Origin of the sequence: Paracidobacterium acidisoli, assembly GCF_003428625.2 — a bacterium.
GTDB lineage: Bacteria > Acidobacteriota > Terriglobia > Terriglobales > Acidobacteriaceae > Paracidobacterium > Paracidobacterium acidisoli.
This window is the reverse complement of the sequence record NZ_QVQT02000004.1, coordinates 285,733-343,403: the sequence shown is the minus strand read 5'-3', so window position 1 is coordinate 343,403 and position 57,671 is coordinate 285,733. Positions and strand designations below refer to the sequence as shown.

General features: G+C 61.2%; 44 protein-coding genes (2 of these 44 only partly in view). 20 read left to right on the top strand and 24 right to left on the bottom strand.

The window, feature by feature from the left end:
• The 4 genes in view from D0Y96_RS12510 to purK are tightly spaced (at most 35 nt apart) and all read left to right on the top strand, a layout consistent with a single transcriptional unit that may run on beyond the window.
• Positions 1–365 carry the 3' portion of a hypothetical protein gene (locus tag D0Y96_RS12510; protein ID WP_117300354.1) on the top strand. It extends 1,951 nt beyond the left edge of the window, so 365 of the gene's 2,316 nt are visible here — the last part of the coding sequence; its start codon lies off the left edge, out of view; the stop codon is at positions 363–365.
• A gap of 11 nt (positions 366–376) precedes the next feature.
• Positions 377–595, top strand: coding sequence for a hypothetical protein (locus D0Y96_RS12505; RefSeq protein WP_117300352.1), 219 nt, complete (start codon positions 377–379; stop codon positions 593–595).
• A 35-nt stretch (positions 596–630) separates the two neighbouring features.
• Positions 631–1,134 carry a 5-(carboxyamino)imidazole ribonucleotide mutase gene (purE, locus tag D0Y96_RS12500; RefSeq protein WP_199480268.1) on the top strand — a complete coding sequence of 168 codons (504 nt, stop codon included), beginning with the start codon at positions 631–633 and terminating at the stop codon, positions 1,132–1,134.
• Positions 1,131–2,294, top strand: a complete 1,164-nt coding sequence (purK, locus tag D0Y96_RS12495) for a 5-(carboxyamino)imidazole ribonucleotide synthase (RefSeq protein WP_350449052.1) — start codon at positions 1,131–1,133, stop codon at positions 2,292–2,294. The genes purE and purK overlap by 4 nt, the downstream gene beginning before the upstream one ends.
• A gap of 105 nt (positions 2,295–2,399) precedes the next feature.
• Here purK and sucB read toward each other — a convergent pair whose 3' ends face one another.
• The 7 genes from sucB to D0Y96_RS12460 all read right to left on the bottom strand — a co-directional run bounded on the left by sucB (position 2,400) and on the right by D0Y96_RS12460 (position 9,922).
• Positions 2,400–4,016: a 2-oxoglutarate dehydrogenase, E2 component, dihydrolipoamide succinyltransferase gene (sucB, locus tag D0Y96_RS12490; protein ID WP_117300348.1), complete on the bottom strand. Its 1,617-nt coding sequence runs from the start codon at positions 4,014–4,016 to the stop codon at positions 2,400–2,402.
• A gap of 135 nt (positions 4,017–4,151) precedes the next feature.
• Positions 4,152–4,895, bottom strand: a complete 744-nt coding sequence (gene lipB, locus D0Y96_RS12485) for a lipoyl(octanoyl) transferase LipB (protein ID WP_117300346.1) — start codon at positions 4,893–4,895, stop codon at positions 4,152–4,154.
• A gap of 59 nt (positions 4,896–4,954) precedes the next feature.
• The gene (gene lpdA / locus D0Y96_RS12480) at positions 4,955–6,376 is read right to left on the bottom strand and encodes a dihydrolipoyl dehydrogenase (RefSeq protein ID WP_117300344.1); all 1,422 of its coding nucleotides are present in this window, start codon (positions 6,374–6,376) and stop codon (positions 4,955–4,957) included.
• 184 nt (positions 6,377–6,560) lie between these two features.
• Positions 6,561–7,421 carry an undecaprenyl-diphosphate phosphatase gene (locus D0Y96_RS12475; protein WP_117300342.1) on the bottom strand — a complete coding sequence of 287 codons (861 nt, stop codon included), beginning with the start codon at positions 7,419–7,421 and terminating at the stop codon, positions 6,561–6,563.
• A gap of 38 nt (positions 7,422–7,459) precedes the next feature.
• Positions 7,460–8,449 (bottom strand): porphobilinogen synthase, encoded by a 990-nt coding sequence (hemB, locus tag D0Y96_RS12470; RefSeq protein WP_117300340.1) that lies wholly within the window; start codon positions 8,447–8,449, stop codon positions 7,460–7,462.
• A 23-nt stretch (positions 8,450–8,472) separates the two neighbouring features.
• Positions 8,473–8,997 (bottom strand): zinc ribbon domain-containing protein, encoded by a 525-nt coding sequence (locus D0Y96_RS12465; protein ID WP_147325045.1) that lies wholly within the window; start codon positions 8,995–8,997, stop codon positions 8,473–8,475.
• Positions 8,998–9,478: 481 nt separating this feature from the next.
• The gene (locus D0Y96_RS12460; protein WP_117300336.1) at positions 9,479–9,922 is read right to left on the bottom strand and encodes a hypothetical protein; all 444 of its coding nucleotides are present in this window, start codon (positions 9,920–9,922) and stop codon (positions 9,479–9,481) included.
• A gap of 504 nt (positions 9,923–10,426) precedes the next feature.
• Here D0Y96_RS12460 and D0Y96_RS12455 point away from each other — a divergent pair.
• Both D0Y96_RS12455 and D0Y96_RS12450 read left to right on the top strand, forming a co-directional pair.
• A complete protein-coding gene (locus tag D0Y96_RS12455) occupies positions 10,427–13,060 on the top strand; it encodes an endonuclease MutS2 (protein ID WP_117300334.1) in 2,634 nt (877 codons plus the stop codon).
• Between the two features lie 213 nt (positions 13,061–13,273).
• A complete protein-coding gene (locus tag D0Y96_RS12450) occupies positions 13,274–13,918 on the top strand; it encodes a cytidylate kinase-like family protein (RefSeq protein WP_117301041.1) in 645 nt (214 codons plus the stop codon).
• A gap of 120 nt (positions 13,919–14,038) precedes the next feature.
• Here the strand turns inward: D0Y96_RS12450 and D0Y96_RS12445 are convergent, their stop codons facing one another.
• Positions 14,039–17,662: a TonB-dependent receptor gene (locus D0Y96_RS12445; protein ID WP_117300332.1), complete on the bottom strand. Its 3,624-nt coding sequence runs from the start codon at positions 17,660–17,662 to the stop codon at positions 14,039–14,041.
• A 744-nt stretch (positions 17,663–18,406) separates the two neighbouring features.
• On the opposite strand from D0Y96_RS12445, the gene D0Y96_RS12440 reads away from it, so the two are divergent.
• The 5 genes from D0Y96_RS12440 to D0Y96_RS12420 all read left to right on the top strand — a co-directional run bounded on the left by D0Y96_RS12440 (position 18,407) and on the right by D0Y96_RS12420 (position 25,743).
• Positions 18,407–22,168 (top strand): TonB-dependent receptor, encoded by a 3,762-nt coding sequence (locus tag D0Y96_RS12440; protein ID WP_117300329.1) that lies wholly within the window; start codon positions 18,407–18,409, stop codon positions 22,166–22,168.
• Between the two features lie 148 nt (positions 22,169–22,316).
• Positions 22,317–22,760 (top strand): 23S rRNA (pseudouridine(1915)-N(3))-methyltransferase RlmH, encoded by a 444-nt coding sequence (locus D0Y96_RS12435; RefSeq protein WP_117301039.1) that lies wholly within the window; start codon positions 22,317–22,319, stop codon positions 22,758–22,760.
• Positions 22,761–23,019: 259 nt separating this feature from the next.
• On the top strand, positions 23,020–23,871 hold the full coding sequence (gene accD / locus D0Y96_RS12430; RefSeq protein ID WP_117301037.1) for an acetyl-CoA carboxylase, carboxyltransferase subunit beta: 852 nt from the start codon (positions 23,020–23,022) through the stop codon (positions 23,869–23,871).
• A 178-nt stretch (positions 23,872–24,049) separates the two neighbouring features.
• Positions 24,050–24,613: a hypothetical protein gene (locus D0Y96_RS12425; protein WP_147325044.1), complete on the top strand. Its 564-nt coding sequence runs from the start codon at positions 24,050–24,052 to the stop codon at positions 24,611–24,613.
• 317 nt (positions 24,614–24,930) lie between these two features.
• Complete coding sequence (locus tag D0Y96_RS12420; protein WP_117300325.1) at positions 24,931–25,743, top strand: hypothetical protein; 813 nt, start codon at positions 24,931–24,933, stop codon at positions 25,741–25,743.
• 498 nt (positions 25,744–26,241) lie between these two features.
• On the opposite strand, the gene D0Y96_RS12415 is transcribed toward D0Y96_RS12420, so the two are convergent.
• Positions 26,242–27,000, bottom strand: a complete 759-nt coding sequence (locus tag D0Y96_RS12415; RefSeq protein WP_117300323.1) for an AIM24 family protein — start codon at positions 26,998–27,000, stop codon at positions 26,242–26,244.
• A gap of 716 nt (positions 27,001–27,716) precedes the next feature.
• On the opposite strand from D0Y96_RS12415, the gene D0Y96_RS12410 reads away from it, so the two are divergent.
• A complete protein-coding gene (locus tag D0Y96_RS12410; RefSeq protein WP_199480266.1) occupies positions 27,717–28,127 on the top strand; it encodes a BlaI/MecI/CopY family transcriptional regulator in 411 nt (136 codons plus the stop codon).
• On the top strand, positions 28,124–30,487 hold the full coding sequence (locus tag D0Y96_RS12405; RefSeq protein ID WP_117300321.1) for a M56 family metallopeptidase: 2,364 nt from the start codon (positions 28,124–28,126) through the stop codon (positions 30,485–30,487). The genes D0Y96_RS12410 and D0Y96_RS12405 overlap by 4 nt, the downstream gene beginning before the upstream one ends.
• Before the next feature lie 369 nt (positions 30,488–30,856).
• Here the strand turns inward: D0Y96_RS12405 and thrS are convergent, their stop codons facing one another.
• Together thrS and D0Y96_RS12395 are read right to left on the bottom strand one after the other, a co-directional pair.
• On the bottom strand, positions 30,857–32,887 hold the full coding sequence (thrS, locus tag D0Y96_RS12400; protein ID WP_117300319.1) for a threonine--tRNA ligase: 2,031 nt from the start codon (positions 32,885–32,887) through the stop codon (positions 30,857–30,859).
• A gap of 198 nt (positions 32,888–33,085) precedes the next feature.
• Positions 33,086–33,742: a hypothetical protein gene (locus D0Y96_RS12395; protein ID WP_117300317.1), complete on the bottom strand. Its 657-nt coding sequence runs from the start codon at positions 33,740–33,742 to the stop codon at positions 33,086–33,088.
• A gap of 213 nt (positions 33,743–33,955) precedes the next feature.
• On the opposite strand from D0Y96_RS12395, the gene D0Y96_RS12390 reads away from it, so the two are divergent.
• On the top strand, positions 33,956–34,906 hold the full coding sequence (locus tag D0Y96_RS12390) for a LysR family transcriptional regulator (RefSeq protein ID WP_158562369.1): 951 nt from the start codon (positions 33,956–33,958) through the stop codon (positions 34,904–34,906).
• A 656-nt stretch (positions 34,907–35,562) separates the two neighbouring features.
• Here D0Y96_RS12390 and D0Y96_RS12385 read toward each other — a convergent pair.
• From D0Y96_RS12385 to D0Y96_RS12355, 7 genes are all read right to left on the bottom strand, one after another.
• Positions 35,563–37,344, bottom strand: coding sequence for a M20/M25/M40 family metallo-hydrolase (locus D0Y96_RS12385; protein ID WP_117300313.1), 1,782 nt, complete (start codon positions 37,342–37,344; stop codon positions 35,563–35,565).
• 162 nt (positions 37,345–37,506) lie between these two features.
• The gene (locus D0Y96_RS12380) at positions 37,507–38,424 is read right to left on the bottom strand and encodes a ParB/RepB/Spo0J family partition protein (RefSeq protein WP_117300311.1); all 918 of its coding nucleotides are present in this window, start codon (positions 38,422–38,424) and stop codon (positions 37,507–37,509) included.
• Between the two features lie 133 nt (positions 38,425–38,557).
• The gene (locus tag D0Y96_RS12375; protein ID WP_117300309.1) at positions 38,558–39,403 is read right to left on the bottom strand and encodes a ParA family protein; all 846 of its coding nucleotides are present in this window, start codon (positions 39,401–39,403) and stop codon (positions 38,558–38,560) included.
• A 287-nt stretch (positions 39,404–39,690) separates the two neighbouring features.
• Positions 39,691–40,305 carry a 16S rRNA (guanine(527)-N(7))-methyltransferase RsmG gene (gene rsmG / locus D0Y96_RS12370; RefSeq protein WP_117300306.1) on the bottom strand — a complete coding sequence of 205 codons (615 nt, stop codon included), beginning with the start codon at positions 40,303–40,305 and terminating at the stop codon, positions 39,691–39,693.
• A gap of 4 nt (positions 40,306–40,309) precedes the next feature.
• Positions 40,310–41,050, bottom strand: coding sequence for a gamma-glutamyl-gamma-aminobutyrate hydrolase family protein (locus tag D0Y96_RS12365; protein ID WP_117300304.1), 741 nt, complete (start codon positions 41,048–41,050; stop codon positions 40,310–40,312).
• Positions 41,047–41,883 carry a lysophospholipid acyltransferase family protein gene (locus D0Y96_RS12360; RefSeq protein WP_117300302.1) on the bottom strand — a complete coding sequence of 279 codons (837 nt, stop codon included), beginning with the start codon at positions 41,881–41,883 and terminating at the stop codon, positions 41,047–41,049. Before D0Y96_RS12360 ends, D0Y96_RS12365 begins: the two co-directional genes overlap by 4 nt.
• The gene (locus D0Y96_RS12355) at positions 41,880–43,259 is read right to left on the bottom strand and encodes a bifunctional folylpolyglutamate synthase/dihydrofolate synthase (RefSeq protein ID WP_117300300.1); all 1,380 of its coding nucleotides are present in this window, start codon (positions 43,257–43,259) and stop codon (positions 41,880–41,882) included. The genes D0Y96_RS12360 and D0Y96_RS12355 overlap by 4 nt, the downstream gene beginning before the upstream one ends.
• A 107-nt stretch (positions 43,260–43,366) precedes the next feature.
• On the opposite strand from D0Y96_RS12355, the gene D0Y96_RS12350 reads away from it, so the two are divergent.
• The 3 genes from D0Y96_RS12350 to D0Y96_RS12340 are packed head-to-tail and all read left to right on the top strand — an operon-like array spanning position 43,367 to position 45,714.
• Complete coding sequence (locus D0Y96_RS12350; RefSeq protein WP_117300298.1) at positions 43,367–43,639, top strand: hypothetical protein; 273 nt, start codon at positions 43,367–43,369, stop codon at positions 43,637–43,639.
• The gene (locus D0Y96_RS12345) at positions 43,630–44,040 is read left to right on the top strand and encodes a PIN domain-containing protein (RefSeq protein ID WP_117300296.1); all 411 of its coding nucleotides are present in this window, start codon (positions 43,630–43,632) and stop codon (positions 44,038–44,040) included. The genes D0Y96_RS12350 and D0Y96_RS12345 overlap by 10 nt, the downstream gene beginning before the upstream one ends.
• 36 nt (positions 44,041–44,076) lie before the next feature.
• Complete coding sequence (locus tag D0Y96_RS12340) at positions 44,077–45,714, top strand: Na+/H+ antiporter (RefSeq protein ID WP_117301033.1); 1,638 nt, start codon at positions 44,077–44,079, stop codon at positions 45,712–45,714.
• A gap of 289 nt (positions 45,715–46,003) precedes the next feature.
• Here the strand turns inward: D0Y96_RS12340 and D0Y96_RS12335 are convergent, their stop codons facing one another.
• Both D0Y96_RS12335 and aroE read right to left on the bottom strand, forming a co-directional pair.
• Positions 46,004–46,582: a hypothetical protein gene (locus D0Y96_RS12335; RefSeq protein WP_117300294.1), complete on the bottom strand. Its 579-nt coding sequence runs from the start codon at positions 46,580–46,582 to the stop codon at positions 46,004–46,006.
• An 86-nt stretch (positions 46,583–46,668) separates the two neighbouring features.
• Positions 46,669–48,483: a shikimate dehydrogenase gene (aroE, locus tag D0Y96_RS12330; protein WP_117300292.1), complete on the bottom strand. Its 1,815-nt coding sequence runs from the start codon at positions 48,481–48,483 to the stop codon at positions 46,669–46,671.
• Between the two features lie 259 nt (positions 48,484–48,742).
• Between aroE and D0Y96_RS12325 the strand changes: the two genes are divergently transcribed.
• The 3 genes from D0Y96_RS12325 to D0Y96_RS12315 all read left to right on the top strand — a co-directional run bounded on the left by D0Y96_RS12325 (position 48,743) and on the right by D0Y96_RS12315 (position 52,754).
• Positions 48,743–50,809, top strand: a complete 2,067-nt coding sequence (locus D0Y96_RS12325) for a M3 family metallopeptidase (protein ID WP_117300290.1) — start codon at positions 48,743–48,745, stop codon at positions 50,807–50,809.
• An 89-nt stretch (positions 50,810–50,898) separates the two neighbouring features.
• On the top strand, positions 50,899–52,011 hold the full coding sequence (locus tag D0Y96_RS12320; RefSeq protein WP_117300288.1) for a nucleotidyltransferase domain-containing protein: 1,113 nt from the start codon (positions 50,899–50,901) through the stop codon (positions 52,009–52,011).
• The gene (locus tag D0Y96_RS12315) at positions 52,011–52,754 is read left to right on the top strand and encodes an apurinic/apyrimidinic endonuclease family protein (protein WP_117300286.1); all 744 of its coding nucleotides are present in this window, start codon (positions 52,011–52,013) and stop codon (positions 52,752–52,754) included. Before D0Y96_RS12320 ends, D0Y96_RS12315 begins: the two co-directional genes overlap by 1 nt.
• Positions 52,755–52,800: 46 nt before the next feature.
• Here the strand turns inward: D0Y96_RS12315 and D0Y96_RS12310 are convergent, their stop codons facing one another.
• The 4 genes from D0Y96_RS12310 to D0Y96_RS12295 all read right to left on the bottom strand — a co-directional run.
• Complete coding sequence (locus tag D0Y96_RS12310; RefSeq protein ID WP_117300284.1) at positions 52,801–55,272, bottom strand: ABC transporter permease; 2,472 nt, start codon at positions 55,270–55,272, stop codon at positions 52,801–52,803.
• A 70-nt stretch (positions 55,273–55,342) separates the two neighbouring features.
• Entirely contained in the window at positions 55,343–55,660 is a 318-nt protein-coding gene (locus D0Y96_RS12305; RefSeq protein ID WP_117301031.1) for a PadR family transcriptional regulator, read from the bottom strand.
• 143 nt (positions 55,661–55,803) lie between these two features.
• The gene (locus tag D0Y96_RS12300) at positions 55,804–56,514 is read right to left on the bottom strand and encodes a hypothetical protein (protein WP_117300282.1); all 711 of its coding nucleotides are present in this window, start codon (positions 56,512–56,514) and stop codon (positions 55,804–55,806) included.
• 149 nt (positions 56,515–56,663) lie between these two features.
• On the bottom strand, positions 56,664–57,671 hold the 3' portion of the coding sequence (locus D0Y96_RS12295) for an acyltransferase family protein (protein WP_158562368.1). The gene runs 99 nt beyond the window's last position; the window shows 1,008 of its 1,107 coding nt (coding positions 100–1,107); its start codon lies off the right edge, out of view; it ends in the stop codon at positions 56,664–56,666.

The following is a 57,671-nucleotide window of genomic DNA, read 5'->3' as shown; positions in this document are numbered from 1 at the left end:
CGGATGCTCTGGCGATCAAAACGTCGACGACCGTTCCGGCTGACGCCTGGCTGCCACAACAGCCGGAAACGACATTGCCGCTGACAAATCTGAATGCATACTCTGTCACCTCGGTGAGCGGCAGCGCGATCCAGATCGGCGCAGGCATCACCCCTCCTGCTGGCGGGGGCTTTGAAGTGAGGCGCAGGGACTGGGCGTTCCGATCGGGCACGGACTCGGATCTGGTGCTGCGCAGCTCTGTAAACAGCTTTACGATTCCGCGCGAAGCGGCAAGTGAGCGGTACTACATTCGCATGTATGACGGGTCGACACCTCCGAATTATTCGCGATTTTCGAGCGCGGTATTCGTCAATGTGCCGTTGTAAGGAGAGGCTGGATGACGGATTTTGAGATGCAGGTGTTAACTGACCTGTCGGTTTTGAAGAACCAGATGACAGTGTTGGTGGGCGATGGGAATTCGGGGCGAGTGGCATCCATAGAAAGACGAGTGACGCGGCATGAAGAGCAGTTTCAGCGTGCAAAGGGATTTACTGTTGCGATTGGAGCGCTGGTAACACTGATCCAGCTTCTGCTGGATTATCTGCGTCATAAGTGAACCGGGCTACGAAAGCGACCCACTATAATCGCGTTATGAAACAAGCCCCGCTGGTCGGTGTGGTGATGGGCAGCAAAAGTGATTATGAGGTGCTGTCTCCCGCCGTTGAGATTCTGAATGAGTTTGCTATTCCTCATGAAGTGCGTATTGTCTCCGCACATCGCACACCGGACTGGCTGTTTCAATACGCCGAAGAAGCAGAGGCGCGCGGATTGAGGGCCATCATTGCCGGAGCGGGCGGCGCGGCGCATCTGCCGGGCATGCTGGCAGCAAAGACGCTGGTTCCGGTTCTCGGAGTGCCTGTTCCAGCGACGATGCTGAACGGCATCGACTCTCTGCTTTCGATCGTGCAGATGCCTAAGGGTGTTCCGGTGGGCACGCTTGCCATCGGCAAGCCGGGGGCGGCGAATGCAGCGCTGTTCGCTGCATCGATCCTGGCAACCACCGATGCCGATCTGCGCGACAGATTACGCCGGTGGCGCGAGGAGCGCACGAAGGAAGTGCTGGCTATCAATATTGAGCAGGAGCCGGGCAAGTGAGCGAATATTCTTCCGTGCCAATTCTTCCCGGCGCGACCATTGGTATTCTGGGCGGCGGACAGCTTGGCCGTATGACGGCCATGGCAGCACGTTCCCTTGGCTATCGGGTGCAGGTCATGGATCCGGATTCTTCGTGCCCCGCACGCTTTGTGGTCGATGCTTGTTTCGAGGGTTCATGGAACGACGCGCGGGCCGCAGCGAATCTGGCCCGCGGATGTGATGTGGTTACGCTGGAGATTGAGCAGGTTGCTATTGAATGCCTGGAAGCAGCGGGCAGATATGCTCCGGTACGGCCGGGTGCAGCCATGATGCGCATTATTCAGGACCGCATACTGCAAAAAGAGTGGCTTCGCGGCTGCGGCTTTCCTGTGGGCGAGTATCGTGCGGTGACCTCCGCGCAGGAGATGGCCGAGGCCATTTCGATGCTGGGCGGGCGTTGCTTTATAAAGAGCGCACATGGTGGCTACGACGGACGCAGCCAGGTGAAGGTGGGTTTTGGCAGCACGTGCGATGCGGTCGAAGCGTGGACGATGCTCGGACAACGGCCCTGCGTAGTTGAGAAAGCACTGGAACTCGATCGTGAGATATCGGTAATGGTGGCACGGTCGCCACGTGGCGAGGTAAAGAGCTTTCCCTCAGCAATGAATCATCATGAGAATCAAATTCTTGTGTGGAGCGTGATTCCTTCGTCGGTCGCGCCGGAGATTGAAGCCGGCGCGCAGAGGATTGCGCGGGAGATTGCCGACGGATTTCAACTGGAAGGCCTGCTGGCAGTAGAAATGTTTCTAACGAAGAGTGGCGAATTGCTGGTAAACGAACTGGCGCCACGTCCACATAACAGCTACCACGCGAGTGAACGGGCCTGTGTGACGAGCCAGTTCGAACAGGCGGTGCGCGCAGTCTGCAATCTGCCGCTGGGTGATGTATCGATTGTGCAGCCGGCGGCAATTGTGAACCTGCTGGGCGATTTATGGCTCGATAAAGAGGGCCAGCCGCGTGAACCACGCTTCGATCAGGCGCTCGCCGTTCCGGGCGTGCGGCTGCATCTGTACGAAAAGCATCAGCCGCGCAAAGGACGCAAGATGGGACATCTTTCAGGGGTTGGAGCCATACCGGCAGAAGCTGTGGAACGGGTGCTTGAGGCAAAGGCGAGGTTATAAAGTCACGAAAGAGCGCCTCAGCGCGAACACTGTCACTAAAAACCAAAATGGGACAGGCCTGAGCCTGTCCCATTTTCAGCTTTATGATTACCGCTCTGTATTGATTTACCCGATGTCTTCTGACCAGTTTTCCAGGTACTTCTTCACTTCCGCCATGAATTTGCCAGCATCGGCTCCGTCGATAATACGGTGATCGAAGCCAAGGGTAAGGTGGATCATGTGACGGACCGCGATAGAGTCCGTGCCATCTTCGGCAGTGAGGACGGCCGGCTCCTTGAAGAGGCCACCAACACCGAGGATGCCGCTCTCGGGTTGATTGATGATCGGCGTGCCGAATTGTTCACCGAAAATGCCGGGGTTGGTGATCGTAAAGGTGCCAGAACCGACTTCATCGGGCTTCAGCTTCTTCGTGCGGGCACGCTCTGCCAGATCGGCAATCGCGCGTGCAACCCCAAGGAAGCTCTTCTCTTCCGCCTGTTTGATAACGGGCACAATCAGACCCCAGTCGAGCGCCACGGCAATACCGATATTGATGTTCTTCGGATAACGAATTGCGTCGCCCTCGAGCGAAGCATTGACGATGGGCATTTTGCGCAGCGTGGCGATGACGGCACGAGTGATAAACGGCATGTAGGTCAGCTTTACGCCATTGCGCTGCTCGTACTTGTTCTTCTCCTTCTCGCGAATTTTGACAATACGCGTGAAGTCGATTTTGAAGACAGTATGGACATGCGCATTGGTATGCTTCGACTCAACCATGCGCTGCGCGATGATAGTGCGCATTCTCGATAACGGAACCAGCTCGCCGGGCACGGGCACAGCGGGAGCCGGAGCCGCGGGCTTCGCGGCGGCAGGCACCGGTGCGGCTGCAGAAGTGGTAGCCGGAGCAGGTGTGGCGGCTCCCTTCTTCTCGATGAAGCCGAGGACATCGTCTTTGGTCACGCGGCCGGAGGCCCCGGTACCAGAAACCTGGGTGAGATCAAGGTTGTTGTCCTTCGCAATTTTGCGGACAAGCGGTGAGGAGCGAACATGTTCCGCGCTGCCGGTAACCGGTTCTGCCGGTGCCGCCGCTTTCGGTTCTTCCACTTTTGCTGGAACAGCCGCGGGCGCTGCCGGTGTAGATGCAGCTACCACCCCGGTTGTTCCACCGATAAGGCCAACGACAGTATTGATCTGCACAGTGTTACCTGCAGCGACCTTGATCTCGGTCAAAATACCAGCAGCAGGCGAGGGAATCTCAGCATCGACTTTGTCGGTCGAAATCTCAAAGAGCGGCTCATCGCGCTGGACGGTATCACCAACCTGCTTAAGCCACTTTGTGATCGTACCCTCGAAGATCGATTCACCCATCTGCGGCATAACAACTTCCGTGGCCGGACCAGCGGCGGGGGCAGCAGGGGCTGGAGCTTCGGCCGGTTTGCTCTCAGCGGATGCGGCAGCCGGCGCTGATGCCACCGGAGCAGGGGCAGAGGCTACGGCCGAGCCATCCTCACTGATGACTGCCACGATGGTGTTGATCTGTACGGTCGTGCCTTCCGCGATTTTTATCTCCTGCAGAACACCGGCGGCTGGTGACGGGATCTCTGCGTCGACCTTGTCGGTTGAAATCTCAAAGAGCGGCTCGTCTCGCTGTACAGTGTCGCCCGGCTTCTTCAGCCATTTGGTAATGGTGCCCTCGAAGATCGACTCGCCCATCTGGGGCATAACTACATCGGTCGGCATGAAATTCCTTTCCGCAGTGTTACGAATAAGTGGCTGAATGTCTTCAGTATGAGCAAAGACGATTATAAATCCGCAAAAATCAAGCTTCCGGCGTAAGGTGCGTTATCGGCACACAACGAGGTCAAACACCACAGTTTACTGTATGGGAATGATTTCGTGCGGGAGCAGGTCTGCGAGCGATTCGAGCGAAAGGACCTGATGGTTAAAGACTCGGCCAAAGTGGCGAGCAATGCTGCTGGCCACATTTTCGAGGGTCAGGCGGGGCAACAGAGCCTCATCTGCTTCCAGTTCAAGACTGGTCACCTGACGATCTGAGATGCCACAGGGAACGATCAGCTCGAAATCGCGCAGATCTGCGGTAACGTTCAGCGCAAAGCCGTGCGAGGTAATACCGCGGGAGATGTGGACGCCGATAGCAGCGATCTTCTTCTCCTGAACAGACCCACCGGAAAGGGTCCACACTCCGGTGCGGCCTGTCACACGACCGGTCTGCACGCCAAAGTCAGCGCAGGCGCGGATAAGAACCTCTTCGAGCAGACGAACATAATCGACCGCGCCGACGCGCCTGCCGGTTTCATCCAGTGAAAAGCTGCGCAGATCGAGGATCGGATAGCCGACGAGCTGACCTGGCCCGTGATATGTCACATCGCCGCCGCGGTTGATCTCGTGAACCTCGACGCCACGGTATGTCAGGAATTCATCATCAGCGACAATGTTACTGCGGGAAGAGTTGCGCCCCAGAGTGAGAACCGGAGGGTGTTCCAGCAACAGAAGCGTGTTGCCGATGCTGCCCTCGTGACGCGCTTCGACGAGCCTGCGCTGAAGTTCGAGGCCTGATGCATAGCTGGTGCGCCCGAGCTGGAGGAGATTGAGGATCATACTTTCGGAAAGGAAAGCCCGGCGTGTGCGGCCGGGCTTATCTCTTTTGTGAGAACGGATCAAGCGTTGATGGCCATGCCTTCCACGCTGCCAAAGCCGTCGAGCATTGCTTCCGCCAGCGTTGGGTGGGCGTGGATGGTGAACATCATCTCTTCGACCGTTGCTTCCAGCTCAAGGGCGGTTACCGCTTCAGCAATCAATTCCGTCGCCTGCGGGCCGATGATGTGGACGCCGAGTATTTCGCCGTATTTCGCATCCGCCACGACCTTGATGAAGCCTTCGTGCGAGCCGACGATCGACGCCTTTGAATTCCCCGCGAAGGGGAATTTGCCAACCTTAATCTGCAGGCCCTTTTCCTTTGCCTGAGCCTCGGTAAGCCCTACGCTGCCGATTTGCGGTTCGGTATAGGTGCAGCCGGGAATGCGATTGCGCTTCACCGGACGGGCATATTTGCCGGCGATCTTTGCAGAGACGACCATTCCGGCCATCGCGCCCACATGCGCCAGCTGCGGCAGACCGGCAACGATGTCACCGATGGCGTAGACGCCCGGCTCTTCGGTCTGCATGTACTCGTCCGTTTTGAGAAAGCCACGATCCGGTTTGATCTTCGTCTTTTCGAGACCAATTCCTTCCGTGCGCGGAGCACGACCTACGGCGACCAGAACCTTCTCGGCTTCCTTCACTACCTGCTTGCCATCCGACGCAGTAAAGGTGACTTTCACGCCATCTTTAGTCTTCTCGACATTCTCCACCTTCGCGCCGATATTGATGTCGATACCACGCTTTTTGAAGATACGTGCCAGCTCTTTGCTGATTTCCTCATCCTCAGCAGGCACGAGACGGGGCAGGAATTCGACGATACTGATTTCCGAGTTGAAGCTGCGGAAGATCGATCCGAACTCGACACCAACCGCGCCAGCACCGATGATGATCAGCGACTTCGGTATTTCGCCAATGGAGAGGATCTCGATATTGGTCAGAATGCGATCATCGGCCTTCAGGCCGGGCAACATTTTGGCATCAGAGCCGGTGGCGAGGATGATGTTCTTCGCCTTTACGTGTTCGGTTTTGTCCCTGCCGCTGGTGACTTCGACGGTGTGCACACCACTCTTTGCCGGGCCAGTGAGTTTGCCGTAGCCGGGAATGACGATGACCTTGTTCTTCCGCATCAGGAAGTCGAGGCCTTTGGTGTGTTTGGCGATGATCTGGTTCTTGTGGTCAAGAACCGTCTTCCAGTTGATTTTGCCCTCGCCCAGACCTTCGATGCCGTATTCCTTTGCATGCTTCAGGTGGTCGTAGATTTCGGCATTGAAAAGCAGCGCCTTGGTCGGAATGCAGCCTACATGCAGGCAGGTTCCGCCGAGCTTCGACTCCTTCTCGATAAGGGCGACTTTCAGGCCGTACTGGCCGGCGCGGATGGCGGCGGTGTATCCGGCGGGTCCTCCGCCGATGATGGCTACGTCGTAGATGGTCTCTGCCAAAGGAAACTCCGTTCAATAGGGTCTGAAGGGTAGGCGTGGAGCAGCCGGAAGGCCAAAAGCTGCAGTTGTCCAAACTCTACATTGTTACGCAGTACAGCCCGTTATGGAAGATGCAGCGATATCGGGAAAGATGCAGAGCGGGATTTCCGATGGCTGCGAATTGAGCGCAGACATGCGGGTAACCTCAGTATCCGGCGTGGTGCAGCGCGAAAACCACGGCGGAAGCCGCCAGGCAGTAGATTCCGAAAAGATACCAGCGCCCACCTTCAAGCCAGCGGCTCAGCCACTTCAGGGCCAGCAATCCTGCCAAAAAGGCGCAGAATGCCCCGATCAGTCCGGGAACCATGGCGGAAGCGAGATTCGCGCTCCCGCTGATGTGCTCCATTTTCACCAGCCGCAGCACTTCACGGGCGACCACCGGAGGTGTAAGGATCACCGCCAGCGCGAAGCTGAAGGCTTCGGCACGCTCCTTTGCGACACCAGCCAGCATTCCGGCTGAGATGGTCGCTCCGGAGCGGGAGAAGCCGCGAAAGGGCAGGCAGAAGCCCTGCACCACGCCGATAATGCCGGACTGCGTCATCGAAGGCTCGCGCAGACTGTTGCCTTCGTCCCTTTTGTGGAGCAGCCCCGCGATCAGGATCAGAATGCCGGCGGCGAGAAGGGCGGGGGCGATCCACTCGAGGTGGTTGAAGAGATCTTCGATCTCGGCGTGAGGGATGCCTTTCAGCAGCGTCTTCTCGATGACCCTGATCATCGCCTCACCCACGACAGCGGTGAGTACAGTCGCCCAGAGGAGCCGCAGCACGATGCGTTTGAAGGCATCGCCGCTGCTGAAATACGTCTTTTGCCACTGCTTCCAGAAGTAAACGATCACGGCCAGCATGGTGCCGGAGTGAAGCATGACCAGCAGCAGCGTCATCTGCGGCGAAGAGGCGTCGAGGCCCATCAGACGCTCGGCGACGACGACGTGTGCGGAACTCGAGACCGGCAGCAGCTCGGCCAGTCCCTGGATGATGGCAAGGATCACGATTTTGAGCAGGGGCATATCTTCCGTTTCACGAGGGGAGTATGGTTCCGGGGCTTTCAGCCCAGCCGCTTTGCCGCGTCCTGAGCGAAGTAGGTGACGATGAAGCCAGCGCCGGCGCGGCGGATAGAGATCAGCGACTCCATCATGGCGCGGTCGCGGTCGAGCCAGCCTTTGGCGAAGGCGGCCTGGAGCATGGAGTATTCGCCCGATACCTGATAGGCGCCGATGGGGACTTCGAAGCGCTCGCGCGCGGCCCGGATGACGTCGAGATAGGGCATGGCGGGCTTCATGAGGATCATGTCGGCGCCTTCGCCGAGGTCGAGGTCGATCTCGCGCATGGCTTCGCGGAGGTTGGCTCCGTCCATCTGGTAGCTGCGGCGGTCGCCGAACCGGGGGGCGGAGTCGGCGGCTTCACGGAAAGGTCCGTAGAAGGACGAGGCGAACTTGGAGGCGTAGGAGAGGATGGGCGTCTGCTCGTAACCCTCTTCGTCGAGCTCGTCGCGGATGGCGGCGACGTGGCCGTCCATCATGTCGCTGGGGGCGACTATGTCGGCTCCGGCAGCGGCGAGGGAGACGGCGGTCCGAGAGAGGAGGCCGAGTGTGGAGTCGTTCTCTATCTCATAGTCGTCGCCGGACTTCTTCACGATGCCGCAGTGGCCGTGCGAGGTGTACTCGCAGAGGCAGACATCGGCGATGAGGAGCAGCTGCTTCGCGGCCGCCGACTGCTTCAGAGCACGGAGGCCGGTCTGCACGATGCCGTCTTCTTCCCAGGCTCCGGTGGCCTGTTCGTCCTTGCTCCCGGGCAGGCCGAAGAGGAGCAGGCCGCCGATGCCGAGGGCCGCGGCGGCTTCGGTTTCCTTCACCGCCTCGTCGATCGACAGATTGAAGACGCCGGGCATGGAGCCGATTTCCTTGCGGACGCCCTCGCCGGGGCAGAGGAAGAGCGGCTGGATGAGCGCGCCGGGCTCGAGGTGCGTTTCGCGGACGAGGGAGCGCATGGGCTCGCTGCGGCGGAGGCGGCGCAGACGGGTAACCGGATATTCCATGCGGTTATTGTACGGGCGGAGTGTTACATGGGCTGCGGGGCGATGATGCGCTGATACTCCTGCCCGGAGGCGCCGGGGAGCAGCACCCACAGGGTGTAGATGGCGAGGATGGTGCCGGTGAGGGGACGGATGAGGGTGAGAAATGCGATGACGATGGCCAGCGTGCGGGCCCACGGCGCGCGGCGAAGGAGCGCGAGGCCGGTGACGATGCAGAGGATGGCGCGGGCGGCGAGGATGACGCTGATGAGCGGCACGAACCAGGGAAAGTGGGCGAAGGGGAAGCTGTAGAAGCCATCGAAGCCGTGGTCCATGTGATGTCCCCAGTGGTGGGAGAAACCGGCGAGGAAGCCGACGGCGAGAACCCAGTGGAGCGTGATCCAGGCGGCATAGGCGAGCCAGAGAATGGCGACGGTATGCACGTGGCGATGGACACGGGTATAGAAGTACGGGATGGGCGCGGGCGCGGCGACGGGGGCAACCTGGCGTCCGCAACGGGGACAGACGATCTGAAACGCATCCATTGGCTGGCCACATGCACTGCAATACATCGAACACCTCCCGAACACTGTTCAGAAATACGCAGGGGTATCCGAATCCGTTCCGTGACAGGGGCTGAAGCCCCCGTCTTACTGGCCTGTAACGGCACGGCTGAAGCCGTGCCCTGATACGGTACGGTGACACGGCGCTGGCGGAAAGGCCGGCTTCCCACCTTAGCCGCCAACAACGGGCGGCGAAGATGGGGCACCCCGGATTCTGCAGAGGCCGGTGACGGCACGGCTAAAGCTGTGCCCCGCTACGGGACGATCGCACAGAACCCCTTCATATTTTTGGACTGATTTTGAGCAAGTGCCCTGTTTTCAGCGGCGGTCGGCGCGGCAGGAGGCAGGGCCCTCCGATGTGACGGAAAACAGGCCAGTTGCTGCGCGGCCGTGTATGCCGCAGAGGCGTCACAGGTGCGGCAGAGACGGCCATGCGCCACAGTAAATGACTGAAAACAGATCACCGGGCTGACGGCCGTCTTTGCGAGCTTCATGGCTGCGCGTGCGGCATGCGCGGCTGCGTTTGCCGCAGAGAGGGCTGGGTGCCGAAGCCGGGCGGCAGTCCGGCAGTGGGAATACGAATGTTGAGCATGCCCGCGGTTTCGGGATGGGGGAGAACGGGGACGTCGCCGTTGCTGCGGATGAGGCTGCGGAGGAGTTTGCCGGCCTGGCGGTCGGAGATGCCGCCGTCGTCTTCGAGCATGGCGTAGAGGATGCCGAGGATCTCCTCGGGAATGGACTCTTTGGCGAGAAAGGGAATGGAGCGGCCGAGGTCGCGCCAGCGGATGAGACGGGAGTAGAGGGAGCGTTTGGGCGGGGAGGGTGGACGGGTTTTGGCTCCGGGCATGTGGTGGCGGCAGAGGGATTGCCCGCGGAGGGCGACGCCGCGGCATTTTGACCCGCCGGGCAGGACGAAGGTGCAGTCGGAAACCATGGGATGCCTCCTGAAAACAGAAAAGCCCGGCCGGAGCCGGGCTGGGTGACTGCTTCTATTGTACGGAGAGGCGGAAAACGATATGCCAGGTTTATCTTCTGCAGGATGAGCGAGTTAGATGGTCGAGGTCTTGACAGGTTTGTGGGAGGAAGGGATTAGCCATCCGGGTGAGCGTGCCTCCCATGACCGCAGATCCTTCGACTGCGCTCAGGGCAGGCTTTGAAGCCGCGCCCTGATACAAAGCGCACCTGTGGATATGGGCATGTGGAGCATGGCAAGACGGTGAAGGTATGAGGCTGCCCACCTTATCCGCCAACAATAGGCGGCGAAGGTGGGGCACCCGGCGCTGGCGGAAGGATGGGCTTCCCACCTTAGCTTTTCCACCCCAGCGCTCGAACACCGCGTGCGTTGGAGACCCCGGTTCGCGAAGGTGGGGCACCCTGGATTTTACGGAGGATGGCGGAGACGAGCGCATCCGGCGAGCGCGCATAGAATCGTACTGGCATGTCACTGATTGCATCGATTTCGCAGCCGGTACCGGAGCTGAGCCGCACGGCTCTTGAGTGGGACAGGTTCCTGGAGTTTCTGGCCGGGTATGCGCAGTCGCGCGTGGGGCGGGAGTGGGTTCTGGCGCTGGCTCCTTCGACCGACCGGGCGTGGCTGGGACGGCAGCACCGGCTCGCGGAGGAGATGCGGCTGCTGGTGCGCGAGGGCGTGCGGGTGGGGCTGGGCTCGCTCTTCGATCCCTCGAACCGGCTGGCGAAGGCGCGGATCGAGGGCGCTGCGCTGGAGGCGGCGGAGATTCGCGGGCTGCTGGACCTGGCGGAGGATATTGCGGGGTGGGCGGCGGTGGTGAAGGCTCCTCCCGATGCGATGAACGGGCGGATGCCGGAGCTGACAACGGTTTCGGCGGAGCTGATGACGATCGATCTGCGTCCGCTGGTGGAGGCGATGCGGGCGAAGATTCTGCCGGACGGGTCGCTGACGGACGATGCCTCGCCGGAGCTGCGGCGGCTGCGGCGCGAGATGGAGCGGCAGCAGCGGGCGATTGAAGACAGCCTGCGCTCGGCGCTAAGGCGGTTCTCCGAGGGCGGCAGCACGCAGGAGGACCTGATCACGATTCGCGGCGAGCGGTTCGTGATTCCGGTGAAGGCGGAGTGGAAGCGGCGCGCGCAGGGCGTGGTGCACGGGGCGAGCTCGAGCGGGCAGACGGTGTATGTGGAGCCGCTGGAGACGATTGAGCTGAACAACGAGCTGGTGCGGCTGCTGGAGGAAGAGCAAGCGGAGATTCACCGGATCTTTCTGCAGATGACGCGGCAGATTGCGCAGTATGCGGGGCCGATTCTGGCGGGCGCGAAGGTGCTGGCGGAGGTGGACACGCTGCAGGCGCGGGCGCGGTTCGCGGAGGAGTACGGATGCGTGCGTCCGAAGTTTGAGGAGCCTGCCGGGGAAACAACCCATGTCCGGACAGACGGACATGGGGCCCCCGAATTTGCCGCTGCATCCGGATTTGCCGGCTCCGGTGAGACCCATGCCCGAAGATCCGGACATGGGGCGCCCAAAGATTCTTCTGTGTCCGAAGAGTTTCTGATGAAGCGAGGGCGGCATCCGCTGCTGGAGCGGCGGCTGCGGGCGCAATCTCATGTCCGAACGTCCGGACAGGGGGCACCCGCACCCGGCACGATTGTTCCGCTGAGTATTTCGCTGGAGAATGAGCAGCGGCAGCTGATTATCAGCGGGCCGAACACAGGCGGCAAGACGGTGGCGCTGAAGACGGCGGGGCTGCTGGCGATGATGGCGCAGGCGGGGATCGCGGTTCCGGCGGAAGAGCTGGTGCTGCCGGTCTTCGACGCGTTTCTGGCCGATATCGGCGATGCGCAGTCGATCGAGCAGAACCTGTCGACGTTTTCGGCGCATGTGGTGAACCTGAACCGGATTGCGGCAAGCGCATCGCAGGACTCTCTGGTGCTGCTGGATGAGCTGGGATCGGCGACCGATCCCGAAGAGGGCGCGGCGCTGGCGGTGGCGATTGCGGAGCACTTTCTGCGGGCGGGAGCGTGGTCGGTGATCTCGACGCACCTGACGTCGCTGAAGGTGTATGCGGAGAACACGCCGGGGGTGGTCAACGCCGCGGTGGGCTTCGACGAGAAGACGCTGGCGCCGACGTACGAGCTGCGGCAGGGGGTTCCGGGAGCGTCGGCGGGCATTAATATCGCGCAGCGGCTGGGGCTGCATGCGGAGATTGTGGCGGCGGCGCGGGCGCAGCTGAGCACGCAGACGCTGGATATCGGCCGGTTTCTGGACCAGCTGCATGAGCAGCTGAAGGCGGCGGGCGAGGAGCGGGCGAGGGTGCAGACGCTGGAGGCGGAGCTGACGCGGGAGCGCACGCGGCTGCAGGCGGAGGGGCTGAAGGAGTGGCGCGCGAAGGTGCGCGAGCTGGAGGCGCAGCTGGAATCGCTGCTGAAGGACTTTGCGTATCAGGCGCGGGAGACGGTGCGCGCGGTTGAGGACAAGGTGCAGCAGCAGAAGCTGTCAAAGGACGCGGAGCGGCGGATTGCGCGGCTGCGGAGAGAGTTTGCGGAGACCTTCAACACGGCGGTGGTGGCGCAGCATACGGGCGCGGACAAGGGCGACCGGCATGCGCAGCCGCATGTGGTGCGTCATGTGGCGGAGGGAGACACGGTCCGGCTGAGGACGCTGGGGAAGACGGGCACGGTGCTGCGGCAGATCGACGATAAGACGTTTGAAGTGGCCGTGGGACCGATGAAGATGCGGGTGGCGCGGGACGAGATTGCGGAGGTGGTCCGGAGCGCGCAGGCGGCGGCGACGCCGTTGCAGGCGGTGCGGAGCCGGAAGGGGATCTCGGTGCAGGTGGCGGAGCCGGATGCGGCGGTGAGCTGGGAGATCAACGTGATCGGGCGCACGGCGGACGAGGCGCAGGACGAGGTGGAGAAATTCCTCGACAAGGCGTTTCTGGCGGGGCTGCCGCGCATCCGGATTATTCACGGGACGGGGATGGGTGTGCTGCGGCGGACGCTGCGGGCGTGGCTGGAACGGCACCCGCAGGTGGCGAGCGTGACGGAGCCGGGACAGAACGAGGGCGGCGCGGGCGCAACGGTGGTGGAGCTGCGGGAGTAGCCCTGAACCCACGTCCGAAGATCCGGACATGGGGCACCCGGGGAATGGCCGTCCCGGCGGCGCGGCACGGCCGGAGGGGTGTATTCCGGCGCTTATGCCGGGCGCTGCAGATGAATTTTGATATGGCAGCGAGCGGCCTGCCTGGGCAATGAGCATCCATGCCGGAATCTGCGCTAAGATCAGCGACAGGATTTGCGCAACGAGGCAGCGGCCATGGTTCGGATTATCACGGTAGAGCGGGAGTACGGCAGCCGGGGCGCGGAGTATGCGCATCATCTGGCGAAGCATCTGGGATGGAAGCTGATCGACTACTGCCTGATCGAGGAAGTGGCGCGAAAGGCGGGAGTGTCTCCCAGCCTGGCGAAGCAGTGCGATGAGCGGCTGGACCCGTGGTACTACCGCTTCGGCAAGGCCTTCTGGCTGGGATCGCTGGACCGGATGGCGAAGGGCGAGGCGGATGTCTTCGACAGCGAGCGGATGGTGGAGTTTGTTCGCGACTACCTGATCCAGGAGGCGGCGGAGGGCAATCGCGTGGTGGTGGGGCGCGGCGCGGCGTGCGTGCTGTCCAGAACGCCGGGAGCCTTTCACGTGTTCGTCTATGCGTCGAAGGCGCGGAAGGTGCAGTGGTTCGAGGAGCATTTTCCGGAGCACGCGCGGGATGCGGAACGGGATATTCAGATGACGGACCGGCGCAGAGCCGAGTATGTGCGGCGGTTTCACCAGCAGGAGTGGACCGATCGCCGGCTGTACCACCTGATGATGAACTCGTGCATGGGCTTCGATTCGATGATTCGGGCGACGGTGGACGCGGCGGGGCTGGGGATGAGTATGGGCGTGGGAGAAGCAGCGGCGCGGTGAAGCGCGACGCAACGCAGATTTTGGCAGGCGGCAAAAAGGGTGTCCCTGACGGGACACCCTTTTTCATTGCGGAGATTCGGCCTGCCGAAGCGGGTTTTGGGATTCGGCTTCCGGGACTCGTCAGAAGTAGAACTTGCCGACCAGCTGAATGGCCCGGCCAGGCTGCGGGTCCTGATTGACTTCCGCGGACTGGATCACGTTGGTGATGAGACCGAAGCTGCTGTCGCTGAAGTTTCCGGAGGGCGCGGCGAAGTTGGCGTGGTTGAAGGCGTTGAAGGCCTCCAGACGCAACTGCACGGAGCGCACGCCGTCGGGGCTGACGTTGAAGGTCTTCGAGATCTGCAGGTTGGTGTAGTTGAAGCCGGGGCCGTGGAAGAAGTTCCGCCGCGTGTTGCCGTAGGTGCCGAGGGGCTCGGCGGAGAAGGGCGTGATGTCGAACCACTGGTGGCCGCTGTTTCTCGGATTGTAGGTGGCGATGTGGGTGGACGAAGTATCGGGCACGTCGCCGCAGCCGAAGTAGCTGGCGTCGCACCAGAGAGACTGCGAGGTGCCCATGGAGATGCCGACGGGGAAGCCGGTCTGCGCGGCGGTGACACCACCGATGCCCCATCCGGAGAGCGCTTCACGGAGGAGCAGATTGTGCTTCATGAATCCGGCGACGGGGACCTGGTAGACATAGGACGCGACGATGCGGTGACGCGCGTCGTAGTCGGAGTCACCGTAGTTGAGCCACTTGAACTGAGGCACCCAGATAAGAGCGCGGCCGGGGCCGTAGCCGGAATCGCCGCCGGTGACGCTTTCGTATCCTGAGCCGTCGTCGAGGGCGTGGGAGTAGGTGTAGGCGAGGGTGAACTGCAGTCCATGCGTGGGCGCCTTGATGAGGCTTGCCTGGAAGGAGTGGTAGCTGGAGCTGCCCTCGGTGTTCTGCGCGGCGATGCTGGTGTACCAGGGCAGGCCGTTGGGAAGCTGGCTCTGCGAGCCGGGCACGATGGCGGGCTGGGCCGCGAACTGCGGGAAGTAGGTGTGAATCGCCGTCCGGAGGTTTCCGTTGCAGGTGTCAGACGCTGGAAACCCAGGCACCGTAGCTCCAGCGGCACAGGCTGCATGGCCGGCGGGGGTGATGGGATCGCCCTCATACCAGCTGGGCAGACGACGGCCGAGGGAACCGACATAACCGATCTGCATGACCATGTTGGCGGGCAGCGAGCGCTGCACGTTCAGGTTGAAGTTGTAGATGTAGGGGGCGTCGTAGTGTTTGTCGAAGGTGGCGAGGGCAAGCTGGTTGTACTGCGTCCAGTCGATCATGGCGCCGGCGGTGGGGACGGTGAAGGGGAAGGGATTGGCCTCAGAAAGTGAAGTGTTGCCGCTGACATCCTGGAAGGGATTGATAAACGCCGGGCTGCCGCCGACGTCGCCGGCGCCGCGGGAGTAATAGAAGAACGGCGGATCTTCGAGGTTCTGGAGAGACTGCTCTTCCTGATCGCGGTTGTAGTAGATGCCGAAGCCGCCGCGCACGGAGAACTCATGCGAGCCGGGAGTGCCGATGAGCCGCGCGGGGCCGGACTCCGGCGACCAGGCGAAGCCGACGCGCGGACCGAAGTGTTTGTAGTTCGTGGTGGGTGAACCGGCGGCGTTGCAGCCGGGATCGCCGGGGAAGAAGAGTCCTGGAGGGCCACCGGGGAAGATCTTCGAGGTGACGCTGGTGTTCGCCCAGCAGTTGATGCCGAGGCCGCCGAACTGCGCGTTCTGCGTGGGCTGTTCGGCGTCCCAGGCGATGCCGAGGTTGACGGTAAAGGTGGGGCTGACCTTCCAGTTGTCCTGGAGGTAAACGTAGCGCTCAGAAGAGACGGCGTTGATAAAGCCGTCGCTGGTCTGCGCGTAGCTGTCGGGGATGCCCATCACGAAGTCGATCATGGGGTCGCCGGAGCTGTACTGGCCGGAGCCGTTATAGGAGTAAGAGCCGTTGTTGAGATAGGCGAAGGGGTTGCGGACGCGGAACTGCTCGAAGGAGCCACCGAATTTGAGCGAGTGGTTGCCGATGATCCAGCTGAAGTTGTCGGAATAGGTCAGGCTGGTGTCGACGCGGGGCTGGGGGCCTTCGTAGCTGAATCCAAGGTTGAAGTAGGCGCCGATGGACATGTAGGGAAGGCTCGCCTGGGCCAGCTGCGGACTGATGCTGAAGCCATAGGAGCCGGGCTGCGTGACCGTCTGCGGAATGACGGAGGGATAGTTGTTGCGGTAGTAGCCGGCGCGCAGCTCGTTGAGCATATCGGCACCGAAGGTGTGCGTCCAGGAGGCATTGAAGAGCTTGTAGTGGTCGGCCGCGACCATGGTGAAGCCGGGGAAGCTGCTGCCGCCGAAGGGCAGCGCGTTTGTGCCGGGGCTGGACTGGAAGATGGTGGAAGTCCAGATTGTGTCGCGCGAGGTGGGCGTGTAATCGATGCGGGCGATGCCCTGATCCTGCGCCAGAGTGTTGGCGGCGTTGAAGTCGTAGTAGGAGTTTCCGCCCGACTGGAAGTTCGACCCGGGGACATACTGCTGCACGATCTTTGCAGCGAGGGAGTTCCACTGGCCGGACGCGATATTGACCGCGGTGCCGGAGCTGCCGGGACCGTTGAAGCATTCTGCCCAGGTCTCAGGAGGCGCGCAGGTGCCCATCGGTCCGGTAACCGGGAAGGGCAGGGGATTATTGGCCAGTCCGTCGTTGAAGTGCTGCCCATTCGAGGCCGTGTAGGGGGTGTTGTCGTTGCCTCCGACGCTGTAGTTCAGATTGCCGGAAAACATGCCGGCGAGCTGATCGGAGCTCATGGTCTGCGGAACCTGGGTTTCGCCGGTACGATTGCGCAGGCCCTGATAGGCGGTAAAGAAGAAGAGCTTGTTGCGGAGGAGCGGGCCGCCGAGGGTGCCGCCGTAGAGGTTCTGGTGAAAGTCGGGGCGGATCTGAGAGAAGTAGTTGCCGTTGTTGAGGAAGGTGTCGCGATAGAACTCGAACCCGCTGCCGTGGAAGCGGTTGCTGCCGGGCTTGACGACCTGATTGATGATGGCGCCGGAGTTGCGGGAGGATTCCGGATTGATGGTGCTGGTGACGATGTCTTCTTCCTGGAGGGCGTCGGGGTTGACCTGCAGCCCCTCCTGGTTCAGCGAGACGTCGGTGATATCAATGCCGTTGACCAGATAGGCGTTCTGCGGGGTCTGACTGCCGTTGCTCGAGAAGTTTCCCAGACGGTCGGAGGATTCGACGACGCCGGGCTCAAGCTTCTGCAGGCCGGCGGGGTCGCGGCCCTCCATGGGGATCTGCTCGAGCTGCGACGCGGTGACCACCTGTTTGAGCTGCGTGTCTGAGGTTTCGACCTGGAGGGCGGTCGCGTTGACCTGAACGGTCTGCGAGGTGCTGCCGGGAAGCAGCTTCGCGTCGATGTCGCGATTGTCATTGACGTCGAGATTGAGGCCGGAGGAGACGAAGTTCTGAAAGGCCTGGGAGGAGATCGTCACCGTATAAGGGCCGCCGGACTGCAGCTGCGGGAAGATGTAATACCCCTCGCTGTTGGTCTGCTTTGCGGTAGTGATGCCGGTGCTGGTATTGACCACAGTCACGGTGGCGTTGGGAATGACCGCGCCGCTGGTGTCGGTGACCGTGCCGTGGATGGCGGCGTAGAGATTTTGCGCTTTTGCGAAGTGAGTCGATGCAGTCAACAGAAAAGCCAGGGCTGTGACCACCGGCAAAATGCTGCGCTTCTGATTCATTGCTCCTCCTGTGAAAAGGGCTCTGCAATGAGGGTCTTCACTCCGCGCAGAACGGCGATTTCGGGCCGCTTCGAGGGGTAGCCGATATGCCTGGCGCGGTGGAGCGGGAGGGATATCCGGGAATACGGCCGCTGATCAGCATCCGGTGAATAGATTTACTTTCAGCTATTAACTAACATGCAATCGAATGACCATAAAATGCTGATTCGAGAAGGGCGGGATGTTCGGGGTGAGGGTACGTCCGGAGGTCAGGCGGCAGCTTTTATCTGATTGAAATGCAACATTTTATTGTTGACATACGATGACATTTCGCGGAGTCTGCAGGGGAGTGGTCCGGCGAGTTGTCCTGGAATGCTGTTCTATATTCCAGTTTTGGAAGATCCGCGAAGCGTACCTATGAAATGCGGAATTCAGGCGGCCGTCCGTTGAGGGTTTTTGCCGTGGTTCGCGGGAGATCAGGAAACAACGGGACTTTTAGAGCTGGTTCGAGCCGATGGATGGCATTCCGGAGATGCGGATTTTCAGGCCTGCAGAAAGACCCGGCTCGATTCCTGGCTGCGATGTCCCGATTCAGAGCCGTATAGGTTTTTGATTCTTCTATTTGTCATAGATCGGCTCTCCGGACTTATATGATTTTTCTCGATTCCGGCACGGGTAATTTATTGATTCCAAAAGCTATTACTGTTGGCAATTAAATTGCTGGCATTTAGCTTAGCCTAAATAGTTATAAAAGGAGATTGACAAGTGGTCCAACGCTTCGCGTTCAGGCTCTTCGTCCTGCTATTGGTTTTTTCCGTTCCTGCCATCCTGAAGGCCCAGGCTGTTGCCTCGATCACCGGAGTGGTCACAGATCAGACGGGTGCCGTGATCCCAGGGGTTCATGTCACTCTCAGCAATCCCCAGACCGGTGTTTCTTATACCGCAGTGAGCAATGGCGTGGGCTCTTATTCGCTGCATGAAGTGCAGCCGGGACCTGGTTATCGAATCGAGTTCACGCATGACGGGTTCACGGCGGCGGTCATCTCCGGGCTTTATCTGAATGTGGATGCTACCCGCACGCAGAATGCTCAGATGAATCCCGGAACGGCACAGCAGACGGTGGAAGTCTCGGCCAGCAACCAGGATGTAACCCTGGATACTACCGACGCCACGGTCGGCAATAACTTTCAGGTCCAGTTTCTGAACGATCTGCCGGTTCAGGACCGCAGCAACCCATCGTCGCTGTTTACTCAGCAGCCCGGTACCACGCTGGGAGGCGCTGTTACCGGCGCGCGCGAAGATCAGGACAACGTAACTCTTGACGGTCTGGATGTGAACGATAATACGACAGGCCAGTTTGGAACAATTGTTGCCAACGCTCCGGTGGATTCCGTACAGGAGTTCCGCGGTGTTACGGGTGGTCAGCTTTCCAGCGCCGGCGAGGGCGGTGGCGCACAATATGAGCTTGTTACCCGGAGCGGGACCAATCACTTTCATGGCTCGCTGGTGGAGTATCACCGCGACACGGATCTTGAGGCCAACGACTGGTTCAACAACAATGCCGGCGTGCCGCGTCCCCCGCTCATCCGCAATCAGTTCGGCGGTAACATCGGCGGTCCGTTTCTGAAGAACAGACTCTTCTTTTTCTTCGATTACAACGGACGGCGGGATACACTGACGAACCTGACGGAGCGCGTTGTTCCGCTGGATTCTTTCCGGGCAGGACAGATCGCCTACGTCAACAACTCTTCCGATACGAACCCCGGTTTCTCCTCCTGGAGCCCGCAGCAGGTAACTCAGAACGATCCCCAGGGGATCGGTTTCAATCCGGCGCTGAACGCACTCTGGTCCAGCCGCTATCCACACGCAAACGATTTTTCCGGCGCCTGCGATACGGTAAACCAGCTGAGTGCGGTTATATGCCCGGACGAGATCAACACGGCAGGCTTCCGCTTTAACGCGCCTTTTCCCTTAAAGGAAAACGACTATGTCAGCCGGCTTGATTACAACCTGAACAGCACGATGAAGATCTTCGCACGTGCCACGTTTACCAGGCAGACGGCGACGCAGACTCCGGTTCAGTTTCCCGGCGATCCGCAAACCTATCCGTTTTTCGATAAGAGTTACAGCTGGGTTGTGGGACATAACTGGTCCATCGGCAGCAATAAGGTGAACCAGTTCTATTACGGCGAGACTTTTGAAAACTACAGCTTCCCGGTTTCCTATTCGCCTACCGGCAGCACGAATTACACCTTCGGGAGCACGGCAGCAGGAGGAACTATTCTCGATCCTGCCTATGGCACCTCCTCGAATGGGCAGTACCGGACCTTTCCTGTTCCGGTGATTCGCGATGATTTCAACTGGGAGAAAGGCCGCCACAGCATCGTTATCGGGGGCACTTTCAAATATCTCAATCCGGACAGCACCGCGGTTCAGGACTATAACAACCCCAATATCGGCGTAGGCGGACACATACCGTCTCTGGATTCTTCGCTGCGTCCTGCCGATATCGATACAGGGCCAAATTATGGCGGGCTGGCAGCTTCTCTTTTTGACGAAGCTTATACGCTGATGCTTGGCCACTATTCGTCTGTCGGCAGCACCTTCAACTATGACGCCAATGGCAACGTATTGCCCCAGGGCACCGGATCCCACACCGATTACCGCTACTACGAGACGGAAATCTATGTTGGCGATACCTGGAAGGTAACGCCTTCCCTTACTTTGTCTTACGGCCTTCGCTGGCAGAATTACACCGTGCCCTATGAAAAGCACGGTCTCGAGTCCGTGATCAGCCAGGACTTTGCCAGTTATTTTGCCGCCCGCATTGCTCAGAGCGCTGCCGGACAAACCGGTCCCACTGCGGTTCCTATCCTTTCTTATTCGCTAGCCGGAAAGGCTAACCACGCTCCGGGTTATTTCGATCCGGTGAATAAAAACTTCGCGCCTCGATTTGCCTTTGCCTACAGCCCGAGCTTTGACCGCAAGTCTGTCTTCAGCGGCGGCGGCGGCATTATCTACGACCACACCGTAGTTAACTCAGTGCTGTATCAGGAGGAGCAGAACTCCTATCTCTTCCAGGCGTCGAACAATAATCCGTTCGGCATCGTCGGCAATGCGCGGCAGTCTCTGCTGGATGATCCGAGATTCGGCGGCTTCAGTGCTGCTCCGCCTCCACCCCCGTCTGCCCCGGTCATCACGAAGCCGTTCGCTCCTTTTATCGACGGGACGATAGCAAATCCGACTCCGTATGGTCTGGCGAACGGCCAGGCATTCAGCTCCACTGTCGACAAGCATCTCAAGACTCCCTATTCGATCATGTACAACTTTGGCTGGCAGCATGAGTTCCCTGAGGGCTTTATTGCGAAGGTTACGTATGTAGGCCGGCTGGGCAGGCGCCTGCTTGCTCAGGTTGACGCTGAGCAGCTGATCGATTTTCCGGATCATACTTCAGGCCAGATGATGTCCAACGCGTTTGCCAATTTAACAAGACAGGTTCGCTCGGGAGCGGTTATCACTCCTCAGCCCTGGTTTGAAAACGTTCTGACAGCTGGAGTCGGACAGTCACTTGGGTACTCAAACAATACCGAGTTTGTCGCAGATGCTGTCGAACCATACGTTCAGCGAGGTGATTTCGCCGACACGATGGAAATTCTTGCGGGCGCTGGAGTTCTGCCGGACAACGCAGGTATGGCGTCGCAGTTCTCTGAAAATACCTACTACACCAATCAGGGATTCTCCTCTTATAACGGCCTGCTTACCACGCTGCACAAGAATGCCGGGCATGGCTTGCAGTTCGACCTTAACTACACGTGGTCGCACTCCATCGACAACACTTCGCTGATCGCGAATTCACCGGCCTCCGGATTCACAGGCGGTCCTGGATTCATCTGCGATGAACTGCGGCCTCGTGAATGCCGTGCGAATTCCAACTTTGATGAAACTCAGATTCTCAGCGGCAATTTCATCTATGACCTTCCCGTGGGACGGGGACGTACTTTTGCAGCAACGGCCCCCTTCTGGCTTAATGAATTTATCGGCGGCTGGGAGCTGAGCGGTCTTCCCAGTTATCACAGCGGCGTTGCCTACTCGGCTGTAGCGAATGCGTTTGTGGCGGGATATTCCAACAACGCCCCTCCTATTCTTATCGGACCAATCGCCGATATGAAGATCCACACCAATGGCGGCCACGGAGCGCCACTGAACGCTTTCGCAAACGTGTCGAAGTCTCTCTCCGATTACACCGGTCCGATCGGTTTCCAGATCGGCAGCCGCAACAACCTGCGCGGTCCGCAGTACTTCAATATGGATATGGGGCTGGGCAAAACCTTCCCCCTCTATTCGGACAAAGTGAACCTGAAGTTTCGCGCAGATGCCTTCAATGTCCTGAATCACCCCAACTTTGACAACCCGACCACGGACATTACTTCTCCCAGCTTCGGGATTATCTCCAGCACCGTTACCGAGCCGTTCAGCTTCAATACAACGGCACGTGTTCTGCAGGTTTCCGGCCGGCTGGAGTTCTAGACGTTTCTATTGACTGAAATAAACAGAAACACTATGAGAAGTCCGGCTTCGGCCGGGCTTCTTTTTTTGCGTGCGGATGAGCAGGACGGGAGCCGTGGAAGCGGCGGCACTTTCTCTTCTGCAGGCTCGCTCTCCTACACTGGATGAGATGAAAGTCGTTCTTGCTGCCATCGGCGAGCGGGCCAGACCCGCCTTTGAAGAGCTGGCGAAGATGTATGCCGGGCGGATGGAGGCGTATGCCGAGGTCGAGGTAACGGGCTACCGGTCGGAGGAGGCCTTTCTGGAGGCGATGGAGAGGCAGCGGGGAAGGACGGCTCCGGTAGTGGTGCTGCTGGACGGGCGGGGGAGGCAGATGTCGTCGGAGCAGCTGGCGGAGTGGCTGGGACGGCAGCGCGATGAGGGTCAGCAGCGGATGATCTTTGCCGTGGGGCCGGCGAACGGGTGGTCGGATGAGGCGCGGAAACGGGCCGGGGCGCTGCTGTCGCTGGGTTCGATGACGCTGGCGCACGAGCTGGCCAGGGTGGTGCTGTGCGAGCAGGTCTACCGGGCATTTACAATCCTTGCTGGGCACCCATATCACAGAGGCAGCTAAAAAGCGGTCCGCTGAGAAGCAATCTGCCAGGAAGCAGTCAGCCAGGAAGCGGCCAGGGATGAAGCGGTCAGCGGGAAGACTGCCTGCTGAAAGCGGACCGCTGAGGAAGCGGGCGGAGATGGGTGAGGGCTCGAACGACTAAGAGCCATGCGACCGGTAAGACGGGCAGCGGGAAAAGCTCCGGTATCTGCTCTTATCCGGATTGCCGGATGCAGGCTGGAATGGATGCGCCGGCAGCGGTTACGGGAAGGATTTCAGGATGTCGTGGTTCAGGCGGGAAGAGAACAATATCGAGGGCTCGGGCGAAGGCCGGGTGCGCACGGAAGGGCTGTGGATCAAGTGCGACTCGTGCGGCCAGGTGATCTGGAAGGCGGAGCTGGAAGCGAACCTGCAGGTGTGCCCGAAGTGCGGACGGCACTTCAAGCTGGGCGCGCGGGAGCGGATCGAGAGCCTGCTGGAGCCGGGATTCGAGCTGGCGGACCTGGAGCTGATGTCGACCGATCCGCTGGAGTTTGTGGACCTGAAGCCCTATAAAGACAGGCTGAAGAAGGCCCAGGCGGAGACCGGTCTGAATGACGTTGTCGTGAACGCCGTGGGCATGCTGGGACCGCATCGCGTGGTGGTGAGCGCGATGGAGTACAGCTTTATCGGCGGCAGCATGGGCGCGGCGGCCGGAGAGACGCTGGCGCGGGCGGTGGACCGGGCGCATGACGGACGGATGCCGCTGATTATTGTGGCTGCGTCGGGCGGAGCCCGGATGATGGAAGGGATTGTGAGCCTGATGCAGCTGGCGAAGGTTTCGGCGGCGCTGGGCAGACTGGATGAGGCGGCCGTTCCTTATATATCGGTGCTGACCGATCCGACGACGGGCGGGGTGACGGCGAGCTTTGCGATGCTGGGCGACCTGAACGTGGCGGAGCCGGGGGCGCTGATTGGATTTGCCGGGCCGCGGGTGATCGAGCAGACGATTCGGCAGAAGCTGCCGCCGGGCTTTCAGCGGTCGGAGTTTCTGCTGGAGCATGGGTTTCTGGATGCAGTGGTGAACCGGAAGAATCTGAAGGAGTGGCTGATTCGCGCACTGGACTTTATGAACCGGCTGCCGGCAGCATGAACCGGTGCCCGGCAGCGCTCTGAAGAGTCTGCACTTATCTGATTAATCTTTTTTACTGGAGAACGGCCACCGGGGCATCCTGTTCCTGCAGGGGCAGCGCGCACGGTGGCTTTTTCGCATCTACCTCCCTGTGAAAAGACCGGGACAGTGGAGCGTCACGGAGAACGAAAGGGGCGCGATGAGAGGCCATTCACTGGTAACGATGCTGGCGGCGGGGGTGCTTCTGGCGGCGGTATCCGGATGCAAGCCGGATACGAAGCCGACCAATGACAAGCTGCAGAAGGCGCTGAATACTTACTTCGAGGACAGGAAAGAATGCCTGTTTTCAGGAATGCAGTTTCCGCACGAGGTGAGCCTGGGGCCCGGGGCGGACAGCGCAGCCAGGACCGAGAAAGCGCAGATGGACGCGATGACCAAAGCCGGAATGACGACGGTGGAGGAAGAGCGGTCGCTGAAGGTGTTTCGCTATTCGCTGACGCCGGCGGGGCAGCGGTTTGCGCCGGGCTTCTGCTATGGACATCGGGTAGTGACGAGCGTGGACGGCTTTACGCCGGCGGGACCGCATGACGGGTTTATCGAGACGACGGCGAGCTATCACTACCGGATGATGGAGGTTCCGGTGTGGGCGAAGGATGATGCGGTGAAGGCGGCGTTTCCGGAGATGGCGAAGAAGGTCTCAGGCGATGCGACGGATGAGACGGTGCTGGCGACGGCGGGGGCGGGCTGGCAGGTGCCGCACTGAGAGATCCGCATCCGATTCCCATGTCCGACCACAAGAATCCTGGGCGGGAGTCCGCAGAGCACGGTGGTTCCGGTGCAGCTGAAGGCGGGGGCGAATCAGATTCAGTTCGGAAATGCTACGGGCTATGCGTCGAATCCGGATTCGATTGTGATCTCGCCGAAGCCGTTCTGACGAGGTGTTTAAAAACAGTGAGAGTATCCGTGCCGGGTTTCCATCCCTCTCGATTACGGGAGGGGTGGAAGCTCGGGCCGCGTCTCACAACAAAATGTTGTAAATAATATGGATCAGAGGACGGCTCGGGAGTATTGTGTCTTTGCATGCCAGACAGAACATTCAAATACAACGGAGCGGTTTTCAAGGTCGCGGAGGGCGAGCCGGAATTCGACGGCGGCGCCGGCCACGCAGTGGCTGAGGTGGATGGCTGTAAAGCGGTGACGGTCAGCCAGAAATTTACCTGCGGCGCGGCGCTGCTGCTGACGCTTCCGAGCGCGGCGATGTACCGGTTCGGCTTTGTGCAGGTGGTGCGCTCCGCCTCGCGCATTGGCTATTACACGGATGGGTGCGTGCAGTGGAGGGTGAAAAATCTGCCGCTCTATGACGCCAGCGTTCGGCCCACCGATGTGGTGTTTCCTTTTACGACGGAGACAGAGACGGCGATGGTCTCCGGAACGAAGGTGCCGACCCCGCAGTTTCAGTACGTGAGGACGAATGACCGGCTCAGGATTGGCTTTCCTCTGGAGTTTCCGAACGCGTATCTGGGGCGGAAGAAGGACACGGGGAAGCAGAAGCTGCTGATGGTAGAGGAAAAGGTGGAGCTGACGACGTGGCTGGCCGCTCGCGACGAATCGCTCAGAAGCGACATGAAGACGATTGTGCCGCTGGGCATGGCGCTGTGGGAGGTGGACGTGGAGGTCCACGTGGACACGAAGACGGGAACGATTCGGGAACACGACACCAAAGTGAATTCGTCGATCGGCGGGTGGGAGTTTTGCCGGGATGGAGAGCCGATGCCGACGCTGCCTGCGGAGATCGCGGTGCTGGCACAGAGGCAGTACTGGGTTCCCGACCATGGAACCAGAGTGCGGTTTCATCAGAATCTTCTGCCGGGCAATTTTTATAAAGAGATCTGAGGCCGGCCGGGCGGGACCGGCTCTGCCGTTCCAGCGCATGCGCTTCCACGGCAGCCTGCGGCAGCGAGGCGAGTTATTCGGACCAAAGGGGGATCTTCGCAGAACCCTCTTATCTCCTGGTTTCATCCCACCTTAGCTTCTCCACCCCAGCGCACGACCATCCCATGCGCCGGAGACCCCGGGGTGCGAAGGTGGGCACCCGGTCCTGCGAATATCCCATTCATGAGAAGCAAATGCAGATCCCTCGACTGCGCTGCACTCCGTTCCGCTTCGCTCGGGATGACAAAGGAGTGCCGCAATGACAAGGGGATTCGAGATGGCATGGGTGGGATTCGGATGACAGAGGGTTTCCACTCCCATGTCCGAAAAGACGGACCCTTCGGCTCCGCTCAGGGCAGGCTATGGGGTAACCGGCCTTCCCACCTTAGCTGCGCGAAGGTGGGAAGGCCGGTTTTTATCCTGACTCACGACACTTACGTCACTGCCGCATGGCGGCTGTCAGCGCATGCCGTCGAGGATGGAGCCGACGATGCCGCCGACGACTCCGGCTTCAGTGGTCTGGCGGGCCTGCTCGCGAGGCATATACTCCATGATCTTGTGGGCGAGGCGGGCGATGGGCAGGGTCTGCAGCCAGACGCGGCCGGGGCCGGTGAGCGCGGCGAGGAAGATGCCGTCGCCACCGAAAATCATGTTTTTGATGCCGGGGACGGTGGTGATCTGGAAGCCGACGCTGGCCTGGAAGGCTCCGACATGGCCGGGATGGACGCGGAGGGTTTCACCGGGGCGGAGATCGCGGACGACGGTCTCGCCGGAGAGCTCGATCCATGCGATGCCCTGGCCGGAGACCTTCTGCAGCAGGAAGCCGTCGCCGCCGAAGATGCCGGCTCCGAGTGACTGCTGGAAACCGACGCTGATCTGAATCTGCGGCGTGGCGCAGAGGAAGCCGTGGCGGTGGATCATGTAGTCGTAGCCGGGCTGGACCTCGATGGGCAGGATGTGGCCGGGGACGCGGGTGGCGAAGGCGATCTCGCCGGGGGCGCCGATGGGGCGGTACTCGGTCATGAAGAGCGAGCCGCCGCCGGCGACGCGCTTGAGGATGCCGAAGAGGCCGCCACCGCCGCCGAACTGGGTGTGAGTGGTCATCTGAATGGAGCTGGACATCCAGGAGAGCTCGCCGGCCTCGGAGATGACACAGTCGCCGGGCTCGAGAAGGAACTCAAGGACGGGCATGGTGGTGCCGGTGATGCGGTGCTGCATGATGGATCTCTCCTGAATACAAGGTGTGGTGCGAACAACGGGAGCTTCGTTTCATGCTCTGCCGGGAACAGTCGGCCGGAGGAGCGTATGAGAGCAATCTACTCTACCAGGGCCGAACAGGGAGATGATCCTTTCTTCCCCATGTCCGGAAATTCGGACATGGGGCACCCGCCTCTTTCTCTTTCACGTTTTCATTCACCGGGGCTGAAGCCCCTCTTTTGAGCATTCGTTCACCGGGCTAAAGATCACCGCTGCGAACTTTGTTCGCCGGGGATCCCGATTGCCCGGTGCTTCTACCGGGTCTCGCTGACGCGAGACGCAGGGGCTGAAGCCCGATCTTTCTGGGCCGGTTGCGGCACGGCTGAAGCCGTGCCCTGATACAAAACAAAAACTTCTTATCAGAGATTCTGCATTCCCACCCTTTGCGCCAACAACGGGCGGCGAAGATGGGGCACCCGGATTCTTCGCAGGTAGAGAAAATGCAGATCCCTCCGCTGCGCTCTCCACCCCAGCGCACGAACACGCGTACGCCGGGGACCCCGGTTCCGCTTCGGTCGGGATGACAAAGGGAGAGTCGGGATGACGGGGGGTGATGTTTCAACCTCCATGCCCGAACAAAGGAACATGGGGCACGCGGTGTATCTTTCGGAATTTGCGAAAAGGGGTTGGCTGGGGGTTGACGGGGTTTCTGCGTTAATGCTACTGTCTGTAGCATTATGACGAGTAGCGTTACTGGGAATCACGATTCGCTGCACGATCCGGTGGAGCTGGGCGAACTGGAGCGGGCGGTTCTGCAACTGGTGTGGCAGCACGGCGAGATGACGGCGGAGCGGGTGCGCGAGGAGCTGGGGCGGCCGCTGAAGGAGTCGACGATTCGGACGGTGCTGCGGCGGCTGGAGGAAAAGGGCTATCTGGCGCATACGGTGGAGAACCGGACGTATCTTTACCGGCCGGCGGAGGACCGGAACGCGGTGGCCGGGCGGGCCGTAAAGCGGATTGTGGACTGGTTCTGCGACGGGTCGGTCGAGGCGCTGCTGGTGGGGATGGTGGATTCGGCGGTGCTGGACCGGAAGGAACTGCAGCGGCTGGCGGAGAGGATTGCGGCGGCCAAAGGAGGGAAGAAATGACCTGGACAGGCTTTGCGGACGGGCTGAGCGCGCACACGCTGCTGATGACGGCGCAGCGGCTGGGGCGGATGGCGCTGGAGCCGGCGGCGCGCACGGCGGTGCTGGCGGGACTGGTGTGGTCCGGGCTGCGCCTGGGCGGCGTGAGGCAGGTGCGGGCACAGCGGCTGGCGTGGGGTCTGGTGCTGCTGGGGTCGGTGGCAATGCCGGCGCTGATGCGGTGGCCGGTGCTTCCGGCGAACGGCACGGTGGAGCGCTGGCTGGCGGTTCCGGTGAGGGAGACGGCAGCGGCTCCGGGGCAGGAGCCGGGAAAGACCGCGGCGACGGTGGATACAGCGGCGTGGCCGAGTGTGCCGCGGAGCACGGTGCGGCACCAAAAGCCGAAGGCGGGCGGGATTGATTACGCGGTGCATCCGGTGGCGGAGGGCGGTGCGTGGCCGGTGGCGACGCATCCTGCTGTGGCGGCGAAGACGGCAACGGCGGGAGCTTCCGCAGAGGCGATCGGGCGGAAGCTGGCGGCGTATGCGCAGCGGTGGGCCGGAGTGGTGTGGATGGGCGTGAGTGTGCTGCTGCTGCTGCGACTGCTGATGGGGCTGGCGATGGCGATGCGGATCTGGGCGCGGGCGGAAGAGGCTTCGGCGCTGCTGGAGCCGCGGTGCGCGGTGCGGATCAGCGGGGAGGTTCCGACGCCGGTGACGTTTGGGGCCGGGGTGGTGCTGCCGGCTTCGTATACGGAATGGGACCGCAGCAAGCTGCGCATGGTGCTGGCGCATGAGCGGGCGCATGTGCGGCAGGGCGATTTCTGGCTGCAGCTGGCGGCGCGGGTGTATGCGAGCGTGTTCTGGTTCAGCCCGGTGAGCTGGTGGATGAAGCGCCGGCTGACGGAGCTGGGCGAGGCGATGAGCGACCGCGCAGCGGCGGAAGAGGCGGAAGACCGGTCGAGCTATGCGGAGGTGCTGCTGGAGTTTGCGGCGATGCCGCGGCGGACGGCGCGCATGGCGGCGATGACGGGGATGTCGATTGCGGGATGGGGGCTGCGGCGGGCGAGTCTTCGTAAACGGATCGAGCTTTTACTGACAGAGAGGCAGTTCAGGATGGCATTCACATCTTCGAGAATTCATGCGATGGCGGCGCTGGTGCTGGTTCCGGCGGCGATTGTGGCGGCGGCTTCGCCGGTGGTGCAGGCGGCGGGGGCTAAACAGACGGCTCCGGTCGCGCAGACGGCTCCGGTACAGACTGCGGCGCCCTCGACCGCGGCCGCGGCACCTTCGGCACAGGCTGCGGGAGCGGCGCCGGTGGTGCAGGCGAATCCGGAGACGAGTGCTGCTCCACAAAGTGCAGCGGGGACGGATTCACAGACAGCTGCACCACAGGTTACGGCGAATCCTGCTTCCCAAAATACGGCGGTGCCGGCTCAGGATGACGCGCCGGTGGTGAGGACGGAGCCGGTTGGACCAGTTGCGCCGGACGATGCGGCTCCGGTGATGGTGCTGCAGGCGGGACCGGGTGTGGTGGCGGGACCAGTCATACTGCAGAGGGCTGGGCCGGAGCAGGGCATGCTGATTTCAGGGCCGGTGGTCGGGCAAAATGACTCTGACGACGATGGGCAGGACCGGTGGACGATCGTTTCGAATGGCACGATGCGCCTCTCAGGCGCGGGCGAAGGAAGATTCTTTGGCGACGTGCAGAAGCTGCAGGGGAAGGAGCACGGCTCCTACATTCTGTTTCGGCATGAGGGAAAGGCCTATGTGATCGACGACCCGGCGCTGGTGGAGCAGGCGCGGAATCTGTATGCTCCGCTGAGCGATCTGGGGCGGAGGCAGGCGGAACTGGGCGAGCAGCAGGCCAGGCTGGGCGGTGAACAGGCGGCGCTGGGGCGGCTGCAGGCGGGAATGGAGATTCGGGTTCCGGACATTCACGTGTCGATCGACACGAAGATGCTGCAGAAGCAGATTGAACAGGCGCAGAAGTTCAACCAGCAGCGCATGGCCGATCTGCAGGAGAAGCTGAAGAAGCTGCCTCCGGACCTGAAGATCACGATCCCCGACGTGTCGGTGGATACGAAACAGTTACAGTTACAATTAAAAGAACTGGACCAGATACACGGGCCGGATATGAGCGCGATGCAGCAGCAGCTTGCGCATGTGCAGGTGCAGCTTGGGGCGCTGCAGAGCCATTTGGCCGGCCAGCAGGCGGAGCTGGGAGAGAAACAGGCGAAGCTGGGCGAGCAGCAGGCAGAACTGGGAAAGCAACAGGCAGAGCTCGGCCAGCAGCAGTCGAAGGTTGCCGAGCAGGCGAACACCACCATGAAGATGATGCTGGATCAGGCGCTGAAGAGCGGTAAGGCGAAGCCGGTCGAGTAGCAGTCCGGAAGATTCGCGCATGTTGCGGTGCGGCTGAAATTGTGCCCTGAGACGAGACGAAAAGCTCCTTCTCCGTCCCGATCCTGCATTCTTTCTTCTCACCCTTCGCACCAAAATTGGCGCAGAGGATGGGGCACCGGGGATTCCTCGGGAGGAGAAAAGATGCAGATCCCTCCACTGCGCTGCACTCCGTTCCGCTTCGGCCGGGATGACAATGGGGAGAGAGCTTTCACTCCCTGTCCGAACAAGCGGACATGGGGCAGCAGATGTTCCTTCCCGCCAGGCACAGGGGCTAAAGCCCGTCGTATCTCAAAGCCTTTGCGGCACGGCTGAAGCCGTGCCCTGATACGAGACCCGAGGGCAACGCCCTCAGAGATCCTTACTTTTTCCGGTCTCGAGCGTTTGTGCGCGGGCGATGAATTCCCCGAGCGGGACGGAGCCCTGGTCGCCCTTGCCGCGGGCGCGCACGCTGACCGCGCCGGCTTCGGCTTCCTTGTCGCCCATGACGAGGACGTAGGGAAGCTTCTGCATGGTGAAATCGCGGATTTTGGCGTTCATCTTTTCGTTGCGCGCATCGAGCTCGACGCGGAAACCGGCATTTTGTAACTGCTGCTGTACCTTGTTCGCGTAGTCGAGGTGGCGCTCGCTGATGGGCACGATGCCGATCTGCACGGGCGAGAGCCAGAGCGGGAAGGCTCCGGCATAGTGCTCGATGAGGACACCGAAGAAGCGCTCGACGCTGCCGAAGAGGGCGCGGTGCACCATGACGGGCTGATGGCGCTCGCCGTCTTCGCCGACGTATTCGAGCTCGAAGCGCGCGGGCAGGTTGAAGTCGAACTGCACGGTCGAAAGCTGCCAGAGGCGGCCGAGGACATCGACGAGCTTGATGTCGATCTTGGGGCCGTAGAAGGCGGCTTCACCGGGGATGACGGTGTGCGGGATGTTCTTTCGCTCGAGAGCGCTTTCGAGCGAGCGGATGGCGAGGTCCCACTTGTCGTCGGAGCCGGCGTAGCTTTTGCGGTCCTTCGGGTCCCAGGTGGAGAGCTCGACCTTGAATTCGCTGAAGCCGAAGGTCTTCAGCACAGCTTCGGCGAAGTCGATGCAGGCGACGACTTCGTCTTCGATCTGCTCGGGCGTGCAGAAGATGTGCGCATCGTCCTGCGTGAAGCCGCGGACGCGCAGCAGGCCGTGCATGGTGCCGGAGCGCTCGTAGCGGTAGACGTTGCCGAGCTCGGCGTACCGCACGGGGAGATCGCGGTAGCTCTTCGGGGAATTCTTATAGATAAGAATGTGGCCGGGGCAGTTCATGGGCTTGAGCCGATACTCGGCGTCGTCGAGCTCCATGGGCGTGAACATGTTCTGCGAGTAAAAACCTGCGTGGCCGCTGATCTCCCACAGCCTGGAGCGCATGACGTGCGGCGTGAAGACCATATTGTAACCGCGGCGGATACACTCTTCGCGCATCCAGTCTTCCATGATCTTACGGATCATACCGCCTTTGGGGTGCCAGAAGATGAGGCCGGCTCCGGCGACCTCCTGAATGGAGAAGAGATCGAGCTGTTTGCCGAGGACGCGATGGTCGCGCTTTGCGGCCTCTTCGAGGCGCACGAAGTGCTCGTCCATTTCTTTCTTCGACAGAAAGGCGGTGCCGTAGATGCGCTGGAGCTGCGGGTTCTTCTCGTCGCCGAGCCAGTAGGCTCCGGCGAGCGAGAGCACTTTGAAGGCTTTAACGCGGCCGGTGGAGGGGACGTGCGGTCCGCGGCAGAAGTCGACGAAGTGGCCGTTGCGGTAGAGCGAGATCTCTTCGCCGGGCTTCGTGAAGCGCTCGATGAAGTGGATCTTCATAAAGTCGTTGTCGACTTTGAAGCGGGCGAGGCCCTCGTCGCGGGGCTCGAACTCGCGGTGGAATTTTTCGTCACGGGCAACGATCTCGGCCATGCGGCCTTCGATGAGCTTCAGATCCTCGGGCGTGAAGGGCGTGGGGCGGTAGAAATCGTAGAAGAAGCCGGCGTCGGTCGCGGGGCCGTGGCCGAGCTTCGTTTCCGGAAAGAGCTCAAGGACGGCGGTGGCGAGGACGTGCGCGGCGGAGTGGCGCACGACTTTGAGCGCGTCCTGATCCTTCTCCGTGAGGAGATGGAGCGCGACGTCTTCCACGAGCGGCGTGGAGAGATCGACGAGGCGCTCGGCGCTGTGATCTTCGGCGGCGTACATGGAGGCTTCGGTCTCGGCGCCGGTGGCGGTAATGGCGGCGGCCGCATGCAACGGGCGGATGCGCGCCACGATGGAGGCCGCGGCGAGGCGAGGCGAGATGCTTTCGGCGACCTGGAAGGCCGTGGTGCCGGCGGGGAAGGACTTCAGAGAGCCGTCGGGAAGCTGAATCTGAATCTGCGTGGATGACATAGGTCTGTTTCAAGGATACTTCGTCACGGCAGAGACTGCTCTTCTGCAGGAAGATTCTGCCGGAAGGCGGTTCCCGTCTCGGGTATTCCGTGCCCGTAAATGTCCTTCTCCCACCTTGGCCGCCCACGACGGGCGGCGAAGGTGGGGCACCCGTGATTTGGCACCCGGGTTTTGATGGGTTTACAGAGTGGATGGAGGTCAGCGGCCGGTGGAGGTATGCGCGGCGGGGCTGGCGGGAGCGGTGATGAGCTCGTCGATGCCGAGGTTTGCCTTTTCGATGCCGCCGGAGGTGTGCGCCGCTTTCTGCGTGGCGATGTGAATCCACTCGTGAATGAGGATGTGGGAGATGGCCTGGCACATGGCGGAGCGGCGCTGCTCCTTATTCATGCCAAGGGCGCGCTGGTTGAGAAGCTGCACGATGCGGGCGCAGTCGATGTAGATGTAGGGGCGGATGACGCCATGCAGCTCCGTAACCCAGCCGAGGGGGCCGCTGTAGACGGGCGACCAGGCCTGTGGAAGGATGTCGCAGCGGCCGCTGAGGCGCACGACGATGGCAGGACGGGCAGAGCTGCCGGAGGGAAAGCTGATGCCGCGCACCATCTCGGGAGCAGGATCGAGCATGGAGGCGGCGGCGAGCTCGCCCTCGCGCGCGGAGAGATCCTGCTGCAGGATGGTAAAGAGAGCGGGCCAGAGCGACTCCTTCATGTGGGGATCTCCATAAAAGATGAGGGTGGTGTGGGGCGGCGAGGCTTCGGCGCGCAGCGGTCTCGACCGGAGGGCGAACGATGCCGCAACGAAGAGGATGCAGGCCGGGAGGGTGAGACTGTGGCGAAGCGGGGTTCCTGCGGAGATCATGGTTCTTCCTTTCCCGTAGCGGTGGGTGCTTTGCACACGGCGCGAGGGGCGATCGGCCGGCTATCCGCTTCCGGCGTTCAAATTCGGGGCTGCGCGCCGTCTGCGGGACCGGATGGGATATCACTGGGGTGAGTTTCGATCCGGCCTGACGATTCGTCCAATGGATTGTTAGAATGATTTCGATCTCTTTCAGAGATGGATGGAGGGGATGCGATGGAAGTGCGGCAGCTTCAGACGTTCTGCGTTCTGGCCGAAGAGCTGAATTTCACGCGCACGGCGGAGCGCGTAAACACCGTGCAGTCGAATGTGACGTCGCAGATCAAAGCGCTCGAAGAGGAGCTGGGTTCGCCGCTCTTCGACCGGCTGGCGAAGCGCGTGGTGCTGACCGACGCGGGACGGCGCTTTCTTCCGCATGCGGAGCAGGCACTGGCGGCGATGGAGCAGGGACAGCGGGCGGTGAAGTTCGACGCGGAGCCTTCGGGGCCGCTGCGGATCGGATCGCCGGAGAGCGTGCTGACCTACCGGCTGCCGCAGGTACTGCAGATGTACCGGAAGCGCTATCCAAAGGTGGAGCTGATCTTTCGGCCTTACGGAAACGAGCCGTTTTCAGAGCTGTTCGAGAGCGGCAGGCTGGATATGGCGATCCGCATGTCGGATACGGCGGGCGGCGGGCAGGTGCTGGCGGAGCGGCTGCGGCTGGAGCGGGTGTTCTTCGTCGCGCATCCGGAGGACCCGCTGGCGAAGGCGAGAGCGGTGCAGCCGAAGGATCTGGAGGGACAGGTTCTGCTGCTGACGGAGTCGGGCTGCTCGTACCGGCTGAAGATCGATCAGATGATGGCCTCGTTCAATATTCGTCCGGGGAATGTTACGGAGTTCTCAAGCGTGGAGGCTCTGAAGCAGTGCGTGGCGACGGGGATGGGCATTGGACTGCTGCCGGAGATTGTGGTGGCAGCGGAGCTGAAGAAGCGGCAGATCGCGGTGCTGCGCTGGACGGGGCCGAAGCTCGATATTGCGACGCATATTTTGTGGCACAAGGACAAGTGGATGTCGCCGGCGATGCAGGCCTTTCTGGACCTGCTGCGGCAAAAACTGCAGGAGCCGGAGGGATGCGCAGCAGACGAAAAGCAGGGTGCCTCTCGCCGTAACGGAAAATCGTCACTGTAACTGTTACATCATTTCTTTTGCCCACACCGATTCTTCGCAGAAGGAGGAAATGCAGATCCCTCCACTGCGCTTCACTACGTTCCGCTTCGGTCGGGATGACAAAAGGAGAGAGTCTCCACTCCCATGTCCGAACACACGGACATGGGGTGCTGTCCGCACGGGCAAATGCCGCTTCGCGGCCAGAGTATCCATTGGTTCATTTCGTGGGCGATCCCATGTCCGAAAATCCGGACATGGGGCACCCGATGTTCCTTCCCGCCAAGCACAGGGGCTAAAGCCCGTCGTATCTGAAAGCCTTTACGGCACGGCTGAAGCCGTGCCCTGATACGAGACGAAAGCTCTTTCTCCGCCCCCCGATCCTGAATTCTTCCTTCTCACCCTTCGCGCCAAAATTGGCGCAAAGGATAGGGCACCCTGGATTTTTCGAGAGGAGAGAAATGCAGATCCCTCCACTGCGCTTCACTACGTTCCGCTTCGGTCGGGATGACAAAAGGAGAGAGTCTCCACTCCCATGTCCGAACACACGGACATGGGGTGCTGGCTTCGCCCACCTTAGCTTCTCCACCCCAGCGCACGAACACCGCGTGCGTCGGGGGCCCCGGCTCGCGAAGGTGGGGCACCCGGGCGTTTTCTCCGACAAGAAGATGCAGATCCCTCTACATATTGGCGGCGACCGCGCCTGTATTACCTTCGGTTGCGCCGGGGAAGAGGTCTTTGAGCGGAGTGGTCTGCTGCTCCGGGTGCGGAAGGGGTTTGCGCGGGAGCATCTGATCGCGCATGGCGGCGTTGTAGACGAAGATGGCTTCGACGATGGCGGCCTGACGGAGATCGGCGGGCTGGAGACGCTCGAAGACATCCTGATTGGAGTGGTGGGTGCGGCTCTCGTAGTCGAGCGGGTCCTGAATGAACTGGAAGCCCGGGATGCCGACGGCGTCGAAGGAGAGATGGTCGGTGCCGCCGGTGTTACGCATGGTGAGCGTGGTGACGCCGAGATCCTTCAGAGGAGCGATCCACTGCGCGAAGATGGGCGCGACGGCGGCGTTCTGCTGCAGATAGACGCCGCGAATTTTGCCGGAGCCGTTGTCGACGTTGAAGTATCCGGAGATGAGCTTCTGTTCCGGTTTGAGCTCGAGCGGGCCGGAGGCGCGGCGGAGGAATTCGGGCAGGATGAGCTGGTCGGGCGTGATCGAGGGCGGCGCGGAACCGAAGTGCTGGCGGACGTAACCACGCGAGCCGAAGAGGCCTTCTTCCTCGCCGCTCCAGAGAGCGACGCGGATGGTGCGGCGGGGATGAACGCCGAGCGCGTTGAGGATGCGCATGACCTCCATGGCGACGATGGTGCCCGCGCCGTTGTCGGTGGCGCCGGTGCCGGCGATCCAGCTGTCGAGGTGGCCGCCGACCATGACGACCTGGTCCTTTAACTGAGGATCGGTGCCGGGGATTTCGGCGATGGTATCGAAGCCGTGCTCGTGGTCGCCGGTGAATTTTGTTTCGACGTCCATCTGGATGGTGACGGGGACGTGCTGCTCGAGCAGGCGGATGACGCGGCCATAGCTTTCGATGGCCATGACGACGACGGGAACTTTGACGGCGTGATCGGCGAGGTAGGGCGTGCGGCCAAGAGCGGCGCCGTTGTCGTCAAAGATGGTTCCACCGGAGCCGCCGCCGTCAGCGGCGTCACGGCTGGGACGGATGACCGCGGCAGCCTTTTCGTCGGCGAGGAACTGCGCGACCTGATCCACGAGGCGGCTGCGCTGGATATAGGCGCGGATGCGGCGCTGCATATCTTCCGCGTCATTGCCGGAGGCGGGGTATTCGGCGAGCTTTTCGAGCTCTTCGGCGGTGTAACGCTCGAAGAGAGCCTTGTCGACGGGCGGGACGTCGCGCATGGCGCCGAGGAGGACGATCTTACCTGCGAGCTTGCCTTTGTATTTCTCGAAGTCGTGTTCGGTCTCGATGTTGACGGAGATGGCTTCCGCGGTGACCGGTCCGCTGGTGGAGGGCGACCAGGGGGTGGCCTGCGCGATGAAGACGGCCGTGTCGGGCGAGGTCATGCGGACCCAGGTGTTGAGCTGCTGCCAGCCGAGACCGAAGTCGCCCCAGTCCTCGAGATGCGCGTTGGCGCAGCCCATGGCGGTGAGCTGGTCGCGCGTCCAGGCATTGGCCTTTGCCATGTTGGGCGAGCCGGTGAGGCGCGGGCCGATGTCGTCGGTGAGCGCGGAGGCGTACTCCATGATGTGAGAGTGGCTGAAGCCTTCTTCGCGGATGCGGGCGTACATGCCGAGATCGAGGTTTTCGACGGCAGGCTGCGGCTGGTCCCAAGGAGCGACCTCAGGAGCCGGCGGCGCGGGCTCCGATTTTTTGTGTTTGTCCGCAGCGAAGGCGGGCAGTGTGGCAAGCAACAGAAAGACAAGCGAATGTTTGCAGCGCTGAATCATTCGTGCAGCCCTCCTCGGGAGTTTTTCGGAGACCGGCAAGGATAGCATGAAGAGGTTTTCAGGCATCCGAAAAAAAGCGCGCGAAAATGGCACCGCGACTGTTACAAATTATGGCGACGCGGGCCGGAACCAGACTGGGCGCAGGATAACCGGCGGCCGGGATCAGGAGCGCTGGCGGGAGAGAACGTCGATGAGGGTATCGAAGTCTTCGAGCGAGGCGTATTCGATGATGACGCGGCCTCTTCCCTTTTTGTCCTCGATCTTTACCTTGAGCCCGAGGGAGCGCTGCAGCTCGTCGCGAGCCTGGCGGACGTTGGGGTCGAGCGGCTCCTTTACCTTCTCGTCGCCCTTCTGCTTCTGCTCGGGATTGAGGAGGCCCTGCACGTAGCTCTCGGTCTGACGGACGGACATGGAGAGGGCTGCGACCTTCTGCGCGGCCTTCAGGATGGTTTCCGGGTCTTCAAGGGCGAGGAGGGTGCGGGCGTGGCCGAAGCTGAGCTCTCCGGCTTCGACTTTACCCTGGATTTCGACCGGGAGACGGAGGAGGCGGAGAAAGTTGGCGACGGAGGCGCGGTCTTTGCCTGTGCGCTTCGCCATCTGCTCCTGGGTCATGCTGAACTCGCGGCCGAGGCGCTCGTAGGCACGGGCCTGCTCCATGGGATTGAGATCGGTGCGCTGGAGGTTTTCGACGATGGTCATCTCCATTGACTGCTCGTCGGAGGCCTGGCGGACGATGGCGGGGATGGTGGCCTTTCCGGCACGCTGCGAGGCGAGCCAGCGGCGCTCGCCGGCGATGAGCTGGAAGCGGCCGCCGGGCAGCGGACGGACGATGATGGGCTGGACGACTCCGGTGGCGGCGATGGAGGCCGCGAGGTCGGCGAGCTGGGCTTCGTCGAAGCGGGAGCGGGTCTGCCAGGGATTGCGGTCGAGCTGGTCGAGCGGAATTTCGCGCGGCCTGCCGGACTCCGGGGCCGGTTCCGACGGTTTTGCAGGCTCAGCGGCCGGCTGCACGCGCGGCAGAAGCGATTCAAGCCCTTTGCCCAGAGCGCGACGTTTTGGAGCTTCCGTGGCTATACCCATATTTATGTCCTTACTTTGTTTATGTCCTTCTGTTGTTATCCGAACCTGCTTTTGTTGTTCGAAGCGGAATTCCTTCGTCTGATTCCGTGTGATTTTCCTGCATGTCGCCGTCTTTATACGGATGGTATCGGGGTCATCCGTATGGCCAGAACTTTACGGTTACATCTTTGCGGCTGGCGGCGTCTTTTTTCCGCTCCTTCGCCTTTGGGCTCTCGATATGGTTGCGCGCGAGCAGCTCGGCGGCCAGATCCCGGTAGCTTTCTGAGCCCCGGGAGCGAGGATCGTAGAGAAGGACGGGCTTTCCATAGCTGGGGGCTTCGGCAAGACGGACATTGCGGGGAATGGTCGTCTTGAGCAGCTTGTCCTTGAAGAACTCGCGGAGGTTTTCGGTGACCTGCTGAGCGAGATTCGTGCGGTCGTCGTACATGGTGAGCAGGACGCCTTCGATCTCGAGCGTGGAGTTGAAGGTGCCGCGGACGCGGTCGAGCGTGTGCATGAGCTCGCTGATGCCCTCGAGGGCGAAGTATTCGGCCTGCATGGGGACGAGGAGACGGTCGGCGGCGACGAGGGCATTGAGGGTGAGGAGATCGAGGGCCGGGGGGCAGTCGAGGATCACGAAATCATACTGGCTGCGGACTTTATCGATGGCCTCGCGCAGCTTATAGGCGCGGCGGTCGATCTGGATGAGCTCGACGTTGGCGCCGATCAGGTTTTTGTGCGAGGGGACGAGGCGGAGGGTCTCGATCTCGGTGGGCAGGGCGAGTTCTTCGATGGAGGCTTCGCCGATGAGAAGATCGTAGGTCGATTGCCGGTCGTCGTCGCGGCTGACACCGAAGCCGCCGCTGGAGTTGGCCTGGGGGTCGCAGTCGACGAGGAGGACCTTCAGTCCTTCAAGAGCGAGGGCAGCGGAGAGATTGATGGCGGTGGTTGTTTTTCCCACCCCGCCCTTCTGATTGACAACGGCGAGGACCTTACCCATGAGAAGAAAAGAGTATCGGGGAGGGGTGGGGCGGCGCAATGCGGAGTGCCTGTGCAGAACGAGGTGGAATCTGTGGAAGAATTTGGCGCATCCCGGAGGGTACTGTCGTAACTCATAGCGATCAGGCGGCTTATGGGCGAGGACGGAGTGGCATTGCCTGAGAGCGATTTTAGATGGGTAGTGGAAAACTTATGTTCCACGTGAAACATTCAGGGCTTTCATAGAGGTCGATTGAGATGCGAACCCGGGAAGTGTTTCACGTGGAACATCAAAGCGTGAACGGCTTCTTAGAGCCGATTGCCGATCATAAGAATGCCGCGCTCGAGCTCGGGGAGAGAGATGGATTCCTGCCAATAAATGGAGGATAGGGCGGTCTGGATGGACCCCTCGGTTTGCCGGGTGGCGAAGATCAGGAGCGCGCCGCTGGGTGAAAGCCGCTCTGCCGCGAGGCGGCAGGCTGCCTCCATGTAATCGACGGCACGCAAAGTGACGACGTCAAAGATACGGCCAGGAGTCATAGATTCCACGCGGCCGGCGAAGACTTCTGCTTTCAGGCTGAGGGTACGGACGACTTCCTTTAAGAACGCAGCCTTTTTGGTCTGCGATTCCGCCAGGGTGATGCTGAGTTCGGGACGGCAGATGGAGATGGGGATGCCGGGAAGTCCGGCACCGGAGCCGAAATCAAGAAGGGTTTCTGAGGATGGAGGAATATGTCCGGCGGCGAAGGCGCATTCCAGAAAGTGACGCCGGATAATCTCGTCAGGCTCGCGGACCGCCGTGAGATTCATCCGGGCATTCCAGCGGAGGAGAAGAGCAAGATATTCGGCGAATCGCGCCTGCATGGCGGGATCGAGGGTGATTCCGGCAGCGGCAGCAGCGGAGGCGATCTCTTCCTGACTCATCGGCTTACTCCGCGAGAGATTCCCGGATAGGGCGCAGCTCCCAGCCGGCGGCGGCATGGATAAAGGCCTGAAAAAGCCGGTGCGATGCCTCGTCTTCGTCAAAGAAGCGCTCGGGATGCCACTGGATTCCGAGAATAAACTCTTCCCCTTTGCCTTCGGCGGCTTCGATCACGCCATCCTTCGCGCTGACGGCGGCGGGAATCAGCCCGTCTCCGACTGTCTTTACCGCCTGATGATGGCTGCTGTTGACGGTAAGCTCGGGTCCGGAGTGCAGAAGCGCCCGGAGACGGGAGCCTTCCCCGATCTGCACGGTGTGAGCCTCGCGGACGGTACGGCCGGGGCGGTGATTGACGGGGGTCTGGAGGTCCTGCACAAGGGCTCCGCCGCGCCAGACGTTCAAAGACTGAAAGCCATAGCAGATGCCGAGAAGGGGCTTGCGGAGATTCGAGGCGTCCTGCAGAAGGAGCTCGTCGACGGCCTCCCGCGCGGGATCGGCGGCGGCGCAGTTTGAGACCGGCTCTTCGCCGTACTTCTGGGGGTTCACGTCAGCGGGGCTGCCGGGAAGGAGCACGCCCTCGCAGGATGCGGCGAGACGGGCAACCTCAGCCGGAGAGGACGAGAGAGGGACCTTTACGGCAATTCCCCCGGAGGCTTCAACGGCATGCGCATACTGAGGCCAGGCGCGCTGGTTGTATTCCGGATCAGCGGAGGTGGGCTCGGGGATGGCGATTCGGGGCGATTTCATAGGGATCGATCCTGCGGGACGGTGGCGGGGTCCATGACCGGCTCGTAAACGGACGGCGTGGAAGAGGCGAGCGGGGCCAGCCAAGAGTACTGATAATACATTTCGGCGATCTTCTGCTCGAGACGCGTGGTCAGCTCGTCGATCTGCTTCATGGTATAGCCAGTGGTGGCGATGGGTTCTCCCACGACAAGCGCGATGGGCACCGGATGAAGCGTGCCGGCGTGGATGGGCATGAGCTCATGGGTTCCCACCAGAGCGAGCGGCACCAGCGGCACCTGAGCGCGAATGGCCATAAACGCGGGGCCATTCAAAAACGGCGCGAGATGACCGCTCTCGGAGCGCCCGCCTTCGGGAAAGATAAAGAGCGGCATACCCTCGTTCAGGGTTCGGGCAGCACTCGACAGACTGGAGATGGAGGCGCGGGGATTGTTCACATTGACCGGTACCTGGCCGGAGCGGCGGAGATACCAGCCGATGAAGGGCAGCTTCCAGAGATCGTGCCGGGCGACGATGCGGAACTGAAAGGGCAGCGAGCCGAAGATGACCGGCGTGTCCATGTAGGAGAGGTGATTGCAGACGTAGACGGCGACCTGCGGCTTCAGACGCTCCGGATGAATGACGGTCAGCTTTGCGCCGCTGATGGAAACCAGGGCGCGTCCCCAGATCTGCGCGATGCGGTGCTGCCACTTTCCGCTGCTGTCGAAGAGAGAGGCGACGAGCGAGAGGCTGCCATAGAACCCGGTCGCGGCAAAGACCAGAGGAGCGCGAAGGCAATAGCTTATCACTCGCTCGGTCAGCGGAAGCGGGTTCGGCCGGGGCCCGAGTGGTTTCATTCCGCGCCCGCCAGGCGAGGCCGCAGCGCGCCTACGAGATAGACAGAGCCGGCGATGACGATGAGGCCACCGGCCGGAGTGGTGGCAAGAGCTCTGGTAAGCGCATCGGAGGCTTCTGGCGCTTCGACGAAGGGGACGCCGGTCGTGGCGGCTGCGGTGCGCAGATCTTCGAGGGAGGTGGAGCGGGGTGAGTCGACGGCAGTGAGGATCACCCGATCGAAGAGAGGAAAGAGGATCTGGGCCATCTCGCCGATAGCTTTGTCTCGCAGGCAGCCGAAGACGAGCGTCATCGATGGCGGCTCGGGATGGAGATGCGAGAGCGCAGAGCGAAGCGCCCAGGCACCGGCCGGATTGTGGGCCACGTCCAACAGCACATCCGCTTTTTCAGGAACAGTGAAGCGCTCGAGACGACCGGGCCAGCGGGCGCGGTGAATCCCCTCGGCGATACTGGCGGGCGTTAATTTGTAACTATTGTTGTTACGTAATTGGAATGCGCTGTTTTTGCTCAATTCGACGGCGGTGGCAATGGCGAGAGCGATGTTCCGCTGCTGATGCGAGCCGCCGAGCGGCGAATCGATCTCGACCGGCTCGCCCATGAGCTGAATGGTGTAGCGATTGCGGAAGGACGATTCGCTTTCTTCGTCAGCAATGCGGCCCGCGCCATAGTGCGGCATGTATTCGGCGGCGTTGACTCCGCGCACATCGAGAGAGACGGCGACTTCTCCGATGACCTGATTGGCCTCGGGATGCTGCGGCAGGGTGACGAGGATACCGCCGGGGCGCATGATTCCGGCCTTTTCGCGGGCGATGGCGGAGATGGTGCTGCCGAGCCACTCAGTGTGGTCGAGCGAGATGTCGGTGATGACGGAGAGCAGGGGCTCGACGATGTTGGTTGCATCGAGGCGGCCGCCCATGCCGACTTCCAGAACGGCGATGTCGACCTTTGCCTCGGCGAAAGCGAGGAAGGCAAGCGCGGTCATCGATTCGAAGTAGCTGGGATGGACGGGCAGGGCTCCTTCGGTGACGAGACGGCGCGCGCAGTCATCGACGCGAAAGTAATATTTCGCGAAGTCGTCGTCGCTGATGGATTCGCCATCGATTCGTACGCGCTCATTGACGCGGGAGAGATGAGGCGAGGTGTAAAGGCCGGTGCGCAGACCGGAGGCCTGCAGGATGGACGCGAGCGTTGCGGAGGTCGATCCTTTGCCGTTGGTGCCGGCGATGAGCACGGAGGGGAACAGGCGCTCGGGATGCCCGAGAGCTTCGACGAGAATGCCCATCTCTTCGAGACGGAATTTGCGACGGGGCTGTCCGGGGACCGGATGCAGCTCTCCAGCCAGGGCAGAAAGGCTTTCCATTGCCGCGAGATACGACATAACTTGATTTTAAAAGATGCCGGGCCGGTTGTTTCGATTCCTGGAAGCGGCGGTGGGCGAGTGGCTGATCCGCTTGATGAAATCACATTCTCTGATAATCTGATTTTATGAAATCGACCAGAATCAGCGTGACGGAAGCGGCGCGCAATTTTGCCGATTGCGTCAATCGCGCCCGTTATCAGAACGTTTCGTTCACTCTGCTCAAAAGCGGCGCTCCGGTGGCTCGCCTCATCCCGGATCAGGAACAGTGTTGTACCGGGCGCGATCTGGCTGAGTCGCTTGCTTCGGCCAGACTGGATCCCGGGGAGTCCGCTGCCTGGATCGATGATCTGAAAACGGCGCGCAGAGCACTGAAGGCTCCGAAGACCAGATGGCCATAATTCTTGACGCTGACGTTATCATCGGCGGTGAACGGGGCACGTTCGATCTGGGGCGGTGGGTAGCATCCCGCGCCGAGGAGCAGTTTGAAATCGCCGCGATTACGGTGGCCGAGCTCCGGCACGGAGTGGAACGGGCTGCGGGAAGGCATCGCGCGCAGCGACGGCATTATCTTGAGACTCTTCTTCAGGTGCTGCCGGTGATCCCGTATACCGAGCAGACAGCTTATGAACATGCGCGTCTGTGGGCAGCTCTCGAAAGCGCGGGCGGCATGATCGGTTATTATGACCTGGTCGTTGCGGCTACGGCGCTGGAGCGAGGCAGCAGTGTCGCCACCTTCAACAGGCGGCATTTTACCTGCGTGGAAGGGCTGACCGTCATCGAACCGGACAGGCAGGGATAGACACATCCTCTTCGGCCGAGGCAGGTGGAGGTGCATGTGCAGTTTGCGGGAATCCATCGCGTCGAAATCGTTCTGATATTCGTGATGCTGGCGGTGATCGGGCTGGCGACGCTGGCGCGGCGCATGCAGCGTCCGTATCCGCTGATTCTGGTGATCGGCGGGCTGGTGCTGTCGCTGATTCCGGGGCTGCCGCGGGTCTCGCTCGATCCGGACCTGATCTTTCTGGTGCTGCTTCCTCCGCTGATCTTTGCCGCGGCGTTCAACACGTCGTGGCGCGACTTTCGCTACAACCTGGTGAGCATACTGCTGCTCGCGTTCGGGCTGGTGGGCTTCACGGTGCTGTGCATTGCGCTGTGCGCGCCGTGGCTGCTGCCGGGATTCGATGCGCGGACGGGCGCGGTGCTGGGAGCGGTGGTGTGCACGACCGATGCGATTGCGACGACCGCGATTGCGCGGCGCGCCGGACTGCCGCGGCAGATTACCGATGTGCTGGAGGGCGAGAGCCTGGTCAATGACGCGAGCGGCCTGCTTGCGCTCGAGTTTGCTGTGGGGCTGGTGGTGACCGGCGAGCGGCCGACCTTTGCTGTGGGGCTGACACGGCTGCTGGTGCTGGTGATTGGCGGAGTGATCGTGGGGCTGGTGGTGGGCAAGCTGATACAGCTGGCGCAGCGCTATGTCACCGATCCGCCGGTCGAGATCACGATCACACTGATCACGCCGTATCTGGCGTGGCTGGGCGCGGAGGCATTGCATACCTCGGGCGCGCTGGCGACGGTGGCGTGCGGACTTTACCTGGGACGGATGCGGTCGGTGGCGTTTACGACAGAGGCGCGGCTGGAGTCGTCGGCGGTGTGGAACACGATCGATTTCGTTCTGAACAGCTTTGCGTTCATCCTGATCGGCCTGCAGCTGCCGCGAATCATGAGCGGGATTCGCGATATAAGCCGCATGCAGCTGATGCGCGATGCCGCGCTGTTCGTGGTGCTGGTGATTGCGGTGCGGCTGATCTGGATCTTTCCCGGCGCGCGCATCGCGTGGTGGATTCGGAACCGGGTGCTGCACCAGGGCACGAGCTATCCTTCGGTCCGCGGCACGTTTCTGATCGGCTGGGCGGGGATGCGCGGGGTGCTGTGCCTGGCGGCAGCGATTTCATTGCCGGAGGAGCTCGATAACGGGCAGCCGTTTCCGCATCGCAACGTGATTATCTTTTTTGCCTTCGCGGTGATTCTGGTGACGCTGGTGGTGCAGGGGTTCAGCCTGCCGCCGCTGATCCGGTGGCTGGGGCTGGCGGCGACGGAGGATGACGTTCATCTGGAAGAGCGCGAGGCGCGCTGCCGCATGATCGGAGCCGCGCTGAAGTATCTGGACACGGTGAGCGGCGAGACGGAGGCAAAGGCGGACCACGGCAGAGCGGCTCCGCTGGACGACTCGATTCTGAGCGATCTGAAGGAGCACTACCAGAGGCGGCTGGCGGTGCTACAGAGCGAGGCCGGCGACGATCCTTCCCCGACGGCGAGCCAGTTGTCGGCGTGGCGAAGGGTTACGGGGCGGCTGCGCTCGATCGAGAGGACGACGGCGATGCAGCTTCGCGACGAGAACCGCATCAGCGACGAGGTGCTGCGGACGCTGGAGCGGGAGCTGGATCTGATTGAGGTGCGGCGGAAGACACCGTGAGGTGTCTCACCCGGTGATTTCGTGTTTTTGGGGAGCCGGAGGCTAAAGCCCCTTTCCTTTTGTCTGCCTGTTCACCGGGCTAAAGCCCGGTGCTTCTATCGGGTCTCGCTGGCGCGAGACGGAAGCGCTTCGTGGTTATGTTGTACAGGGGCTGAAGCCCGGTCCTTTGAGGCCGGTTCGGCACGGCTGAAGCCGTGCCCTGATACAAAGCGATGACGCCTCCACCTTAGCTTTCCACCTCGGCTCGCGAAGGTGGGGCACCCGGTTGTTCGCGCTATGCCGATATGGCTTAGCGCAGAAGATGCGTGAAGTGGAAGATCAGGAATCCCACCATGACGATGAGGATGACGAGGAGCGTACCGAGCACTCCGGTGACGGTCCTGATGAGGGAATGAATGGATTTGACGTCTTCGACGAGCTCGGAGTGCTCGAAGGCGTTGCGCTCGGTGGCCTCGCGGACGCGCGTGACCTGCTCTTCAAAACGTTTGAGCTGGAGGGTCTGATCCTGAAGGGCGAGGCGCAGGTCGCGCTGCGAGGTCTGCAGCTCGCCGACGTGCTGCTTCACTTCCGTCGAGAGCGCGGAGGACTGCGCGTGCGCGGCGCCGAGATCGAGCAGAGGCAGCAGGCGGGCCACATAGGGAAGCACGCTTTTGAACTGCAGGAGCATCTTCCACATTGGATTCTCTTCGAGGTCCTTCCCGTCGTGCGCGCCGGTATCGGGAACATTGACGAAGAACTCGTGCGGCGCACGCTCGATTTCCTTCGGCGCAGCGGCGGAGGGTTTTTCATCCGTCGCAAGCTCGATGAGCCTGTCGACCGCCGACTCACCGCGACGCCGACCGTGACCAGATGATGTCTCGTACTTCATAGACGACTGCCTGCTATCACTATAGAACCTGCCTGGGACAAAGCAGTTATCCGCGCAGCCGCATTTTCACGGACCGCTCACCGCCGTCAGCGTGATTTCTTTTTGGCTGCCGGCTTTGACGCCGCCTTCGAACCGTTGGCGGAGGGCTTTACCGCCTTCACTGCCTTTATCGGCTTTTCGGCGACCGTCTTTCCTGATTTTTCGGCGACTGCCTTCACCGGTTTTTCAGGGTGTCTGGCGGGCGAAGCCGGGCGGGGGTGTGGTTCCGCCTTCGCAGGGTGCTCTTTCTCTTTCGACGCCGGCTCGGGGGGATGGGCGGCGGCCTGCTGACGCAGCGCGTGTACCACGACACGCAGCATCTCTTCTTCCGGGGCGGGCTTGCCGGTCCAGATCTCGAACTGGCGAGCGCCCTGGTAGACGAACATCTCGACGCCGGTGATGACGGGCAGCCCCTTTTCGCGGGCCATCCGGATCAGAGGCGTGTCGATGGGGTTGTAGACCATGTCGAAGACGATGCGGGCGTTGATCTCATTCGGCTCCAGGATGCTGGCCGGTTTGACGCCGTGCATGCCGGAGGGCGTGGCGTTGATGATGGCGTCGAAGCTGGACTTTGCCACCTGATCGCGTTTGATGGTCTTTGCCTTCGCCTGGCGGGCAAGGGTCTGGGCGGCCTCGGCACTACGGTTGAGGATGAAGACCTCGGCACCTTTTTCCTTCAGGCCGAAGACGGCGGCGCGCGCGGCTCCGCCGGCGCCGAGGACGAGCACCTTCGCGCCCTTCAGCGGCAGGCGCCGCTCGAGGGGCCGGATCATGGCGGCGACATCCGTATTGAAGCCGAAGAGTCTGCCGTCCTGAGCGCGGACCATGGTGTTGCAGGCACCGATTTTTTCGGAGATGGCGTCGGTCTTCTCAAGGTGCTTCAGGATCTCTTCCTTGAGCGGCATGGTGACGGCCAGGCCGTGCAGAGGGACTTCGCGGACGAGGGTGAGCAGGTCGCTGAGCTTCGTGGTCTGCAGGGCGAGAAAGACGGCGTTGACGGTCTCGCGGCGGAAGGCCATGTTGAGCATCAGCGGCGAGAGCGAGTGCTTAATGGGGTTGCCGGCGACGCCGTAGACGCGGGTTCCGGCGTCGAGCTGGTCGATGCGGTAGGTCTCGCGGAGGGTGCGGGCGGCGATCTGGCCGGGACCGGTCTCTTCTCCGACATGGGCGGCGGCGAAGGTAAAGATGCTGCCGGCGCGGAGGCCGAGGACGCGGCTGATGATGCCCTGCTCTCCCATGCAGATGCCGATGACGTTGGCCTTGTCGCGGGTGCGCTCGAGGAAGCGCATCATGGTCACGTTGTCGGAGAGGGTCTTCGCGGTGGAGACGATCTTGACGAACTCGGGCAGGTAGGGCTGGATGCGATCGAAGATGCCGTCGAGGTCTTTGGTGGATTCGAAATCGTGGTAGCTGATGATGAGCGCGGCGCCCTGGCTGCGAAGTATTTCAATCTGAGGCTGCTTCAGGTGCTCGGCGGTCTGGAGCTCGAGGTCGACGAGCTGACAGCCGGCGGCGGCCGATTTTTCGAGGATTTCGAGCTCGGCGGCGATGGAGCCTTTGAACTTGCCTCCGCTGATGGTGCGGCGGCAGGTGGCGATGGCCGTGATTTCTCCATGTTCGTAGAGAAACTGCTTCAGCTTCGGAATGGCGGCGAGCGGATTGGGCAGATAGTCGAGGCGGAATTCGAGGAAGGTATTCTCCCGCATGGCTTCGGCCGCTTTTTCGATCATTTCGGCAGGGGTCGACCCGATGATGGCGACGCAGACCTTACCGATGCGGGAGCGAAGAAAATGCGTAGAGACCGACCCTGGAATGTGATCGAGGACGCCGGTGGTGGCGGGAGTTGTGGGAACTGCTTTCATTGGCTGCAATTGCGGCATATTAGTGGATTTCTCCGAGGCTGTAAAGAAAGCAACCGTAATCCGTGCGCCGGTGCCGGGGAGAGTGACTGAAAGCTGCGGGATCAGCCCGCTCCGGACGGCACGAAACCAATACTTAAGATACTCTCCCCACGAGAGATGCGGCGCGATAACACCAGGACTCACGACTGCAAAGGCCGGTGAGGGGTGGAAGACGGCAGGGCCGCCGTGCGATAGGCTGCTGGGAAGGCGGATTTTCTGTATGAGCGAATCGGTGCGTGAAGCTGGAAGCGATTTTGGGGCCTTTGCGGGCTCTTCCCATCCCTGGAACCCGAAGGGCGAGGGCCTGGCCACTTCGGCGAGCGTGGAGGCATGGGTCGAGGAGCGGCTGGGACGGCATCAGCAGGCGATTGACCGGCTGCTGGCGGTGACAGAGACGCGGACGGCCGGGAATACGCTGCGCGCCTATGACGAGGCGGTGGCGGAGCTGTCGGCGGCGGGATCGCAGACGGGGCTGCTGGACAGCGTGTATCCGGAGAAGGCGATTCGGGATACGGCGCAGGCGCTGATCCAGAAGATCGCGCAGGCGGGGGTGCAGTTGGCGCTGCACCAGCAGGTTTACCAGGCGCTGAGCGCGGTGGACGCGGCCGGCGAGGATGCGGCGACGCGGCATTATCTGGACCGGACGCTGCTGCAGTACCGGCTGGCGGGCGTGGACAAGGATGACGAGACGCGGGCGAAGATCAGAGAGCTGCAGGACAAGGCGACTCTGCTGTCGCTGACCTTTGGCCGCCATGTGCAGGAGAACGTGAATACGGTGGTGGTGAACGATCCGGCGGAGCTGGAAGGGCTGCCGGAGGATTACCGCAAAGCGCACGCGCCGGCGGCGGACGGGACGATTACGCTGACGACGGATTTTCCGGATTATCTGCCGGTGATGACCTTTGCGAAATCGAACGATCTGCGGCGCAGGATGTTTCTGGCCTACAACACGAGGGCGTTTCCGGCAAACCGGCAGGTGCTGCTGGATCTGCTGGCGGTGCGCCGGGAGATGGCGGGGATTCTGGGCTTTGCGACATGGGCCGATCTGGCGACGGCGGACCAGATGATGGAGTCAGCGGCGAATATGCAGGCCTTTCTCGACGACCTGGACCAGGCGACGAGGGCGGGGGCGGAGCGCGAATACGGAATGATCCTGGAGTTTGCGCGGAAGCAGCCGGAAACGGATCAGCAGCCGGGGCTGACGCAGATCGACGCGGCGAGCCGGGCCTACTGGGTGGAGCAGTACCGGAGGTCGGCATTCGATTTCGATTCGCAGTCGGTGCGACCGTACTTTCCGTATGAGCGCGTGGAGAAGGGCGTGCTGGCGACGGCGGAGAAGCTGTTCCAGGTGCGGTTCGAGCGGGTGGAGTCGCCGGGTGTGTGGCATCCGTCGGTGAGCGCGTGGGAGGTCTACGAGAAAACGGACGGGGAAACGAAAAACGGCGGCGCGGAGAAGGTGGGACGGTTCTATCTGGACATGCACCCGCGCGAGGGCAAGGACAAGTGGTTTTCGGCGCATCCGCTGATTCCGGGCATTCGCGGGAAGCAGCTGCCGGAGGCGGCGCTCATCTGCAATTTTCCCGAGGCGGCGGAGGGAAATCCGGGGCTGCTGCAGTACTCGGATGTGGTGACGTACTTCCACGAGTTCGGGCACCTGATGCATGCGCTGCTGGGAGGACGGCAGCGGTGGGCGGGGATCAGCGGCATTGCGACGGAGGGGGACTTTATCGAGGTACCGTCGCAGATGCTGGAGGAGTTCTTCCGCGATCCGGCGCTGCTGGCGACCTTTGCACACCACTACGAGACGGATGAGGCGATTCCGGCGGAGCTGGTACAGAGGATGAACCGGGCGGGAGCGTTTGGACGCGCGGACTGGGTAAGGACGCAGCTCTTCTATACGACGTATTCGCTCGAGACGCACCGGCTGGAGCCGGCGGAGGTCGATCCGGACCGGCTGCTGCACGATCTGTATACGCGCTTTCAGCCGTACGCGTGGATCGACGGCAACCGCATGTATGCGAGCTTTACGCACCTGACGGGGTATTCGTCGAATTACTACACGTATCTCTACGACAAGGTGATCGCGCTGGATTTCTTCGGCGAGTTTGCGGGCGGCGATCTGCTGGAGAGCCCGGTGGCGATGAAGTACCGGCGCACGGTGCTGGAGCCGGGCGGCTCGATGCCGGGCAAAGAGATTGTCGAGAGATTTCTGGGGCGGCCGCAGAGCTCACACGCCTTTACGGAATGGGTGGGGGAAGAGTTCGAAACAGCGGGAAGAAAAGCATAGGGATTGAAAGTATGCGACTTCAAAGCTGAAATTTTCAACCATGCTTTTGCGTGTAGGATGAAATTTTCTATATCAGACTACGCATATCCATGAACCAAGAAATTCTCAGCAAAAGTCCTCTTCTCAAATTGCTATCACAGCTGAATCTCCGCGCCGATGCAATTAAAACTGCACATGAGAGCGCTCTCGCTACCAAAAGCCAACTCTCCAAAGACATTGAAACATCAGGAATACTGGCGGGTGGCGATGATAGTGACCGCTCGATTGTGGTCTTTGGTTCTTTGGCCAGAAATGAATTTACTGGCCGGGAAAACAGTGATGTTGACTGGACTCTTCTCGTTGATGGTATCGCAGCGACTCAGGATATAGATTTGGTACACGATATTCGACGCTTAATAGACAAAGACTATAAGACACCCAATGCAACTGGAGCATTCGGCAATCTGTCATTTAGTCATGATCTGATTCATCAGATCGGAGGGGCTGACGATACCAATGCCAATACGACACAACGGCTCCTTCTCTTGCTGGAGTCTTCATCGCTATATGGCAATGCAGTGCGCAACCGGGTCATTCGAAATATTCTGTCGCGTTATGTCTTTGAAGACGAAAGTTTTCTGAACGGGAAACATAAGGAACACGTCCCTCGCTTTCTTCTCAACGACGTTACCCGTTATTGGCGGACAATGACAGTTGACTTTCAGACCAAAAGACGCGAGCGAAACAGCAAGGGTTTTGCGTTGAGGAATATCAAGCTCAGATTTTCAAGAAAACTCCTGTTTCTTGCTGGCTTAATCACTTGCTTTTCATTCAGTCTCTGGGAAAATGACGAATCTGTGTTAAACGCCTGGAACACTAAAACGCCGAAAGAACGCGGTCTCCAACTGATCGCTTTTTTGACGCAGATCGCCGATATTCCTCCATTGGATTTAGTTTCGAAGTGCTTTATGCATCTGAAGATTTCAGAAGAAGCGGCAGTAAAAGATTTTCTGCATGCGTACAACTATTTTGTGGCTCTGCTTTCTGACAAAGAAAAGCGGGAAACACTTGAAAAGCTACAACCCGAGATGATGGCAACAGACGACATCTACAATGAAGCACGCAATGAAAGCCACAAATTCCAGGAAGCGATAGAAAAGATTTTTCTTCAAAGAGATGGCGGTCTGCTTTCTCAACTGACTATCAAGTATGGGGTATTCTGATGGCTCATTATGGCTTTTCGACAGGGGCAATAGCTCTAGCTGACTTTCATCAGGCTCTCGCTATTTTGAGCTCAACAGCAACCAACGCTATTGAACTTTCTGCTCTTCGCTTTCCTGAGTTCATACCTCTGATTGAATCTATACCTCTACTTGATCTTGCTCGATACAATTACGTTTCCATTCATGCTCCGAGCATCTTCACAGAAAATGAGGAGCTCCAGATTGTGAATGCTCTGCAACACCTGAACAATCACTCGTTCCATGTAGTAGTGCATCCCGACAGTATCCACAACTTTGAGCTTTGGAGAGAGCTGGGAAGTACTGTCTGCATTGAAAATATGGACTCTCGGAAGAAGACAGGCCGAACAGCTCAGGAATTGAGCGGCATTTTTAATCAGCTGCCGGAGGCCATGTTTTGTCTTGATGTAGCCCACGCTAGGCAGTTTGACTCAAGCATGGTTGAAGCCTATTTTATGCTCTCCCGGTTTGCCGAACGTCTGGTGCAGGTTCATATCAGCGAGGTAAATACGGCAAGTCGGCATATCCCACTGAGTGAAGCTTCTGTCAGCGCATACAGCAGGCTTAGCAGTTTTATCCCACAGCAAGCCGCTCTCATCTTCGAATCGAGACTGGACGACAATGCTTCTCCTTGCCGTCTCGAAGCAGAAATTGAGAAGGCGCGCAATGCATTCCACTGGCTACCATTGCGAAGAAGGCGAGAGGCAATGCAACTGGCTCACTGATCTGCGCACATCGGGAAAACAATCGCCTAGCGGCGAACCGATCATTTTACTCGAAGCGCAGAGCGGTCATGGGATCGACGCGGGTGGCGCGGCGGGCGGGAATCCAGACGGCGAAGAGCGCGACGCAGCAGAGCAGCAGCGGCGTGGCGATGAAGGCCAGCGGGTCCCAGGCTTTGACGCCGAAGAGGAAGCCGGCGATGAAGCGGGTGAGCCAGAAGGCTCCGCCGATGCCAAGGGCGACGCCGATGACGGCAAGGAACATGCCCTGGCGGATGACCATGTTGCGGATGTTCGAGGCTTGCGCGCCGAGGGCCATGCGGATGCCCATCTCCTGCGTGCGCTGCTGGACCGAGTAAGCCATGAGGCCGTAGATGCCGATGGCGGCCATGAGCAGGCCGGATAATCCGAATACGGTCAGGAGCAGCATGTTGAAGCGCTGGCGCGAGGTGACGCCGACTTCGACCTCATCCATAGTGCGGACGTGCGCGACGGGCAGACCGCCGCTGGCTTCGCGAAGGGCAGCCGTAACGGGGGCAGCGAGGGCGTGCGGATCTCCATTACTGCGGATAACCCACCAGAGCGGCACGACGCGAGCATTGAGCACTGTTTCCGCATCCGGCATCTGGGCGATGGGAATGTACATGGTGGGGGCGGCATCGCGATTCAGACCCTCATCGCGCGTGTCGCCGACGATGCCGATGATCTGGCGCGGCGGCTCGGCAAAGACGGGGCCGGCGCCGACCCCTTTCTGCAGACGGTCTCCGAGCGGATCGCCTTTGGGCCAGTACTGCTTTGCCATCGCTTCGTTGATGATGACGACGCCGGGAGCGGAGCCGTCGTCCCGATCGGTGAAGCTGCGGCCGCGCAGAAGAGGGATTCTGAAGGTATCGAAGTAGTTCCAGGAGACGGAATAGTACCCGACGATGCCGGTAAACGGCGTATTGCCCTTCGGGCGTCCGACAACGTCGAAGCTCATACCGAAGGCGCCCTGGAGCGGCAGGCCGTTTCCGGCGGCGGCGCCAGCCACTCCGGGAACTGAGGCGAGGCGCTCGGTGCCTGCGCGGATGACCTGCTCGACGGAGGCTGTTTTCCGGAAGCGGTCGCCGCTGACGGACATGGCAAGGGTGAGAACGTTGTGCGGATCGAAGCCGGGGTCGACGCCCTGGAGCTTCATAAAGGTGCGGATGAAGAGCGCGGCTCCGATGACGAGGATGAGGGCGAGCGCCATCTCGCTGATGACGAGGAGCGAGCGAATACGGCCGCTGCGGAAGCCGACTCCGGAGCGGCTACTGCTTTCGTTGAGCGTGGCGGCGAGGTTGGGGCGCGAGGCGCTGAGGGCGGGCACGAGTCCGAAGAGAATGCCGGTGAGGACCGAGACGCCGAGAGTGAAGAGCAGCACATGCGCGTCGAGGGTGACGGCGGAGCCGTCTTCGCCGATGCGCGGGATGCCGCCGGGAGCGATGGCCAGCAGCAGGCGCACGCCGGTGAAGCCAAGGATGAGCCCCAGAACGCCTCCGGTGAGCGACAGCGTGAGGCTTTCGATGAGAAGCTGGCGGACGATCTGCCAGCGGCCGGCGCCGAGGGCGGAGCGGGTGGCGAGCTCGCGCTTACGCGCGGTGGCGCGGATGAGCATGAGGCTGGGGATGGTGACGCCGGGCCTGAGGCGCGCGGAGACCACAAAGTAATGCGCCATGTCGTGCGAGGCCATGTCGAACTGCCAGGGCAGCCAGAGATCGGCGGGCGCTTCGGTGACGAAGCCGCGGCCGATGACACCGACGACGAGATAAGGCTGATTGTCGAGCTGAATGGTGCGGCCGATAACAGATGGGTTGGCGCCGTAGCGGCGCTTCCAGAGGCCGTAGCTGAGCACGACGACGCGGCCGCCGTTGGGGCTGTCTTCCGCAGCGGTGAAGGTGCGTCCGGCGGCGAGCGGCGCGCCGAAGAGGCGGAAGTAGCCGGCGGAGACGTGGACGCCCTGAATCTGCTCCGGCTCACTGCCGCCGGTAAGATTGAGGCCGGCTCCGCCACGATCGTAGGCGGCAACCACGCTGAAGATGCTGGTCTGCTGGCGCCAGATATTGAATTTCGGCACATTGGCGCCGGGGAATGTTCCACGCGGGCCGGAGTTCATGAGCATGACGAGCGACTGCGGGTCAGGATAGGTGAGCGGTTTGAGCAGGACGGTGTTGATGACGGAGAAGACGGCCGTGTTTGCGCCGATGCCGACGGCAATGACCGCGATGGCGATGAGGGCGAAGCCGGGGGTTTTGGCGAGAGAGCGCAGAGCGAAGCGGAAGTCGCGCCATGCATCGTCGAGCCAGGGCAGAGAGCGATAGCGCCAGACCGCTTCGCGCGTGGAGCGCGGGTTGCCGAACTTCAGGCGTGCCTGGCGGCGGGCTTCTTCCGAGGGAAGGCCGCGGCCGGTGTTCGCGTCCTGCTCGTGGGCGAGGTGGGACTCGATCTCTTCAGCGAGGTCGGCGTCTTTCTTTTCGCGATGCGTATAGCGGCGAGGATTCACGGCAGCTTCTCCCTCTGCGATCGGACCGGGGGGCGATCCGGATCGGCTCCACGAAGATTGGCTCGGCGATTTACTTGGCGTGCTCTCCAAGAATGAGACCGATGGCGCGGGTCATCTGCCGCCAGCGGCTGGTTTGCGCGGCGAGATGGCGCCGGCCTTTGGGGGTGAGGCGGTAGAACTTCGCTTTGCGGTTGTTTTCGCTCACGCCCCACTCGGAGGCAAGCAGGCCGCGGTCTTCGAGGCGGTGCAGCGCGGGATAGAGCGACCCCTGCTCGACTTCGAGCGTGTTCTCCGACGTGTGCTCGATGACGCCGGCGATGGTGTGGCCGTGCGCGGGTCCCATGACAAGCGTGCGCAGGATGAGCATGTCGAGCGTGCCCTGCAGCATGTCGCCGGCGGACTGGCCGTTCCGGCGATCGCGCCTTCGACGCACTGCTTCTTGGGGTTTTTCAGCCATTGCGTTCTTCCCCTCGAACATCTATGGGAAGAAAGCATACTCCCCTCGAACGTCTATGGGAAGAAGAGATCGATTCAGGGAGTGGCGCCGCCGCCGATGGCGGTAAGGCAGTTCTGGATGAGAAGGGGCGGGGTGGGCGTGGCTGTGTACTCAAGATTCAGATAGATTTTGCGCGGCTGCGCGAGCCACTTGAACATGAGGATGTCGCGGATGGGAACTTTGCCGAGGCCGGCGACCTCGGCCTGATTGTGGTTGTGGCCGTTGCCCATCACGATGCCGCCGTCGATGTGAAACATATAGACGAAGCCGTATTCTCCCACGGTTTTGTTGAGGCCGCCGCTGGCAAAGCTGTGAGCGACCGAGAGGGCACGTGTTCCGGAGACGTAGCTGCTCTGCGCGGCGGTGCTGTTGTGAACGTGCTGCGAGATGCTGGTGTTGTCACCGAGGGACTGCAGGCCGCCGCTCTCGTAGATCACATCCCAGGTCTGCTTGCTGCCGTGGAAGACGAACTCGGGACCAGAGATGAGATCGCTTGCCATGTAGGGATTGGCGGCGTCGAAATCGAGCTCGAATTCATCGAGATCCTGCACCATTTTGCCCATAACGGCGACCTGGCGAGGGTCGAACTTTCTGCGCTCGCGAAAGCCGCGGCCAGGCGCGTTCAGAGAGGGTGGAGGCGGTCCGGGAAGCTGAAAGGTGCTCTGGACGGTCACGATGCCGTGGTTGAGATACATCACGCGCAGGTTTCCGTGAGCGACGCTGAGTTTACCGCGGTCGTAAGGCATTTGATCCCGCCCTTCCCGTGCCGGCAAATTGTGCCACAGAGACCGGAGCCGGACAAGATTACGACCGGCACCCTGGTTCTGACATCCGGAACGAGGATGCAGACGGAAGGCGGGGAGATTTTCCGGAAGCGCGGCAGAAACTGCCGATATCAGACGTTTTCAGGAACGCTGTGCGCAGAGCGGGACTGGGGCTGGGGCTGCTGTGCGCCGGCGGACGGGAGCGGCGCAGCGGTGCTGCGGGAGAGAAATCTGCGTCCATAGCGAATGGAGGGCTGCTCGATCACGTAATAGCTGAAGAGCGCGCAGGCCAGAAGACCGAGCAGGGAAAGGGGAATCAGCAGACCGGACTGGCCGACAAAGAGCTGCTGCCAGATATAGAGGCTGTAGGAGATTCTTCCGATGTAGCGGAGCAGCGGAAGCTCGAGGAGCCGTCCGATGGGGGCATTGGGAGCGGCGACCAGGCCGCCGAGGATCACCGTGGGCAGAGCCTGGGCAAGGATGGTTCCGTGATTGATGTGCCAGGAGAAGAGCGCTGTCAGAAGAGCTGCTGCGGAAAGGACTATGGCTGTGCTCCAGGCCGGAGAGAGCGAGAAGCGCATGCGAGGGTGGTAGTAAAACGCGAGACAGCAGCCCCAGAGCAGGGCATCGGCGATGAGGTCGGTGCGGTTGCCGTGAAAGGCGAGGTTTGGGTTGTGAAACAGACGGGCGAGGAGTTCGTAGCGATCGTCTACGATGCGCCAGGTGATGACCAGACCGGCGAGCGCCGCCGCTGTCTTCTGACCCCGGCGGACACCGAAGAGAATCAGCAGAGCAGGCCAGAAGAGATAGAAGTGCTCCTCGACGGAGAGCGACCAGAAGTGGCCGATCTTCCATCCCATGTCACCGTACTGGGCGTAGTTCGTATAGAGAAAGAGCGCGGAACGGATGGCTCGCCAGCTGCACTGGATAAGACCGGACGCGGCCAGAATCGAAATGACACCCAGATAAAAGAGCGAAGGCGGCAGGATACGAAAGATGCGCCGCACGTAGAAGTTTCTGAGCGAGATACGGCCGGCGGCGGTGTATTCCTGCAGAAGCCGGGTGGTAATAAGAAAGCCGCTCAGAGCAAAAAACATCAGAACGCCGACGTGACCCATTTCAACGAGCCGGTGGCTGGT

Excerpts from the sequence above, each read along its gene's own strand:
- D0Y96_RS12505 (WP_117300352.1), top strand. The coding sequence starts at position 377 with ATGACGGATTTTGAGATGCAGGTGTTAACTGACCTGTCGGTTTTGAAG.
- purE (WP_199480268.1), top strand. The coding sequence starts at position 631 with ATGAAACAAGCCCCGCTGGTCGGTGTGGTGATGGGCAGCAAAAGTGAT.
- sucB (WP_117300348.1), bottom strand. The coding sequence starts at position 4,016 with ATGCCGACCGATGTAGTTATGCCCCAGATGGGCGAGTCGATCTTCGAG.
- lipB (WP_117300346.1), bottom strand. The coding sequence starts at position 4,895 with ATGATCCTCAATCTCCTCCAGCTCGGGCGCACCAGCTATGCATCAGGC.
- D0Y96_RS12475 (WP_117300342.1), bottom strand. The coding sequence starts at position 7,421 with ATGCCCCTGCTCAAAATCGTGATCCTTGCCATCATCCAGGGACTGGCC.
- hemB (WP_117300340.1), bottom strand. The coding sequence starts at position 8,449 with ATGGAATATCCGGTTACCCGTCTGCGCCGCCTCCGCCGCAGCGAGCCC.
- D0Y96_RS12465 (WP_147325045.1), bottom strand. The coding sequence starts at position 8,997 with ATGTATTGCAGTGCATGTGGCCAGCCAATGGATGCGTTTCAGATCGTC.
- D0Y96_RS12460 (WP_117300336.1), bottom strand. The coding sequence starts at position 9,922 with ATGGTTTCCGACTGCACCTTCGTCCTGCCCGGCGGGTCAAAATGCCGC.
- D0Y96_RS12455 (WP_117300334.1), top strand. The coding sequence starts at position 10,427 with ATGTCACTGATTGCATCGATTTCGCAGCCGGTACCGGAGCTGAGCCGC.
- D0Y96_RS12450 (WP_117301041.1), top strand. The coding sequence starts at position 13,274 with ATGGTTCGGATTATCACGGTAGAGCGGGAGTACGGCAGCCGGGGCGCG.
- D0Y96_RS12445 (WP_117300332.1), bottom strand. The coding sequence starts at position 17,662 with ATGAATCAGAAGCGCAGCATTTTGCCGGTGGTCACAGCCCTGGCTTTT.
- D0Y96_RS12435 (WP_117301039.1), top strand. The coding sequence starts at position 22,317 with ATGAAAGTCGTTCTTGCTGCCATCGGCGAGCGGGCCAGACCCGCCTTT.
- accD (WP_117301037.1), top strand. The coding sequence starts at position 23,020 with ATGTCGTGGTTCAGGCGGGAAGAGAACAATATCGAGGGCTCGGGCGAA.
- D0Y96_RS12425 (WP_147325044.1), top strand. The coding sequence starts at position 24,050 with ATGAGAGGCCATTCACTGGTAACGATGCTGGCGGCGGGGGTGCTTCTG.
- D0Y96_RS12420 (WP_117300325.1), top strand. The coding sequence starts at position 24,931 with ATGCCAGACAGAACATTCAAATACAACGGAGCGGTTTTCAAGGTCGCG.
- D0Y96_RS12415 (WP_117300323.1), bottom strand. The coding sequence starts at position 27,000 with ATGCAGCACCGCATCACCGGCACCACCATGCCCGTCCTTGAGTTCCTT.
- D0Y96_RS12410 (WP_199480266.1), top strand. The coding sequence starts at position 27,717 with ATGACGAGTAGCGTTACTGGGAATCACGATTCGCTGCACGATCCGGTG.
- D0Y96_RS12405 (WP_117300321.1), top strand. The coding sequence starts at position 28,124 with ATGACCTGGACAGGCTTTGCGGACGGGCTGAGCGCGCACACGCTGCTG.
- thrS (WP_117300319.1), bottom strand. The coding sequence starts at position 32,887 with ATGTCATCCACGCAGATTCAGATTCAGCTTCCCGACGGCTCTCTGAAG.
- D0Y96_RS12395 (WP_117300317.1), bottom strand. The coding sequence starts at position 33,742 with ATGATCTCCGCAGGAACCCCGCTTCGCCACAGTCTCACCCTCCCGGCC.
- D0Y96_RS12390 (WP_158562369.1), top strand. The coding sequence starts at position 33,956 with ATGGAAGTGCGGCAGCTTCAGACGTTCTGCGTTCTGGCCGAAGAGCTG.
- D0Y96_RS12385 (WP_117300313.1), bottom strand. The coding sequence starts at position 37,344 with ATGATTCAGCGCTGCAAACATTCGCTTGTCTTTCTGTTGCTTGCCACA.
- D0Y96_RS12380 (WP_117300311.1), bottom strand. The coding sequence starts at position 38,424 with ATGGGTATAGCCACGGAAGCTCCAAAACGTCGCGCTCTGGGCAAAGGG.
- D0Y96_RS12375 (WP_117300309.1), bottom strand. The coding sequence starts at position 39,403 with ATGGGTAAGGTCCTCGCCGTTGTCAATCAGAAGGGCGGGGTGGGAAAA.
- rsmG (WP_117300306.1), bottom strand. The coding sequence starts at position 40,305 with ATGAGTCAGGAAGAGATCGCCTCCGCTGCTGCCGCTGCCGGAATCACC.
- D0Y96_RS12365 (WP_117300304.1), bottom strand. The coding sequence starts at position 41,050 with ATGAAATCGCCCCGAATCGCCATCCCCGAGCCCACCTCCGCTGATCCG.
- D0Y96_RS12360 (WP_117300302.1), bottom strand. The coding sequence starts at position 41,883 with ATGAAACCACTCGGGCCCCGGCCGAACCCGCTTCCGCTGACCGAGCGA.
- D0Y96_RS12355 (WP_117300300.1), bottom strand. The coding sequence starts at position 43,259 with ATGTCGTATCTCGCGGCAATGGAAAGCCTTTCTGCCCTGGCTGGAGAG.
- D0Y96_RS12350 (WP_117300298.1), top strand. The coding sequence starts at position 43,367 with ATGAAATCGACCAGAATCAGCGTGACGGAAGCGGCGCGCAATTTTGCC.
- D0Y96_RS12345 (WP_117300296.1), top strand. The coding sequence starts at position 43,630 with ATGGCCATAATTCTTGACGCTGACGTTATCATCGGCGGTGAACGGGGC.
- D0Y96_RS12335 (WP_117300294.1), bottom strand. The coding sequence starts at position 46,582 with ATGAAGTACGAGACATCATCTGGTCACGGTCGGCGTCGCGGTGAGTCG.
- aroE (WP_117300292.1), bottom strand. The coding sequence starts at position 48,483 with ATGAAAGCAGTTCCCACAACTCCCGCCACCACCGGCGTCCTCGATCAC.
- D0Y96_RS12325 (WP_117300290.1), top strand. The coding sequence starts at position 48,743 with ATGAGCGAATCGGTGCGTGAAGCTGGAAGCGATTTTGGGGCCTTTGCG.
- D0Y96_RS12320 (WP_117300288.1), top strand. The coding sequence starts at position 50,899 with ATGAACCAAGAAATTCTCAGCAAAAGTCCTCTTCTCAAATTGCTATCA.
- D0Y96_RS12315 (WP_117300286.1), top strand. The coding sequence starts at position 52,011 with ATGGCTCATTATGGCTTTTCGACAGGGGCAATAGCTCTAGCTGACTTT.
- D0Y96_RS12305 (WP_117301031.1), bottom strand. The coding sequence starts at position 55,660 with ATGCTGCAGGGCACGCTCGACATGCTCATCCTGCGCACGCTTGTCATG.
- D0Y96_RS12300 (WP_117300282.1), bottom strand. The coding sequence starts at position 56,514 with ATGCCTTACGACCGCGGTAAACTCAGCGTCGCTCACGGAAACCTGCGC.